Source organism: Planococcus citreus, from assembly GCF_003664125.1.
In the GTDB taxonomy this organism is placed as follows: Bacteria; Bacillota; Bacilli; order Bacillales_A; family Planococcaceae; genus Planococcus; species Planococcus citreus.
In genome coordinates this window covers 224,115-281,785 of the sequence record NZ_RCCP01000004.1, presented here as the reverse complement: position 1 = coordinate 281,785, position 57,671 = coordinate 224,115, and the positions used below count along the sequence as shown (strand labels likewise).

58 protein-coding genes and 2 riboswitches (2 of these 60 cut by a window edge) are annotated in these 57,671 nt (G+C 49.2%); of the genes, 13 read left to right on the top strand and 45 right to left on the bottom strand.

Annotated elements, in window-relative coordinates; translation table 11 throughout:
• A protein-coding gene (locus DFR62_RS13640; protein ID WP_121300890.1) for an AMP-binding protein crosses the window boundary here: on the bottom strand, nt 1-1,449 show its 5' portion. It extends 192 nt beyond the left edge of the window; only the first 1,449 of its 1,641 coding nucleotides appear in the window; its start codon is at nt 1,447-1,449; its stop codon lies off the left edge, out of view.
• A 150-nt stretch (nt 1,450-1,599) separates the two neighbouring features.
• Here DFR62_RS13640 and DFR62_RS13635 point away from each other — a divergent pair, with 150 nt between their 5' ends.
• Together DFR62_RS13635 and DFR62_RS13630 are read left to right on the top strand one after the other, a co-directional pair.
• A complete protein-coding gene (locus DFR62_RS13635; RefSeq protein WP_121300889.1) occupies nt 1,600-2,757 on the top strand; it encodes a class I SAM-dependent methyltransferase in 1,158 nt (385 codons plus the stop codon).
• Nucleotides 2,754-3,008, top strand: coding sequence for a hypothetical protein (locus DFR62_RS13630; RefSeq protein ID WP_058381873.1), 255 nt, complete (start codon nt 2,754-2,756; stop codon nt 3,006-3,008). Before DFR62_RS13635 ends, DFR62_RS13630 begins: the two co-directional genes overlap by 4 nt.
• A 796-nt stretch (nt 3,009-3,804) precedes the next feature.
• On the opposite strand, the gene DFR62_RS13625 is transcribed toward DFR62_RS13630, so the two are convergent.
• Nucleotides 3,805-4,224, bottom strand: a complete 420-nt coding sequence (locus tag DFR62_RS13625) for a hypothetical protein (RefSeq protein WP_121300888.1) — start codon at nt 4,222-4,224, stop codon at nt 3,805-3,807.
• A 146-nt stretch (nt 4,225-4,370) separates the two neighbouring features.
• On the opposite strand from DFR62_RS13625, the gene DFR62_RS13620 reads away from it, so the two are divergent.
• Nucleotides 4,371-5,294, top strand: coding sequence for an ABC transporter ATP-binding protein (locus DFR62_RS13620; protein ID WP_121300887.1), 924 nt, complete (start codon nt 4,371-4,373; stop codon nt 5,292-5,294).
• The gene (locus DFR62_RS13615; protein ID WP_121300886.1) at nt 5,272-6,213 is read left to right on the top strand and encodes an ABC transporter permease; all 942 of its coding nucleotides are present in this window, start codon (nt 5,272-5,274) and stop codon (nt 6,211-6,213) included. The genes DFR62_RS13620 and DFR62_RS13615 overlap by 23 nt, the downstream gene beginning before the upstream one ends.
• 49 nt (nt 6,214-6,262) lie before the next feature.
• Here DFR62_RS13615 and DFR62_RS13610 read toward each other — a convergent pair whose 3' ends face one another.
• The gene (locus tag DFR62_RS13610; RefSeq protein WP_121300885.1) at nt 6,263-6,877 is read right to left on the bottom strand and encodes an NAD(P)-dependent oxidoreductase; all 615 of its coding nucleotides are present in this window, start codon (nt 6,875-6,877) and stop codon (nt 6,263-6,265) included.
• Between the two features lie 44 nt (nt 6,878-6,921).
• A complete protein-coding gene (gene nfsA / locus DFR62_RS13605) occupies nt 6,922-7,653 on the bottom strand; it encodes an oxygen-insensitive NADPH nitroreductase (protein ID WP_121300884.1) in 732 nt (243 codons plus the stop codon).
• A 103-nt stretch (nt 7,654-7,756) separates the two neighbouring features.
• Here nfsA and DFR62_RS13600 point away from each other — a divergent pair, with 103 nt between their 5' ends.
• Both DFR62_RS13600 and DFR62_RS13595 read left to right on the top strand, forming a co-directional pair.
• Entirely contained in the window at nt 7,757-8,314 is a 558-nt protein-coding gene (locus tag DFR62_RS13600; RefSeq protein WP_121300883.1) for a M15 family metallopeptidase, read from the top strand.
• A gap of 159 nt (nt 8,315-8,473) precedes the next feature.
• Nucleotides 8,474-9,520, top strand: coding sequence for a bifunctional glycosyltransferase family 2/GtrA family protein (locus DFR62_RS13595; RefSeq protein ID WP_121300882.1), 1,047 nt, complete (start codon nt 8,474-8,476; stop codon nt 9,518-9,520).
• A 401-nt stretch (nt 9,521-9,921) separates the two neighbouring features.
• Here the strand turns inward: DFR62_RS13595 and DFR62_RS13590 are convergent, their stop codons facing one another.
• From DFR62_RS13590 to DFR62_RS13540, 10 genes are all read right to left on the bottom strand, one after another.
• Entirely contained in the window at nt 9,922-11,601 is a 1,680-nt protein-coding gene (locus DFR62_RS13590) for a sodium:solute symporter family protein (RefSeq protein ID WP_121300881.1), read from the bottom strand.
• 64 nt (nt 11,602-11,665) lie between these two features.
• Nucleotides 11,666-11,944 carry a DUF4212 domain-containing protein gene (locus DFR62_RS13585; protein WP_058381882.1) on the bottom strand — a complete coding sequence of 93 codons (279 nt, stop codon included), beginning with the start codon at nt 11,942-11,944 and terminating at the stop codon, nt 11,666-11,668.
• A gap of 611 nt (nt 11,945-12,555) precedes the next feature.
• The gene (gene ribH / locus DFR62_RS13575) at nt 12,556-13,023 is read right to left on the bottom strand and encodes a 6,7-dimethyl-8-ribityllumazine synthase (protein WP_101189424.1); all 468 of its coding nucleotides are present in this window, start codon (nt 13,021-13,023) and stop codon (nt 12,556-12,558) included.
• Nucleotides 13,024-13,035: 12 nt separating this feature from the next.
• Nucleotides 13,036-14,226: a bifunctional 3,4-dihydroxy-2-butanone-4-phosphate synthase/GTP cyclohydrolase II gene (locus DFR62_RS13570; RefSeq protein WP_121300879.1), complete on the bottom strand. Its 1,191-nt coding sequence runs from the start codon at nt 14,224-14,226 to the stop codon at nt 13,036-13,038.
• 12 nt (nt 14,227-14,238) lie between these two features.
• Nucleotides 14,239-14,874, bottom strand: coding sequence for a riboflavin synthase (gene ribE, locus DFR62_RS13565; protein ID WP_058381886.1), 636 nt, complete (start codon nt 14,872-14,874; stop codon nt 14,239-14,241).
• 5 nt (nt 14,875-14,879) lie between these two features.
• The gene (gene ribD, locus DFR62_RS13560; RefSeq protein WP_121300878.1) at nt 14,880-15,962 is read right to left on the bottom strand and encodes a bifunctional diaminohydroxyphosphoribosylaminopyrimidine deaminase/5-amino-6-(5-phosphoribosylamino)uracil reductase RibD; all 1,083 of its coding nucleotides are present in this window, start codon (nt 15,960-15,962) and stop codon (nt 14,880-14,882) included.
• Between the two features lie 98 nt (nt 15,963-16,060).
• A riboswitch (FMN riboswitch) is annotated at nt 16,061-16,191 on the bottom strand.
• Between the two features lie 107 nt (nt 16,192-16,298).
• Nucleotides 16,299-16,429, bottom strand: a riboswitch (FMN riboswitch).
• A 112-nt stretch (nt 16,430-16,541) separates the two neighbouring features.
• Complete coding sequence (locus DFR62_RS13555) at nt 16,542-16,841, bottom strand: TIGR04104 family putative zinc finger protein (protein WP_121300877.1); 300 nt, start codon at nt 16,839-16,841, stop codon at nt 16,542-16,544.
• A 149-nt stretch (nt 16,842-16,990) separates the two neighbouring features.
• Entirely contained in the window at nt 16,991-17,974 is a 984-nt protein-coding gene (locus DFR62_RS13550; protein WP_121300876.1) for a ring-cleaving dioxygenase, read from the bottom strand.
• On the bottom strand, nt 17,971-18,450 hold the full coding sequence (locus DFR62_RS13545) for a MarR family winged helix-turn-helix transcriptional regulator (protein WP_121300875.1): 480 nt from the start codon (nt 18,448-18,450) through the stop codon (nt 17,971-17,973). The genes DFR62_RS13550 and DFR62_RS13545 overlap by 4 nt, the downstream gene beginning before the upstream one ends.
• A gap of 146 nt (nt 18,451-18,596) precedes the next feature.
• Nucleotides 18,597-18,995: a PaaI family thioesterase gene (locus tag DFR62_RS13540; RefSeq protein ID WP_121300874.1), complete on the bottom strand. Its 399-nt coding sequence runs from the start codon at nt 18,993-18,995 to the stop codon at nt 18,597-18,599.
• 122 nt (nt 18,996-19,117) lie between these two features.
• On the opposite strand from DFR62_RS13540, the gene DFR62_RS13535 reads away from it, so the two are divergent.
• A complete protein-coding gene (locus DFR62_RS13535) occupies nt 19,118-19,861 on the top strand; it encodes an alpha/beta hydrolase (RefSeq protein ID WP_121300873.1) in 744 nt (247 codons plus the stop codon).
• Between the two features lie 57 nt (nt 19,862-19,918).
• On the opposite strand, the gene DFR62_RS13530 is transcribed toward DFR62_RS13535, so the two are convergent.
• From DFR62_RS13530 to DFR62_RS13515, 4 genes are all read right to left on the bottom strand, one after another.
• Nucleotides 19,919-20,554 (bottom strand): O-methyltransferase, encoded by a 636-nt coding sequence (locus DFR62_RS13530; protein WP_121300872.1) that lies wholly within the window; start codon nt 20,552-20,554, stop codon nt 19,919-19,921.
• A 56-nt stretch (nt 20,555-20,610) separates the two neighbouring features.
• Nucleotides 20,611-21,561, bottom strand: a complete 951-nt coding sequence (locus tag DFR62_RS13525; RefSeq protein ID WP_121300871.1) for a siderophore ABC transporter substrate-binding protein — start codon at nt 21,559-21,561, stop codon at nt 20,611-20,613.
• A 335-nt stretch (nt 21,562-21,896) separates the two neighbouring features.
• A complete protein-coding gene (locus DFR62_RS13520; RefSeq protein ID WP_121300870.1) occupies nt 21,897-25,058 on the bottom strand; it encodes a hypothetical protein in 3,162 nt (1,053 codons plus the stop codon).
• Between the two features lie 185 nt (nt 25,059-25,243).
• Nucleotides 25,244-26,704, bottom strand: a complete 1,461-nt coding sequence (locus tag DFR62_RS13515) for a SulP family inorganic anion transporter (RefSeq protein ID WP_121300869.1) — start codon at nt 26,702-26,704, stop codon at nt 25,244-25,246.
• 178 nt (nt 26,705-26,882) lie between these two features.
• Between DFR62_RS13515 and DFR62_RS13510 the strand changes: the two genes are divergently transcribed.
• Nucleotides 26,883-27,425, top strand: coding sequence for a recombinase family protein (locus tag DFR62_RS13510; protein ID WP_121300868.1), 543 nt, complete (start codon nt 26,883-26,885; stop codon nt 27,423-27,425).
• A gap of 266 nt (nt 27,426-27,691) precedes the next feature.
• Here the strand turns inward: DFR62_RS13510 and DFR62_RS13505 are convergent, their stop codons facing one another.
• From DFR62_RS13505 to DFR62_RS13465, 9 genes are all read right to left on the bottom strand, one after another.
• Nucleotides 27,692-28,957, bottom strand: a complete 1,266-nt coding sequence (locus tag DFR62_RS13505) for an MFS transporter (protein WP_121300867.1) — start codon at nt 28,955-28,957, stop codon at nt 27,692-27,694.
• Between the two features lie 57 nt (nt 28,958-29,014).
• Nucleotides 29,015-29,434 carry a universal stress protein gene (locus tag DFR62_RS13500; protein ID WP_121300866.1) on the bottom strand — a complete coding sequence of 140 codons (420 nt, stop codon included), beginning with the start codon at nt 29,432-29,434 and terminating at the stop codon, nt 29,015-29,017.
• Nucleotides 29,435-29,645: 211 nt separating this feature from the next.
• The gene (locus DFR62_RS13495; protein ID WP_121300865.1) at nt 29,646-31,223 is read right to left on the bottom strand and encodes a BCCT family transporter; all 1,578 of its coding nucleotides are present in this window, start codon (nt 31,221-31,223) and stop codon (nt 29,646-29,648) included.
• A gap of 189 nt (nt 31,224-31,412) precedes the next feature.
• The gene (locus DFR62_RS13490; protein ID WP_121300864.1) at nt 31,413-32,408 is read right to left on the bottom strand and encodes a GNAT family N-acetyltransferase; all 996 of its coding nucleotides are present in this window, start codon (nt 32,406-32,408) and stop codon (nt 31,413-31,415) included.
• A 6-nt stretch (nt 32,409-32,414) separates the two neighbouring features.
• A complete protein-coding gene (locus DFR62_RS13485; protein ID WP_121300863.1) occupies nt 32,415-33,077 on the bottom strand; it encodes a Dph6-related ATP pyrophosphatase in 663 nt (220 codons plus the stop codon).
• Nucleotides 33,078-33,202: 125 nt separating this feature from the next.
• Nucleotides 33,203-34,585: a class II fumarate hydratase gene (gene fumC, locus DFR62_RS13480; protein WP_121300862.1), complete on the bottom strand. Its 1,383-nt coding sequence runs from the start codon at nt 34,583-34,585 to the stop codon at nt 33,203-33,205.
• An 80-nt stretch (nt 34,586-34,665) separates the two neighbouring features.
• Entirely contained in the window at nt 34,666-36,165 is a 1,500-nt protein-coding gene (locus tag DFR62_RS13475; RefSeq protein ID WP_121300861.1) for a UDP-N-acetylmuramoyl-L-alanyl-D-glutamate--2,6-diaminopimelate ligase, read from the bottom strand.
• Nucleotides 36,166-36,270: 105 nt separating this feature from the next.
• Nucleotides 36,271-36,945 carry a hypothetical protein gene (locus DFR62_RS13470; RefSeq protein ID WP_121300996.1) on the bottom strand — a complete coding sequence of 225 codons (675 nt, stop codon included), beginning with the start codon at nt 36,943-36,945 and terminating at the stop codon, nt 36,271-36,273.
• A gap of 134 nt (nt 36,946-37,079) precedes the next feature.
• A complete protein-coding gene (locus DFR62_RS13465; RefSeq protein WP_121300860.1) occupies nt 37,080-37,601 on the bottom strand; it encodes a P-loop NTPase family protein in 522 nt (173 codons plus the stop codon).
• A 214-nt stretch (nt 37,602-37,815) separates the two neighbouring features.
• Between DFR62_RS13465 and DFR62_RS13460 the strand changes: the two genes are divergently transcribed.
• On the top strand, nt 37,816-38,016 hold the full coding sequence (locus DFR62_RS13460) for a cold-shock protein (protein WP_058381906.1): 201 nt from the start codon (nt 37,816-37,818) through the stop codon (nt 38,014-38,016).
• A gap of 961 nt (nt 38,017-38,977) precedes the next feature.
• On the opposite strand, the gene DFR62_RS13455 is transcribed toward DFR62_RS13460, so the two are convergent.
• The 6 genes from DFR62_RS13455 to DFR62_RS13430 all read right to left on the bottom strand — a co-directional run bounded on the left by DFR62_RS13455 (nt 38,978) and on the right by DFR62_RS13430 (nt 46,284).
• Nucleotides 38,978-40,627 carry a serine hydrolase gene (locus DFR62_RS13455; protein WP_121300859.1) on the bottom strand — a complete coding sequence of 550 codons (1,650 nt, stop codon included), beginning with the start codon at nt 40,625-40,627 and terminating at the stop codon, nt 38,978-38,980.
• Nucleotides 40,628-40,749: 122 nt separating this feature from the next.
• Nucleotides 40,750-41,202, bottom strand: coding sequence for a GNAT family N-acetyltransferase (locus tag DFR62_RS13450; RefSeq protein ID WP_175578524.1), 453 nt, complete (start codon nt 41,200-41,202; stop codon nt 40,750-40,752).
• Nucleotides 41,202-41,654 carry a hypothetical protein gene (locus tag DFR62_RS13445; RefSeq protein WP_058381909.1) on the bottom strand — a complete coding sequence of 151 codons (453 nt, stop codon included), beginning with the start codon at nt 41,652-41,654 and terminating at the stop codon, nt 41,202-41,204. Before DFR62_RS13445 ends, DFR62_RS13450 begins: the two co-directional genes overlap by 1 nt.
• Before the next feature lie 378 nt (nt 41,655-42,032).
• Complete coding sequence (locus DFR62_RS13440) at nt 42,033-44,654, bottom strand: MMPL family transporter (RefSeq protein WP_121300857.1); 2,622 nt, start codon at nt 44,652-44,654, stop codon at nt 42,033-42,035.
• Between the two features lie 3 nt (nt 44,655-44,657).
• Nucleotides 44,658-45,101 (bottom strand): MarR family winged helix-turn-helix transcriptional regulator, encoded by a 444-nt coding sequence (locus DFR62_RS13435; RefSeq protein ID WP_121300856.1) that lies wholly within the window; start codon nt 45,099-45,101, stop codon nt 44,658-44,660.
• A 103-nt stretch (nt 45,102-45,204) separates the two neighbouring features.
• Nucleotides 45,205-46,284 (bottom strand): AI-2E family transporter, encoded by a 1,080-nt coding sequence (locus DFR62_RS13430; protein WP_121300855.1) that lies wholly within the window; start codon nt 46,282-46,284, stop codon nt 45,205-45,207.
• A 148-nt stretch (nt 46,285-46,432) separates the two neighbouring features.
• Between DFR62_RS13430 and DFR62_RS13425 the strand changes: the two genes are divergently transcribed.
• Entirely contained in the window at nt 46,433-47,263 is an 831-nt protein-coding gene (locus tag DFR62_RS13425) for an undecaprenyl-diphosphate phosphatase (RefSeq protein ID WP_121300854.1), read from the top strand.
• A gap of 46 nt (nt 47,264-47,309) precedes the next feature.
• Here the strand turns inward: DFR62_RS13425 and DFR62_RS13420 are convergent, their stop codons facing one another.
• The 3 genes from DFR62_RS13420 to DFR62_RS13410 all read right to left on the bottom strand — a co-directional run bounded on the left by DFR62_RS13420 (nt 47,310) and on the right by DFR62_RS13410 (nt 50,573).
• On the bottom strand, nt 47,310-48,443 hold the full coding sequence (locus tag DFR62_RS13420; RefSeq protein WP_241663112.1) for a CAP domain-containing protein: 1,134 nt from the start codon (nt 48,441-48,443) through the stop codon (nt 47,310-47,312).
• 143 nt (nt 48,444-48,586) lie between these two features.
• Nucleotides 48,587-49,432 (bottom strand): DUF368 domain-containing protein, encoded by an 846-nt coding sequence (locus DFR62_RS13415; protein ID WP_121300853.1) that lies wholly within the window; start codon nt 49,430-49,432, stop codon nt 48,587-48,589.
• Nucleotides 49,433-49,502: 70 nt separating this feature from the next.
• Nucleotides 49,503-50,573 carry an NAD(P)H-dependent flavin oxidoreductase gene (locus DFR62_RS13410; RefSeq protein WP_121300852.1) on the bottom strand — a complete coding sequence of 357 codons (1,071 nt, stop codon included), beginning with the start codon at nt 50,571-50,573 and terminating at the stop codon, nt 49,503-49,505.
• A 126-nt stretch (nt 50,574-50,699) separates the two neighbouring features.
• On the opposite strand from DFR62_RS13410, the gene DFR62_RS13405 reads away from it, so the two are divergent.
• Nucleotides 50,700-50,945, top strand: coding sequence for a hypothetical protein (locus DFR62_RS13405; RefSeq protein ID WP_112232941.1), 246 nt, complete (start codon nt 50,700-50,702; stop codon nt 50,943-50,945).
• 40 nt (nt 50,946-50,985) lie between these two features.
• Here the strand turns inward: DFR62_RS13405 and DFR62_RS13400 are convergent, their stop codons facing one another.
• Complete coding sequence (locus tag DFR62_RS13400) at nt 50,986-51,834, bottom strand: VOC family protein (protein WP_121300851.1); 849 nt, start codon at nt 51,832-51,834, stop codon at nt 50,986-50,988.
• A 123-nt stretch (nt 51,835-51,957) separates the two neighbouring features.
• On the opposite strand from DFR62_RS13400, the gene DFR62_RS13395 reads away from it, so the two are divergent.
• The gene (locus DFR62_RS13395) at nt 51,958-52,293 is read left to right on the top strand and encodes a winged helix-turn-helix transcriptional regulator (protein WP_121300850.1); all 336 of its coding nucleotides are present in this window, start codon (nt 51,958-51,960) and stop codon (nt 52,291-52,293) included.
• Between the two features lie 98 nt (nt 52,294-52,391).
• The gene (locus DFR62_RS13390) at nt 52,392-52,703 is read left to right on the top strand and encodes a hypothetical protein (protein WP_058381919.1); all 312 of its coding nucleotides are present in this window, start codon (nt 52,392-52,394) and stop codon (nt 52,701-52,703) included.
• Nucleotides 52,704-52,720: 17 nt separating this feature from the next.
• Here DFR62_RS13390 and DFR62_RS13385 read toward each other — a convergent pair whose 3' ends face one another.
• The 8 genes from DFR62_RS13385 to DFR62_RS13355 form a co-directional block, all read right to left on the bottom strand.
• Complete coding sequence (locus DFR62_RS13385; protein WP_121300849.1) at nt 52,721-53,671, bottom strand: magnesium transporter CorA family protein; 951 nt, start codon at nt 53,669-53,671, stop codon at nt 52,721-52,723.
• 95 nt (nt 53,672-53,766) lie between these two features.
• Nucleotides 53,767-53,943, bottom strand: coding sequence for a hypothetical protein (locus DFR62_RS17425; RefSeq protein WP_167456535.1), 177 nt, complete (start codon nt 53,941-53,943; stop codon nt 53,767-53,769).
• Between the two features lie 69 nt (nt 53,944-54,012).
• Nucleotides 54,013-54,426 carry an NUDIX hydrolase gene (locus DFR62_RS13380; protein ID WP_241663111.1) on the bottom strand — a complete coding sequence of 138 codons (414 nt, stop codon included), beginning with the start codon at nt 54,424-54,426 and terminating at the stop codon, nt 54,013-54,015.
• Entirely contained in the window at nt 54,426-54,932 is a 507-nt protein-coding gene (locus DFR62_RS13375) for a GrpB family protein (RefSeq protein WP_121300848.1), read from the bottom strand. Before DFR62_RS13375 ends, DFR62_RS13380 begins: the two co-directional genes overlap by 1 nt.
• 157 nt (nt 54,933-55,089) lie before the next feature.
• Complete coding sequence (locus DFR62_RS13370; RefSeq protein ID WP_121300847.1) at nt 55,090-55,557, bottom strand: GNAT family N-acetyltransferase; 468 nt, start codon at nt 55,555-55,557, stop codon at nt 55,090-55,092.
• A gap of 88 nt (nt 55,558-55,645) precedes the next feature.
• Nucleotides 55,646-56,533, bottom strand: coding sequence for a twin-arginine translocase subunit TatC (gene tatC / locus DFR62_RS13365; protein ID WP_121300846.1), 888 nt, complete (start codon nt 56,531-56,533; stop codon nt 55,646-55,648).
• A 10-nt stretch (nt 56,534-56,543) separates the two neighbouring features.
• Complete coding sequence (tatA, locus tag DFR62_RS13360) at nt 56,544-56,771, bottom strand: twin-arginine translocase TatA/TatE family subunit (RefSeq protein ID WP_112232934.1); 228 nt, start codon at nt 56,769-56,771, stop codon at nt 56,544-56,546.
• Nucleotides 56,772-56,790: 19 nt separating this feature from the next.
• Nucleotides 56,791-57,671, bottom strand: the 3' portion of a protein-coding gene (locus DFR62_RS13355) for a GMC family oxidoreductase (protein ID WP_121300845.1). Its footprint extends 832 nt past the window's final position; the window shows 881 of its 1,713 coding nt (coding positions 833-1,713); the start codon falls outside the window, past its right edge; its stop codon occupies nt 56,791-56,793.

The window sequence follows — 57,671 nt, the reverse complement described above, 5'->3', positions numbered from 1 at the left end:
GGCCATCAATTCTTCCCCGTATTTCGGGTCCGGCACCCCGACGACTTGAACATCTTGGACGGACGGATGCTGATAGAGAAATTCCTCAATTTCACGCGGGTAGATATTTTCCCCTCCACGGATGACCATGTCCTTGATGCGGCCCGTGATCGAGATATAACCATCTTCGTCTTCAACCGCAATGTCGCCCGTATGCAGCCAGCCATCAGAATCGATCGCTTCTTTCGTGGCTTCTTCGTTTTTGTAATAGCCTTTCATGATCAAATAGCCTCTCGTGCACAATTCGCCCGGCATGCCTTTGACGACTTGTTCGCCGGTCACGGGGTCGATAATTTTCACTTCGACATCGTCATGCGGCTTTCCGACAGTGGCGACGCGTTTTTCGATGGCATCGTCTTTGCCGGTCTGCGTGATGACCGGCGATGATTCGGTCTGCCCATAAGCGATAGTGATTTCACTCGCCCCCATATCGCTGATGACTTTCTTCATCACTTCGATCGGGCACGTCGAGCCGGCCATGATGCCAGTGCGCAATGTCGAAGTATCGAACGACTCGAATTCGGGATGGTTGAGTTCGGCAATGAACATCGTCGGCACCCCGTGAAGCGCGGTGCATTTCTCATCTTGCACCATCTGCAAGACGCGCTTCGGCTCGAATTGCTCTGCGATGACCATTGTCGTGGCATGTGTTACTGCCGCCAAAGTTCCGAGCACGCAGCCGAAGCAATGGAAAAATGGCACCGGGATGCACAAACGGTCGGTTTCATCCAAATTCATCATATCGCCGACGAGACGCCCGTTGTTGACGACGTTGCGATGCGTCAGCATGACGCCTTTCGGGAATCCGGTCGTCCCGGATGTGTATTGGATATTGATGACTTCATCCGGCTCCATCGAATGGAAGCGCTGTTCGAGCTGCTCATCCGTTATCTTTTCTGCAAATGCTTCAAACTCGCTCCATGTGTAGATGCCCGGATAGCTGTTTTCGCTCATGACGACGACGCGTTTCAGATGCGGCAGCTTGGGCGAACTGAGTTTTCCTTTTTCTGATTCGGCCAGCTCCGGACACACTTGATTCAATACTTCGATATAATTGGTGCCTTTGAATTCTTCCCCCAGAATCAAAGTCGTGGAATCCGATTGCTTCAATAGATATTCCAGCTCGTTCGCCTGGTAGCTCGTGTTGACGGTGACCAGTACGCCACCCATCTTGCCTGTGGCATATTGGCTGAGCAGCCACTCACGTTTGTTGTCGGACCAAATGGCGATGTGCTCGCCTTTTTCGATGCCAAGGCCCATGAACGCTTTCGCTAGCGCATCGGTCTCTTGGTCAAATTCGGCATAGGTTTTGCGGATGCCTTTTTCCGGATAGACATACGCTTCCGTCTGCGGAAACTTTCTCGCCTGCTCCCGTAAAATTTCCCCTACTGTTTGATCGAGAATTGCCATTTCTTTGTCCCCCTTATTGAAAACGGTTTCATCTATTTTATTATCGCAAAATTCCAAATAAAAGGAAAGCGCCTTTTCCAGCTTGCGAAGTCGCCCCAGGCTGCCAGCCGTGCTAAAATGAGGCTATCATAAAGACGGAAGGGATTTTCCATGGAACTCCAAACTATGCACGTACAACTTGCAGAAAAGCTGCAAAGCCACGCACTAGTCACGGCCACCATCAGTCAGCCGCGCCAAAAATCGAACGACTTGAAACGCATCAAATTAAAACCGGTCGAACTGAAAGAAGGCTACCGCATCCAGTTCGAATATCAATACGAACAAATATTGAAACACCAAAACCTGACAATCGAACAGGCAGTCGCCGAACTCGAACAATCATTCACCGACTTCCGCCAAGGCTTATTCCAGTTCACCGACGAAAAAGTCCAGATCCAATTGACCAAAAAATTCAAAGTGAGCTATAAATCTGAAGCCGATGCACGCGCTGCCGCCGATCTGTCCCATAATCGAAAGAAAGACTATCTGCTAGAGGACGGCATCCCCTACCCGTTTCTTGTGCGCCTCGGCGTCCAGTCGCCAGACGGCAAAGTCAAGAAACAGAAATACGATAAATTCCGCCAGATCAACCGCTTTATCGAATTCATCGATGATGCACTCGAGCATTTGCCGAAAGATCGCCCGATCCGCATACTCGATTTCGGCTCCGGCAAGTCTTACCTAACCTTCGCGCTGTATCATTATTTGCGCGTCGAAAAAGGGCTCGATCTGCGCGTCACGGGTCTTGACCTGAAAAAAAGCGTCATCGAGGAATGCCAGAACATCGCCCGCGACCTCGATTACCAACAGCTCGAATTCCTCGTTGGCGATATCAACGATTACGACCAAGACACTGCAGTCGATATGGTCGTGACACTTCACGCATGCGACGTGGCGACTGATATGGCGCTTGCACGCGCCGTTAAATGGAACGCTGGCGTCATCTTGAGCGTGCCGTGCTGCCAACATGAGCTCAATAGCCAAATCCAATCGTCACCGCTCGATGTCATGCTGCAGCACGGTTTGATCAAGGAGCGCTTTAGCGCACTCGCGACCGATTCCATTCGTGCGGAACTGCTTTCTTTGGTCGGCTATGAAACCCAGTTGATGGAGTTCATCGATATGGAGCACACGCCGAAAAACATTTTGATCCGCGCTTACCGCACGAACAAAAAACCGGCAGCGGGACAATTGGAACGCTACCGGGAATTCACCAAACTGTTAAACGCCAAACCGTTTCTTGAAAACGAATTGAAGGAGCTCCTATGAAACGAAAAAATTTAGTCAACGGCATGATCCTTGCTTTCTCGGTTATCTTTATCCGCTTTATCGACGTGCGCGTCTACGATATGCCGCTCATTTTGACTTTAGCGTTGTTGATGGTGCTGATCTACGGGGGCATCCGCCTCGTCGAACGCTTCCCGGCACTTGATGAACCCGTCAGCAAACGAACATCGCTGATCACCAACACTTTGGTCATCGTCACCATCTTCCTGGCATTCTTCGTGCTCGGGCTTTAACTTCAGATATGTGTGGAAGGAATCAATGCTTAGCATTGGTTTCTTTTTTTGTGAGAATAAGTTTGCTTGTGGAATTGTTGCTGATGTTGATTTAAGCTTCATCTACTAGTCGCCGCCCGGCTTTGGGTTGGCCTCTCACAGCAAGCCAGGAAGAACGCCTGTCTTACTGCTTCGGCTCACCCTTGACGCCGGCAGCTGAGAGATTTCATTGCAAGCTGACTGTTTAAGTAGATCTGCTTGTGTATGGAGTTGCCGGCTAGTGGGGGAATCGCTTCCCGTGACTTAGGATTTGAAAAATAGGTGCTTAAACCAAACAACTTACTATGGGATTAGAATTGCCAATTACATCACCCTTGTTCAAGGCGACGCGAGCTATAAAGTCTGACGCTATTCTACGCCTAAATTAAATAGACTGAAGTGCTTATCCACCACTCTAAAACTAGAGACGCAGTGGAAGGGGGCTGACGCCTGTGGGACCGCGCGGGCTGGCGAGACAAACGTGCCGCGGTCTTTGGCACTTTGGCTCAACACCGCCCCACGGCAAGCAGCCCCCTGCAACGTAGTCGAAAAGCGGAAGCTTTTCAAATCTCTTCTTTCTATCTAGCAGTTCTTGTCGCATCAGCTGCATAACTCGCATACTGCGGACCCAAAGCGTGCCCCTGTAACGCAGTCGTAAGCGGAAGCTTTTCCACTCCGCTTCCCCGAGTCTTGTTCCATCTTGCAGTTGAATATTTGCCAACTATTTTTCACACATAAAAAAGCCGCATCTTTTTTTCAAGAAGCGGCTTTCAACTATTTAAGGCGTGTTGTCATTCGGCTTTTCATCCGCCTGTTCTTTGACGATCGACTCAATATAGCTCTTCACCGGCTCTAGCGTCAGTTCCAGGTGGCTCGTCTGCAGATGCTTCGCCAAATAATCGAGCTGGTGGTCTTCTACCGCATCCGATTGGAGATTGAGGACATCATTGATATAGAGCATGCCCTCGTTTGTCGCCATCGGGGAGTCGACGCCGTCTTGATTTCTTTCCTCGACCGCATCCAAGCCATGGACCAGCCCTTGTTCTTTCAATTCACCCATTGCCTCTTTGTACTTTTCTTCCCCGATACCTTGCGATAAGCGGCGGTCGAGCTCTTGAATTTCCTCCAAAGATGCGCCTTTGTAATACTGTGCGTAATACGCCATGAGCACTTGTTCTTTTTCCTGCAATTCATTCATAAAGCCAAACCCTCCATATATTCGTTGTTAATTGGTTTATTCCCGCTGAGGCGATAGTTAAGCCTGCCGGATTTCCAGAAAACTGAAACTTTCCGGGAAATGAATCGTTAGTACTGAAGGAAGCAAAACGGAAAGAGGTGGCTCATATGAGCAATGAGAAAATTGTTGAGATTCGCAAGCTCTCAAAGACGATCGGCAAAAAGCAGATCATCAAAAACTTGAACTTGGATCTCCATAAAGGGGAAATTACCGGGTTTCTTGGGCCGAACGGGGCAGGTAAGACGACGACGATCCGCATGATGGTCGGATTGATGAAGCCGACGCAAGGCGATATCCTGATTGGCGGTAAATCGATCCGCACCGATTTTGAGGGAAGCATCGAAAAAGTCGGCGTCATTGTCGAAAATCCGGAGATGTATAAATTCATGTCCGGCTACAAAAACCTGGTGCATTTCGCGCGTATGCATAAAGGTGTGACAAAAGCCCGCATCGACGAAGTGATCCAGCAAGTCGGGATGCAAAACCGCATCAAGGAAAAAGTCGGTTCGTATTCACTCGGCATGCGCCAACGCCTTGGCCTTGCACAAGCACTCCTCAACAATCCAGAGTTTTTGATTTTGGATGAGCCGACAAATGGCCTCGACCCTGCAGGCATTCGCGAATTCCGCATGTATTTGCGCAAAGTGGCACGTGAGAACGATGTCGCCATTTTCGTCTCCAGCCATCTATTGTCAGAGATCGAATTATTGTGCGACCGCATCGCCATTATCCAGAACGGTGAATTGATCGACATCAAAAATGTTAACGAACACCAGCAATCCCGCTATTACATAGAAGCCAAGCCGGCCGAACAGGCGAAGCAAGTGCTCGAAGAAATCGGCTTCACGGTGCACCCGCATGAAAATGGCTATTTGATCGATACAGAACCGGAGCACATCCCGGGCGCCATCAAACTTCTCACTGCTGCAGGTGTCGATTTATACGCTGTCCAACCGCACCGCACGACTTTAGAAGATCAATTCCTAGAAATGACTGGAGGCGGCGAAATTGCTCAAGCTCATACAAAATGAATGGATGAAATTATGGAGTAAAAAAGCGACATGGATCATGGCAGTTCTATTGATCGTCATCTTATTGGCAAATGCCGGCATCACCAAATGGATCGAATCCACCTCCCCGGCTCCAGAGATGGATTGGCAGGAGATGGAAATGATGAACTTGGCTTCAGCCGAGGATCAATTGCAGAATCCGGATATTGGCCCTGCCCAACAAGATTATTACGAAGGCCAGGCCGCCATCGCAGAATACCGCTTGGCCAATGACGCCGAGCCGTTCAAAGTCGAAAGTCTGCAGCAGCAAGTGCTGGATGGCCATATGATGCTATCGCTCGTGACATTGTTTACGGTCATCGTCGGCGCGGGAATCGTTGCTTCTGAGTTCTCACAAGGAACGATCAAGATGTTGTTGACGCGCCCGGTTAAACGATGGAAAATACTGACGTCCAAATACATTACAACGATGTTGTTCGCCTTATTATTTGCCATTCTTACTTTCGTATCAATCGCTTTATTCAGCTGGATTTTCTTTGGGGTTGGAGACGGCGCATTCCTGGTGTGGAACGGATCGGAAGTCGTGGAAGGCTCTTACTGGGCTGAAGCATTGAAACTATCCGTGCTTAGCTTGGCGAGCACGTGGATGATTGGTACGTTCGCGTTCATGCTCGGGACGGTTTTCCGCTCCAGTTCGCTTGCGATCGGCGTGTCGATTTTCTTGATGTTTGTCGGTGTGCAACTCGTCTTCTTGTTGCAGCGCTTTGAAATCGTCAAATATTATTTGTTTACACATACCGATTTGACTCAATTCTATACAGGCTTCATGCCCATCCCAGACATCACAATGGCCATGTCGCTCATCGTTTTGACTGTTTATTTCCTGGTCTTTATGGTGATCAGTTATTGGACATTCTCAAAACGCGACGTTACTGCCTGATGCATGCAAAAACCCCTTGAACTTTTCACAGTTCAAGGGGTTTTGTCATTCAATATGCAATGCCGACGCGGCTTTTCAGGAAATCATCCGAATCCAATTGCTCGTAAGCGAATAATGCCGTATCGCCGGCCGTAATTTCTTTGCCATCTTCAGGCAAGTAATTTTCTTCAAAGCGGAAATAGCCTTTCGGTTCGCCGTCCGGTAAATACGTCGGGCATACGATCGTCCAGTCCAAATCACTTTGTTCCAATGATTTATAGGCTTTTTCATGTTCTTCTGCCGCAAAGGTCAGTTGACGCTTGGAATCACCGCCCTGATAGCGGAGCAGCCCGGGGCTCAAGCGGCTGTTCAAAATACCGGCGGTCCCGATGGTGATGATGCGCCGTATGCCTTCTGCTTCCATCGCTTTCACGATCAGCGGTGTCGCATCTGATAAGGTAGTCGTGCGGTCGGTGCCGATTGCGCTAATCACAGCATCCGCTCCTTGCAGCGTTTGGCGGATGTCCTCTTCGTTGCGGACATTTCCGACAATCATATCCAGATTCGCGTGGGGTTCAAGATCTGCTCTCCGAACCAGCGCTTTCACTTCATGGCCGTCACGAAGCGCCATATTCAAAACATATCTCCCGACTCTTCCCGTTGCTCCAAATAACGCGATTTTCATTGCTTCTCAGCCTCCTCAATCATTCCAGTTATTGAATGCACTTCTTATTTGAATAGATACCCGCGTTTCGCCAATACATCCTTTAAATCGGGGCGATGCGGCTTGTTCAAGAACGTCGCCATCTGTTCGCTCCATTTCGCGGTTTTTTGATTGTTCGAGCGAGCGGCATAATAAGACATGATCGTCTCATCGTAAGCAGGCAAAATTTCTGCGTATTTCGCTTCGTCGTATTCATTTTCATGAAGCACGGCTTCTACAGGAAGTCGCGGCTTCACTTCATTGGACTCATTCGGCACGCCGACCGTCAAGCCGTAGACCGGGAAAACGCCTTCTGGCAAACCAACAAGCTTGCTGATTTCTTCCATATTGTTGCGCACTCCGCCAATATAGCAGATGCCATAGCCCTTGGATTCAGCGGCAAGCGCCAAGTTCTGTGCGAGCAACCCGACGTCCGTGACCGCAACCAGCAAGTTCTCCGCCTGGTCGAAGACAATGTCTTCGCCCTGCAGTTTCGCGGCATGCCCTAACCGGTTGTAGTCGGCGCACATTAAGAACACAGCTCCGGCCCCTTCCATCTGTTTCGGGTTTTTGGACAGCTCGCCGAGGCGTTTGCGCTTGTCTTCATCCGTCACCCAAACGATGGAATAAGCTTGCACGAAGTGGGACGTAGCTGCATGCTGTGCCGCTTCGACCAATTCATGGACTTCTGCGCGCGTCAATTGCTGGTCTTTATAGTCGCGGACCGATGCATGTGATTTCATTAATTCAATGACCATTATGTATCCCTCCAAAAAATCTGTTTCCCCTATCGTACCAAAAACTCCTGCCGGATACTTGCTTAAGGATTTTTGCTACAATCAAGTTACGAGGTGAAATTACTTGAAAACATTCCGCACCGTCTTTTCATTGCTGTTGTTGTTCATCATCGGTGCATTTTTGTTCATTTGGATCGAACGGGAAATCGAAGAGCGCAACGAACGCGCAGAACGGCCGCTCCCGACCGGGCTGCACCCGATCGTCGAATCTAAACGCGACCAGCTCATCGCGCAAGCTGAAGAAGCCGGGATCGACATCCTCATCACCGACGGTTTCCGTTCCGTTGAAGAGCAAAACGAGATCCATGCCCAAGGCCGCTCGCGTGGCGGGAACGTCGTCACTTATGCAGAAGGTGGCGAGTCCTACCATAATTACGGGCTGGCCATCGATTTCGCGCTGCGCTTGCCTGACGGCTCAGTCGTTTGGGACATCGAGCGCGACGGCAACGAAAACGGGCGTTCCGACTGGTTTGAAGTAGCGGACATCGCCAAAGAGCTCGGCTTCGAATGGGGCGGCGACTGGCAACGCTTCAAAGATTATCCCCATCTTCAAATGGACTTCGGTTTATCGATCCGCCAGTTGCAAGACGGCTATCGCCCTGAAGATGTCGTTGCCGATTAAGCCCTATGCCTGATTAAGAATTGATCCTTATTTAAAATCGCTACAAGATTCCTGAAGAGCAAGACTAAAGAACCGGAATTGGGGTAGTATCATTATATAGAGATAGAAACATATGCCAGTACCTTATTTCTGGGTGTCAGAAATGGAAAGAGGTTGCCTGTGAAACAATTCGCCATCGTCATTCCGGCTTATAAACCGGAAGAGCCATGCAAACTTACAATCGAAGAAGCGATCTCTGCCGGCTTTTCCCGGATTATCGTCGTGAATGACGGCAGCGGCCCCGCCTATAAAGGCTTTTTTGATGAGCTGGAAAAACTGCCGGAAGTGACTTTATTGACTCATGCGGTCAATCAGGGAAAAGGGCGCGCATTGAAGACAGTTTTTCATTACATCCTCAATCATCAACTGCCGATCGAAGCCATCATCACAGCCGACGCAGACGGCCAGCATATGGTATCGGATATGGTCAAAATCGCAAATGAACTTGAAGCATCGCCGAACCATGTGGTGCTGGGGGCTCGGGATTTTTCTCAACCCAATATCCCGTTCCGCAGCCGCTTCGGCAATCGTTTCACTCGCCTTTTGTTCCGATTGTCGACCGGCGCAGATTTAACGGACACACAGACGGGCCTGCGCGGGATTCCCGTGAAATTCCTGCCGAGGCTTCTGGATGTACTGGGCGAACGCTTTGAATATGAAATGAATATGCTCGCAGCTTTGAAAAAGAATTATATCCCAGTCGTGGAAGTGACGATTGAAACGGTTTACTTGGACGAGAATAAGTCGTCCCATTTCCATCCGCTCCGAGACTCCTACCATATATACAAGATCTTTATATTTTATGGCCTCTCAGGCTTAGCCTCATTTGGGCTCGATATCGCTTTGTTCTGGCTGTTCGTCCAGCTCTTGCGCGACGAATCCCCGGAAATGTTCATCATCATCGCCACGGTGGCGGCACGTATCCTGTCTTCCCTGTTCAATTACTATATCAACCGCAATAAAGTCTTTAAGCAGGGCTCCAAACAATCCTTGCTGCGCTATTATATATTGGCGGCTTTCATCATGGGCGCTTCCGCCGCATCGGTCCACTTCTTGTATGCAGAATGGCTCGGCCGCGGAGAAGTGATCTTGAAAGTGATGGTCGATACGGTGCTGTTCATCTTCGGCTTCGTGGCCCAACGTGCTTGGGTTTTCCGGAAAGAATAAAGACCGTCACTCCCATTTGGCGCACGTAGAAAAGAGCAGAGGCTTGGGCTTCCGCTCTTTTCAACTTATCGAGAAAGTTAAGAAATCGTATTTTCCGAAGCATATCGCTCGCTTTCCGTGGGCTCGCGCCCAAGCCTCCTCGTCACTACGCTCCTGCGGGGTCTCGGTCGTCTCGCTGATCCACAGGAAAGATAAGGTCGACCTACGGGAGACATTATCTTTGCGAAAGTAATGCGCAGCATTATTGAGCAGAAGGGGTTACGAGCGAACGCTTCTCCAAATACTTAGATAGGTCATTGAGTTTTAAATGTCAAAACGCAATCACGTTTTTAAAAGTTTAGTGGATCCTAGACTTATTCAACACTATGAAAAGAGCGGAAGCCCGGGCTTCCGCTCTTTTTTCAATGCTCCGGACGTTTGGTTTCGACCGGATCGGTGCGCCATACTTCACCGTCTTTATATGTCATGCCTTCTGGATAGCGCAAGTCCAGCACTTCTTCCTGTGTTTCTTTCGATGGCGGCTTCGTCGCCAATGAAACGATGATGATCGTCAAGATCGCCGCCGTTGCCCCGAAGACCCCGGCGCCTGTATCGATAATGCCGAGAATCGTAAAGCCGCCGAATTTAGCAGCGAAAATATACGTCAAGGTGACCGTCAACCCGACCAGCATGCCGGCAATGACGCCCGGCCCGTTTGCCCGTCTCCACCACACACCGAGAATCAGTGCCGGGAAGAACGTTCCGGATGCAAGCGCAAATGCCCATGCCACGATCTGCGTAATCGCGCCTGGTGGATTCAGCGCCACGATGCCGGCTGCAACAGTTGCGATGATGATCGATGAACGGCCGACGAGCAGTCGCTGGCTTTCCGTCGCTTTCGGGTTAATTGAACGGTAATAGATATCCTGAGAGAGAGCGGCTGAAATGGCAATCATCAGCCCACCCGCTGTCGATAGTGCCGCGGCCATTGCGCCGGCGGCCATCAACCCGATGACAAAGACACCGAGATTGGCGATTTCAGGCGTTGCCATGACCACGATATCGTTGCTGATGACGATTTCTTCCCACTGCAGGATGCCATCGCCGTTTGTATCAGCAACCGACAACGAGCCTGTGTTCACCCACGAAGCCGTCCAAGCCGGTAAATCAGCAATTGAAGAGCCCGCCACTTGAGTCATCAAGATAAAACGTGAAAATGCGGCATAAGCCGGTGCCGACAAGTAAAGCAAACCGATGAACAATAATGCCCACGCCCCGCTCCAACGGGCTGCTTTCATTGTAGAAACGGTGTAGAAACGCACGATAACGTGAGGCAACCCGGCTGTTCCGGCCATTAATGTAAACATGAGTGCCAAAAACTGCCATTTGGTCGCTTCCGTAAACGGCACAACGTATTCAGAAACGCCAAGCTGCTGATCGAGCTGCTGGAGTTCCCCGATGATCCGTCCGTAAGACAGCCAAGGAATCGGATTGCTTGTCAATTGTAGCGACATGAAAATGACAGGAATTAAATAGGCGATGATCAGGACCAGGTATTGCGCCACCTGCGTCCACGTAATCCCTTTCATCCCGCCAAGTGCCGAGTAGAAAGCGATCAAGACGACACCGATGATTGTCCCGACGGCTGTCGGCACTTCCAACAGCCGGCCGATGACGACGCCGGATCCCGAGAGCTGCCCAATAGAATATGTAAAACTGATGATGATGGTCGCAACTGCCGCGATTAAACGTGCGGTACTGCTGCTATAACGGTCGCCGATAAACTCCGGCACCGTGTAGCGCCCGGATTTCCGGAGCTGCGGCGCCAATAGGAAAGTCAAAAGCAAATATCCGCCTGTCCAACCCATGATATAGGCAAGGCCGTCATATCCGAGCAACATGACCGTTCCGGCCATCCCGATGAACGACGCGGCACTCATCCAGTCGGCGCCGATCGCCATCCCGTTGAACACTGCAGGAACATTACGCCCGGCTACATAAAAGTCGGATGTTTGCCTGGCCATATTATAGACGGCGATGCCGATGTACAAGCCGAATGTTGCCAGGATCAATACAAGTGATACGAGAAATTGTGAATCCACTGCTTCTCCCCCTTGTCGATTATGCAATTTTATCCATCGCTTTCAGTTAGTCGGAAGCCCTTTGCTATTTCTTGTCTTCCAAGTCTTGATCCAAACCGAATTTTTTGTCGATCCGGTCATTGACGATGGCGTTAACGAAAAGCAAGATGATGAAAGTCAACACTGCCCCTTGCGCTCCCATGAAATAATGGAAAGGCATTCCATTGACGCTGAAGCCCGACAATTCCTCCGCGAACATGACGACCCCGAAAGATGCCGAAAACCCGATCAGTAAATAGATGGTGACCAACGTGGTACGAGTCCGGAAATACGCATCTGCTTGTTTTTTATCGATCTTCCTCAAATTACCCACCCCTTTGCCGGTTTAGAAGCCGAATTCCTCTATTGCGAAGTTCACCCCCTCAACTGGAAAATGAAACGGACCGTATCCAGGAATGGGAGTGGCACCATTATGACCTTGACGAGCATGAATGCAAATAGCGATGCAAATGGAAGGAAAAAATAGACGACCTTCCGTCTTTTTAACCCAGCGACTACGGACACGATGGTGATAAGGCTCAATGTAAGAACCCAGATCATCGACTCACTCCTTTTTTGAAAACGCTAACAAATAAGCCTACGGACGGCCTATCATAAGTGATGATTCGCCCTTCCCCCTCCCTTTCCATTTTAAGGATAATAGATATTATCTTTTTTCATTATTCTAAAACTTCTGTTAATTGTCAATGCATTATTATAATAAGATTCAAATAAAATATCTTTTGAACTCAAAGTAGTATAGGCTGAAATTCCAACAGTATGTTGTTGTATCAAGATAAATGCCACCAATAAATGAGCCTGCATTCATAAAAGAATGCAGGCTCATGTTAATTATTCACTTGTGTGAAATGATGGATGCCCAGAAAATATCTGGCCCATTCCGCCAATCAAAAACCTGTTTTCAGCTCTTTTGGATCAGTCGAATGCTTTCATCAAATTGCCCATTTCAACTGCAGAAACTGCCGCTTCGTAGCCTTTGTTTCCAGCTTTCGTGCCAGCGCGTTCAATCGCCTGTTCAATCGTTTCCGTCGTCAACACGCCGAAAATGACCGGAACGCCTGTCGACATGCCGGCTTGCGCAATGCCTTTTGCCGCTTCGCTGCAGACGTAATCGTAATGCGTCGTCGAACCGCGGATCACGGTACCGAGTGCGATAACCGCATCGTATTTTTTTGTTTCCGCCATTTTCTTCGCGACCAGCGGCAATTCAAATGCCCCCGGTACCCACGCAGTGTCGATGTTTTCCTTATTTACGCCGTGGCGCACCAAGCCGTCGACGGCGCCGTCCAACAAGCGCGAGGTGATGAAATCATTGAATCTGCCTGTAACGATCCCTATTTTTAAATCCGATCCGATCAAATTTGCTTCGTAAACTGTTTCCATTATGAACACTCCTTAGTCGATTAGATGATGCATCCGTTGTTTTTTCGTTTTCATGTATTGCGTATTGTCTTCAGTTGGCGGGATGACGAGCGCCAGCCGTTCTTCCACTTCGATGCCGTATTCGATAAGCGCAGCTGTCTTGGCTGGATTGTTCGTCAACAGCCGGACGCGCGACACGCCCAGGTCTTTCAGCATCAAAGCACACAATGTATAATCGCGCATTTCCGCAGGGAAGCCGAGCTGTTCATTAGCCTCGACCGTATCCAAGCCCTGTTCTTGCAGCTCATACGCTTTCAGCTTGTTCAACAAGCCGATGCCGCGCCCTTCCTGTCTCATATAGAGGACGATGCCCGCGCCTGCCTGTTCGATCAATTCAAGCGATTTCGCAAGCTGCGCCCCGCAATCACAGCGGCGCGAGTGGAAAATATCACCGGTCAAACACTCTGAATGAATGCGCACAATCGGTGCTTCCACCGACTCGGGATTGCCTTTGACGATGGCGACATGCTCTTCTGTATCCAGGCGGTTGGAATAACCCACCATGCGGAATTCACCGAAGTCGGTCGGCATGTGGACACTCGATTCCCGCTTGAGAATCGGGTCTTTCTCCGCGCGGTACGCATAGAGATCCTCGATGGTAATAAGTTTCAAATTGAATTCATCTGCCAGCTTTTCCAGTTCCGGCATGCGTGACATTGTGCCGTCAACATTCATGATTTCACAAATGACCGCTGCCGGTTCGCTGCCGCTAAGACGCGCCAAGTCGACTGACGCCTCTGTATGGCCTTGGCGCTGGAATACGCCGCCCGATTTTGCGACAAGCGGGAAGACGTGCCCCGGCCGTTTGAAATCCTGCGGCACAGCTTTTGTATTGAGCATCTGCAAAATGGTGTCCGACCGTTCAAAGGCGCTGATTCCCGTCTTGGCATCTTTATGGTCGATGCTGACGGTAAATGCCGTTTCGTGATGGTCAGTGTTATGGCTGACCATTTGGTCGAGTTTCAAACGCAATGCGATATCCGGCGAGACCGGCGTGCAAATAAGCCCCCTGCCATGCGTTGCCATGAAATTGATGTTTTCAGGCGTCGCATGTTCTGCAAGACAGACAAAATCGCCTTCGTTTTCCCTTGATTCATCATCTACTAGAATAATGACTTTTCCTGCCTGCAAATCCTTTACTGCTTCTTCAATTGTATTTAGCATCGGTTTGCTCCTTTAAAATCCGTGGCGCCGCAAATAATCGGCGTTCATCGGTTGTTTTGGCGCATGCTCCATAAAACGCTGCACGTACTTTCCAAACATATCGGTCTCGAGATTGACCGAATCACCTACTTTTTTGCTGCCCAAAGTTGTTTCTCCCGCCGTATGCGGGATGAGCGAAACGGTCAAATGATTTTCGCTGAGTTCGAAAATCGTTAAGCTGATGCCGTCAATTGCGACGGATCCTTTAACGATCGACTGCGCAAGCAATTCAGGAGGCGCCGCTATATCGATATACATGGCATTTTCCTGTGGGCGCTTGCGCAAGATCTTGCCGACCCCATCGATATGGCCCGCGACAAGATGCCCGCCGAAACGGCCATTCGCCGCCATGGCACGTTCCAGATTGACGGCACTGGATGTACTAAGTGAAGAAAGCGTCGTGCCGTGGAAGGTTTCCGGCATGACATCCACCGTGAAACGGCCGCTTGATAACGAAGTCACGGTCAAACAGACCCCTTCGACTGAAATGCTGTCGCCGATTTTTGTTTCTTCTAAGACAACATTTGCACGGATCGTCATTTCCATGCTGGACGCGCCGCGCTTGATCCCCGCGAGTTGCCCCTTTTCTTCTATAATTCCTGTAAACATTTGTGTCACTCCTTTAAGGTGGAGATGATCTTCAGATCCGTTCCAAGGTGCTCCACCTTTTGTGTCTCCAAGCGAATGCCGTTTGACGCAGAACTGGTTTGCAGGTCGCCGAAGACGGAAACGGTTCCTTCGCCGCCGAGAATGATCGGCGCAATATACGTAGCAACTTCATCCACCAAACCGCTTTTCAAAAAAGCGGTATTGATTTTTTGCCCGCCTTCCACAAGGACAGATAACACCTTCTGCTCGGCCAGCAATTCCAGTGCAGCGGCGATTTCCACATCCGGCGTGTCCAGTTGCAGAATTCGGACATGCTCAGGAAATGCGCCGCGGCTGTCGATATCGGCTCTTGATCCGACGATAATCCAAGTAGGGGCATCAGGTACTTGAATGACATGGCTCTCTAATGGGATGCGCAGCTGGCGATCCAAAATGACGCGGATCGGCTGCTTCGGGGAGTCAGCAAACCGATTGGTCAAACGGGGGTTGTCGAGTGCAATGGTCTGCGCGCCGACCAAGATGGCGTCGTGCAGCAAGCGCAGTTCGTGGACGTCGCGCTGCACTTCAGGCCCTGTAATTTTTTCGGAACGCCCGCCGCGAACAGCGATTTTGCCGTCTAGCGTAATGGCATGCTTCAATGTGACGAATGGCCGCTTTTTGCGGATAAAGGTAAAAAACATCCGGTTCAGCTCCGCAGCTTCCTGCTCGCAGACACCGGTCTCTACAATAACCCCGGCATTTTCAAGCTTTTGGATGCCTTGGCCCGAAACGAGCGGATTCGGGTCAAGCACAGCGACGACGACACGGCGGATGCCGGCTTTTATAATCGCGTCTGCGCAAGGCCCTGTCCGGCCATGATGGCTGCAAGGCTCCAGCGTCACATATATATCTGCGCCTCGTGCTTCATTGCCTGCCATATTCAGCGCATGGATTTCTGCATGCGCCTGTCCCGCTTTCAGATGCGCGCCCATGCCGATGATGCGGCCATCTTTGACGATCACCGACCCGACAAGAGGGTTGGGGGAAGTCTGCCCGGCAGCTGATCGCGCCAACTCCAGTGCGTGCTTCATGATTTGCTGATCGTCCACTTGATCACACCTTTCAGAACAAAATAAAACCCATTGATTAGCCAATGGGTTAGAAGACAATAGGAAATAGAACTATAGAAAACTCTATAATTTCCGTGTTCTTCCTTCTCCCATCCAGACTTTAACTGTCGGCTTTGGACTTGCACCAAATCCTGCCCCGAAAGGCTCACGGGCTTCGGATTGCTCCGTTACCGTCGATTGGGAATTTCACCCGACCCCGAAGGAATACTATTCAGTTGATCATCCACAGTATGCAAAAAAGGCCCCTTTCGTAAAAGAAAGGGGCCTTGAAAGTGCATATCAAATAAACCTAAGCGATTGCTAGTAGGCTGTTTGACGGTTCTTCTCCCATCCAGACTTTGACTGTCGGCTTTGGACTTGCACCAAATCCTGCCCCGAAAGGCTCACGGGCTTCGGATTGCTCCGTTACCGTCGATTGGGAATTTCACCCGACCCCGAAGAACGCTATAGATGATTATCTGTAAGTTTAGCGCAAGCTCAGGGGGCTGTCCAGAAAAGAATCTTCATTTGTTGCGCGCAGGCAACTGAATCCCTAGAAAGAAACTCGGATTTCACTAGTCACCACATCGGCCCACGCTCGTCTGTCAATTCGATAAAGAATGGGTAAATGCCCATGATCACTAAAAAGGAAACCAGAAATAAGGCGAGGGAAACGAACGGATCGATGCCGAAAGCGACCGAAATGAACATGATGAGCGGAGCGGCGAAGACGAACAAGCTGGTCTTTTTCCGAGATTCCATCGTCATGAATTGCTCCTGCCGGCAAGACGGGCAAGTTAAGCTATCCCCGAGTGTGAACAATCTGCAGACGGTCTGCCCCCATGTCCATATCGTTCCGCAATTTCGGCATTTCGGCATCGCCGTTCTCCCCTTTCCTTGTACTATCTATACTTACGTACATAAGTGGGATAAGTTCCCAAAACCGTCCCATTATTTCAGTTTTTTGGACATTCTTTCCTCCTACCTGCAAAAAAGCACTGCCCATTGTGAGCAGTGCCGAATTTTCCTTATAGGTATTCTTTTTCGATATCCTTCGTGCTGCGCTCCGTATCAATCGGGCGCACCATACTTTCGATCTGTTCACGCTTCGGCTCTAAAAACGGCGGCAAAGAAAGCTTCTCCCCAAGCGTTTCATATGGCTCATCGCCCATGAAGCCCGGGCCATCTGTTGCCCATTCAAACAATAAACCAGGTGCGACCCGTGCATACAACGATTCAAAGAAGAAACGGTCGACGTAGCCGGAAGTCGAGAAGCCGATTTCCTGCATATGGCCGATCCATTCATTCAATGCTTCGCGGTCCGCCACGCGGAAGGCGGCGTGATGCACCGTGCCGAAACCTTGCTGGCCGGATGGCAAGTCTGCGTTATGTTCGACGATCACTTGCGCACCGTTTCCGCCTTCGCCCATCTCGAATAAATGAAGCGGCCCTTCGTTGGCAATCTCACGCATATGCATCGCTTTTTCCAATACTTCCTTCAAGTAATCAAATTGCCCGATGCGGATATGGATCGGGCCAAGGCCGGCGATGGCAAATTCAAGTGGGACCGGGCCGTGCTGCCACGGCGTGCCCGCTTGTACGCCTTTGTTGTTCTCGTCCGATACAAGCATATACTGCTGGTCATCGAAGTCGGAAAACGACAAAGTTTTCACGCCGAATTGTTCGGTTATGGCATTGTGCTTTACTTCATATTTGTCAAAACGTTTTTCCCAATAGCTAAGCGCTTCGTCCGTCGGCACACGGAAAGCCGTCTTGTAAATTTCGTTCGTGCCATGAGAGCCTTTCGGGATTCCAGGAAAATCAAAGAAAGTCATATCCGTCCCGGCCGAGCCTTTATCGTCAGCGAAAAACAAGTGATAGGTTTGGATATCATCTTGGTTCACCGTTTTCTTAACCAATCTCATGCCCAATACATACGTGAAAAATTCATAATTCTTCTCGGCGCTGCTCGTAATCGCCGTTACATGGTGGATCCCTTTCAATTCGTTCATGCATACCGCTCCTTGTCTTTTAATATTCTATCTTTCGGTTCAATACTATCTTGTGCTTCATAGCCGACTTTTTTCAGCTTCTCGATCAACTCCACTACTTCCTCTTGCTCAAGCCCGGCAAACACTTTATCCATCTGCCGTTCATGTTCAGGGAAGATCCGCTTCATCAATTCCTGGCCGTCGTCAGTCAAAAGCGCATAAGTTACACGCCGGTCTTCTTTGCATGCTTCTCGTTCGACATACCCTTTGTGCTCTAGCTTATCGACCACGTAGGTGATGCTGCTGCTTGCAATCAACACTCTCTTGCCAATTGCCTGTATCGGTTGCCGGCCTTGATGGTAGAGCAGTTCGAGCACCGAGAATTCGGTCGCGTTCAAGCCATATCCCGCAACATCGCGCTTGATGGCGTCATGGACCGCATCCGCGGCGCGAATCAAAACCGTCACAGCTTTCAGGTTCTGGTTGGAGAACTCCATTTATTTCACCTCTTTATTTCGAATTAAAATATCTTTAATTAAAAGTAATTATAACAAGCAGCCGCTTTCGGGTCAAGAGAACGGCTTCCAATTGCAGCCAATCAAAAAACCCCTCTTCGCCAGATGCGAAAAGGGGCTATTGAAATTTATAATTTGAAGGTGCCTGTGCTATAGGCCAATAATTCATCTTGATCGCTGACGACGCGCCCTGTGAGGACCGCTGTACTGTTCGTCTGATGCAGCATTTCAGCGTGGAAAATGGCCGTTCCCTCCGCCAAGCTTTTGATGAAACGAACTTCCATTTGAATCGTCGAAACCGCATCGCTTCCGAGCGAGCGCGAGGCAAGCCCCATGACGATATCGATTCCCGACATGATCGCGCCGCCGTGCAGCATATTTTGCATATTGTCATTTTCAGGTTTTTTCTTCAAACGCATGGACGCCTTGCCATACTCTACCCGGTCGATTTCAAAACCGAGCATTTGGAAATAAGGGCCGTTCTCGAACTGCTCGATCAATTGCGTATATTCCTGTACTTTTTGCACGCGATCTCCCCCAGTTGATTATTCTTCCATTAGTATAGCATTCCTTTTTGAGGCAGTTGAATGGGCAGGACTTTCCCAAAAAGCAACGAATACTTAAGGACTACCTAAAAGGAGGTTTTTGGATGACACACGATTTTGATGTTCTTCCCGGCGCAGAGCCGTTCATTTCACAAGGCGGGAAAACAGGAATTCTCGTATCCCACGGCTTTACCGGCACGACTCAAAGCATGCGCCCGCTTGCTGAGGCTTTCGCGAACGAAGGATATAGCGTCTATGCCCCGCGCCTTAAAGGGCATGGGACGCATTATGAAGATATGGAAACCAGCACGTATCAGGACTGGATCGCTTCTGTCGAGGAGGCCTACGCTTGGCTGTCGGAGCGCTGTGATAAGATTTTCGTGGCTGGCTTGTCGATGGGCGGCACGCTCGCGCTTTATATGGCGGAAAACCATCCGGAGATCGTTGCCATTTCCTTGATCAACGCTGCTGTTGAAGTTCCAGACATGGAGGGCGTTAAGGAGTTGCAGGATGTGCGCTTTTTGGACGCCATCGGATCCGATATCAAAAAACCGGGAATCACTGAGCTTGCCTACGACAAAACACCGGTCGCTTCCGTTAAGGAGATCCTGTCCTTCATGGATTTGGTCCGAAAAAAACTGTCGGCCATCCATTGCCCTACACTGCTGTTCGTCTCGCCGGAAGACCATGTCGTTCCGCCGGCTAATTCAACATTCATTTTTGAGCATATTTCATCTGAAGAAAAAGACCTTATCGAAATGCCGGATAGCTACCATGTGGCGACGCTTGATCACGACCAGCAGCGGATCATCGACGGCACGCTTGCCTTTTTCCGCAAATACGAATAAATTCTGCTCTATTTATATAGCAAAGGACGGAAGGCGTGAGATCCTTCCGTCCTTTTGTCATTTTTTCACTCTTGCTACGAGCAATCCATCACCGACCGGCAGCAGGATCGACTCCAATTGTGGATGTCTTGAAGCCGTTCCGTTGAACTTCTTCATCGCTTCGGTGTGCTGACGCTCTTCACCCGCCTCTGCCACACTTCCCCCAGCCAGTACATTATCGGCGACAATCAATGCCCCGTTTTCTGCAAGTTCCAAGCAAGCGGCTAAATAGTTTTCGTAATTCTCCTTGTCAGCATCGATGAAAAAGAAATCGAATGTTCGCCTCTGGCCTTTCAACTGCGCCAAGCTGTCCAAGGCAGGGCCCGTCAGATAATTGACTTGGCTGCCGAATCCTGCTTTTGCCAGATGGGCGTTTGCCAGTTCGGCATAGTCCTGCTCCAATTCCAGTGAAGTCAAATGGCCTTTTTCGCCAAAGCCCCGCGCCAGGCAAATCCCGCTATAGCCGCCGAGTGCGCCGAGTTCCAATACCCGTTCCGCTTCCGTCATTGCCACGAGCATCGTCAGCAGTTTTCCAGACGCTGGCGATACCGAAATCGGCCGCATGCCTTGTGCGTTAATGGCGGCAAGCACCCCTTCCAGCACCTCGTCTTGCTCGACAAACACTTTATTGATATAAGAATTGATTTCCTCCATACCCTCATTCCTCCTTATGATTGAGAAAAGCCCCGGCGATGCCGGGGCTTTGATACTTAAAATGCAGATTCGATAGCGTTGACCATTTCGCTGACAGACTGCAGTCCGCCGCCGGACAGGTACCAATAATCCGGATCCAAGTAAATGATCTTATCGTTTTGATAAGCGTTCGTTTTCTGGACCAATTCATTCTCCAATGAATCTTTCGCACTTGCGTCATTGCCTACTGCTGCATTGCGGTCGACGACGAACATCATGTCCGGGTTCGTATCGAGGATGTATTCATACGTGATGCTTTGGCCATGCGTAGACGCTTCGATGCCTTCGTCCGCTTGTTTGACGCCAAACACGTCATGGATGATACCGAAGCGTGATGCTGCTCCGTATGCGCTGACTTTTCCTTCATTGGCCAGAACGATCAAGCCTTTTTCATCAGAAGTCGCTGTTTTCTCTTTAATGCCTTCGATTTGCTCGTTGATAGCTGCAAGCTCTTCTTCAATTTCCGCTTCTTTGCCAAAAATTTCCCCGACCGTTTCCATGTTCGTTGTGAACGAGTTCATATAATCCGTTGTGTCTACGCCTAAGTGAATAGTCGGTGCGATGTCGCTGAACTCATTATACATTTCCGCTTGGCGGCCGGAGATGATGATCAAGTCCGGATCCATGGCGTGGATCGCTTCAAAATCCGCTTCTTTCAATGTGCCGATGTTTTCGTATTTCTCAGTGTCTTCGTATTGCTCCAAATATGTAGGAATATTTCCTTGTGCAACACCTGCAACAGATTCTACTCCCAATTGATCGAGTGTATCCAGGATCCCGAAATCGAACACGACGACTTTCTCAGGGTTTTTCGGAACTTCCGTCTCGCCCAGTTCATGCGTCACTTTCACCGTTTCCGTTGTTTGTGCATCCGCCGTTTGGCTGTCTGTCGCCTCTTCTTCTGCCCCGCAAGCTGCGAGAACTGCAAACATCATCAATACCAAAATTGCTGTTATCCATTTCTTCATTTTTTCCGTCTCCTCTTCTATTGAAATTATTGGATGGTGGACATCCGTTGTGCATTATGTAATCTTTCGTCGGTGACTCTTGAAAAATCGCTCCCTTCAACGATCAGATGATACTGATAATCATTATCACTTAACCACATTTATTAGTATAGCAGAATAAAAAACACTTTCAAGAACTAAATGAGAATTATTTTCAATTGTTTTTTCATAAATGAAATAGCCGAGGCTCTGCTCCTGCTTCAGCTGTTCACAATAAAAAAAGACCCAGTACGAACTGCCTCAAGGCCGTTAGTTGTTCCTAACGGTTCCGGGCAGCCCGATATCGGGTCTTTTCTTCACTCAGTATTTTTGAACGTTTCTTGCAAAATGTAATAGGATTCTTTCAAGCGTTCCCGCGTTTGCGGCAACCCCCATGCTTCCCATGAATAAAGCTTGCTGCTGTCCAAGCCCATCGACTCCAGTTCTTTTCCGTCCGGATTCTCAAGAAGCGCTGCAGCTTTTATGCCTTCCACTGTCATGCTCGCCGCTATGCCGCCTTTTTGCAAATCGCCCGTGAACTCTTTTTTCGCCGGGTCTTTCGCATTCAACAGCATCCACGGAATCCGGATTTCCAAAATCCCGTCCTCTTCTGAATAATAATAGTCATTCAATGAATCGTATTGATCGTCTTTAGGATCGGCTATGCCAAAGCGCAGCTTCCCTGTCTCATAATACTCGAAAGGGTAGACTTCCCCCGTATCCGGGCGCGTGAATTCCTTGTTCAATGCCAGGCGCATCGGATGGAAGTTGTTTTCAATATCCGGCTCTTTTGGAATCATCTCCAGCCGCTCGTAGTAATCATAATAGAAGGTGTCGTAATCGCCGGCCACTTTAAGCGCCGCTTTTTCCCCATCGATGGAAAGCTCGAAATCAGCAAGGAAGTCCTCTGCTACTTGAATTCCCTGATCATCCCGCACACTGAAGTACAAGCGCAAGCGGTCTTCATTCCACCACTCCTCTTGTGGATCGAACTCCGCTTTGACGTACACGTAACGCTCGTCGGAATCCATCGATAACGAGCGCAAGGCGCCTTGCTCTTTTTCATATAGCAGCGATCCATCCTGCCAATCGTCTTTGCCGTCGACTTTCACTTTATGGCGGTCGAAGCTCAACAAGCCGAATTGCTGCTCGTTTGTTTGGGCATTGGACCAGAACGGGCGCTCATCTGGATTGTCATAATCCATCGTGTTCCATGTGCGCTTGAACCATTCATCCTGCCAAGTGAACACCAAACCGCCAAGCATTCCTTCTTCGAGGATATCTTCATACAAACGGCTGGCGATTTCCCCTTGCTCACTCTCGGAAATAAAGCCTTGGTTCCAGCCGAATGGGTTTTTATGGGTCATGCCCCTTGAAGCCGGCACACCGAATTCCGCAATCAACAATGGCATATCATGCGATTCGTTCAAATCACGTAAATACCCCGCGTAATTATTGCGCTCGCCGCGGTGGTCGATAAATTCCGTGTATTTCTCTTCTAAGTTCAGGAAATCCGGATAGTATGGATAGACATGATACGAAGCAAACATGCCTACTTCGGCCAATTCACCGATCGCACGGATATGGTTGGGATCCACCGTCGCCAAGTCTTCTTGTTCACTCGGCTCTGCCGGTTGGTCGATATTATCGGTCGTCACCCAATTCGTGAAGCTGAGCGGGCGCATGCTGTCATAGGTTTCGTATTCATAGGCAGCTAAAACGTCCAGCTGCTCCGCAATCCAGTACTCCATCGGATTGGCATCTTCGGTTTCGATATATGTGCCCGAAAACTCGCCAAGATCCGGATATTTACGGTTCATCTCGTCGACTGTAAACGGATACCATTCAATGCCAATCATCCAGCCGATGACGTAATCGGAAATGTCTGCCGTGTAAGTTCCGGAAGCATGCCCCGGTTCTTCATCAACTTCAGCATCACCATGAACGGCATCGGCCACTTTTTTCATCTCTTGCTGGAAGCGTTCCGTAATTTCAGGCGTGAACGCATCCAAGGTTTCTTCTAGCGGCCCTTCATCAATCCATACACCGTGGTAGACATAGAGCGGCGTTTCGGCTGATTCATTGTACTTGACCAATGCTTCATAGAAAGCAGGCGGGTGAAGCGTATAGACGCGAATCGCATTGGCGTTCATTTCCCCGATTGCCTTGAACCAGCGGTCATATTCCTCGCGGGTGATCCCTGCTTCGCCAGGGAATGTGCCGGGTTTTGCCATGCCCATATTGACGCCTTTGACGGTGAATTCTTTCCACTCGCCATCTTCGAACACTTCAAACTGCTCGCCGTTTACACGCGATGGATAGGAAATCCCGTCTTTTTCAGCTGCCGACGACACTTGTGACGGCGTTTCCTGTTCTTTTCCTGAACTGTCCGCAAGAATCGATTCCATCATTGGCACATACGTTTTCCAATAAAAACTATCGTTGCCGCCAAATGACATCCAATCCCGCATCTTAGCAAGCCCCCCGTATTGGTAGAATGACGGCACATCCTCGACGTCAACGAAGTCGCCAGCAAAATAATAGACGTCCGCATCATTTACAGTCGTGTGCATGACGGCCGGAAAATTCTCCGGAATCCCGCGTTCGGAAAGCGCCGCTTGGCCTTGTTCGCCGAGAGACCATTCGTATTCGGCAAGCACTTCGGTCTGTCCTTGCACTTCATTGATATCAAACCAATAATCGAATGTCGGACTTTCCTGAAGACCGAAAGCCGTTTGCCCAGGCTCTGTGAATTTCACATGCAGTCCAGCATTTTCGATATCGCCCCGCTCTTCAGACAACACAACAATCTCGCCACTGGCATCTTCAACAAGCACGAACCCTCCGCCCGTAAACTGCCATTCTTCTGCCTCCTGTTCATAATTCTGGACGATCCATGCAGGCACCTCGGCACCTGCTAAGTCAGGAAAATAGCGGCCGCTCCAGCCACTCCACTTAATGCCTAAAAATTCTTCCATATCCGTGCTGACATCAGCATCTGTCGGGGAAGCGAATGTATTGAATTCAACGACTAAATCACTGCCCGTATTGATTACTTGCTGCTTGATCGCCTGCCATTCAGCCATCTCCAAGCCGCCATAGATGAGCTCGGAGCGTTCACCTTTGGCCTCTTGCCAAGGGAGATCGTCTTCATATACCCCGTAGGCATCAGCCAAATAAATCAAATCATAGCCCGATCCGAGTTCCTCGATGCCCCGAATTTCATAATCCTTGTCGTTTTCATCCGGCATAAAACCGAAGTAATCCGTATCTGCGCGGTAGTCCGACTCATCCTCTTTGACAAAACGGTTATGGTTCAAGACCCAAGTCAGCCCTTTATGTTCGCGGTAATTTTCCGACGGGACGGTCTTATCGACAATCGCCACGTTCAAAGGCTCGCTTCCTTGAAACAGCCAGATAATGAATGGTGATAGCAATAACAGCAACACGATCGCTGTACCAATGATTGTTTTTTTCACAATGAATACCTCTTTTCCAATAAAACCTATTTACGGTTATTATATAGTATAAAAATTTTGTTTAAATAGAAAATATTTCTAAAAAGCGAACGCTTTACATCTTTTTTTATTATTTGATCCCGCTGATGTGTCCAGACGCAAAGAAGCCCGTCCTTTTTGAAAGGACGGGCTTCTCTATAATTTCATCAATGGGTAGGTAGTTTAGCATTCGAGCTTTTGAAGATCGCCAATTGATCGATCAGTTTCTGGCTTCCTGCATCCAGGCCGGTCACTTCCACTTCATTGGCATTTTCGCGGAACTTCAGCACGACCCTGTCGACGGCGCCGACGCCGGAATCGTCCCAAATATGGGCATCCGTGAAATCGATAATCACTTTCTCACGTTCGATATCGAAATCGAATTTCTCCAGGAAATCTTCAACCGAAGCGAAGAACAATTGGCCTTCGACACGGTATTGCGTCGCATCGAGCAAACGCTTTTCCACTTTGATTTTGGAAATTTTCGAGACGAAAAAGATGGCACTCAGTAAAACGCCTGCTAGTACACCAATCGATAAATCGTGCGTATAGACAACGATGGCGACCGTCGCAACCATAACAATCGAATCAGTCTTCGGTGCTTTTTTCAAGTAAGTGAACGAAGCCCAGTCGAATGTGCCGATCGATACCATGATCATGATGCCGACAAGCACCGGCATCGGGATCTGTACGACGACATTGCCGAGCACGATGATCAAAAACATCAGGAACGTACCGGCAACGAGTGCCGACAATCGGCCGCGGCCGCCCGACTTGACGTTGATGACCGATTGCCCGATCATCGCACAGCCCGCCATTCCGCCGAAGAAACCGGTGACGAAGTTGGCGATTCCTTGCCCTCTGGCTTCTTTGTTCTTGTCGCTTGTCGTATCGGTCATGTCGTCGACGATATTCGCCGTCAAGAGCGATTCAAGCAAGCCGACAATCGCCAGCGCAAGTGAGTACGGGAAGATGATCGACAAGGTTTCCAAATTGAATGGCACATCCGGCAATAGGAAGCTCGGGAGCGTCTGATTGATCGTGCCGAGGTCGCCCACGGTCCGCAAATCTAAGCCAGTATAGATGGCCACTGCCGTCAATACGACCAGCGCAATGAGCGGGGCCGGGATGGCTTTGAAAAAGCGCGGCACGATGTAGATAATGGCCAGTGTGATGGCCACGAAGAGATAGGTCATATTGTTGATGCCGATGAAATGCGGCACTTGAGCCATGAAAATCAAGATGGCCAGCGCGTTGACGAAGCCGATCATGACAGCGCGTGGGATGAATTTCATCACTCTTGCCACTTTAAAAACGCCGAACAGGATTTGGATGACCCCTGTCAAAATCGTCGCAGCGAGCAAGTATTCCAGCCCGTGGTCACGGACAAGCGGCACCATCAATAGCGCCATCGCGCCGGTAGCGGCCGAAATCATGCCGGGACGCCCGCCGACGAAAGCGATGATGACCGCAATGCTGAAGGAAGCGTATAAGCCGACCATCGGATCGACCCCTGCAATGATGGAGAAGGCAATGGCTTCCGGAATAAGCGCAATGGCGACGAGAATCCCTGACAATATATCGCCGCGGATATTCCCGAACCATTGGGTTTTAAGACTTTGTTTCACGTGTTCGTGCTCCTCTATTCTTTATTTAAAAGTTTCTTCATGTACTGGAAACCTTATTTTTTCACAATGAAAATAGTTTAGCACCGACGCTCCATTAATGGAACCTTTTTGGGTCCGTTTTTACAAAAAAATTAATATGTTATAATATATTCACTTTGTACAGCGAGGAGTTTTTTACGTGCGAATCGGTTACGCAAGAGCCATTGAAGAAGATTTAGATTGTCAAAAGCAGCGTGCCCTGTTTGAAGAATTCGGCTGCGATGTGATCCATATAGAATTCCACAGTTCCCCGAAACAGCGGATCGAGCTGGAACGCATGCTCGAAGCTGTCGGCCCTGGAGACCGCATCATAGTAATGAAACTCCATGTGCTGGCAGATTCAACCCGCCAATTGGTGGACCTGGTTGAAGCGCTCGAAGAAAAAAGCGCGTTCCTTCATGCCGTTAAAGAAAATATCGACACTGCAAAAGGCACGTCGTTTTCATTTTTGGACATCGCGAAATCCATCGCCGAATTCCAGAGCGATTCCATCAGCGCGAAGACCAAAGCGGGCTTATCGGAAGCCAAGCAAAAAGGCATGCACGCCGGGCGCCCGCGCAAGCCGGATGCCAATGTCAAAAAAGCGATCGAAATGTATAAAAGCAAGTCCTATAGCTTGGCCGAAATCAAAGAACAGACCGGCATCAGCAAATCCACTTTGTATCGTTATTTGGAGAATTAAAAAAAGAGCGCCTCGGCGCTCTTTTTTTCAGGCTGTCGAAAAGGTAAGAAGTCGTATTTCCCGAAGCTTATCGCTCGCTTTCCGTGGGGCGGGAATCGAGCCTCCTCGTCACTTCGTTCCTGCGGGGTCTCTCAAACCCGCTAGTCCCACAGGAGTCGAGCAAACGCTTCTCCAAATACTTAGCTAAGTCATTGATTTTTGAATGTAGAAATGGTGATTTCCTTTTTCATTCATAGCGGATTATAGACTTCTTCAACCCTCTTTTTCTATTGTCCGGTTTTCAACTCTTCTTTCACGGGTGGTTTTGCCAGGATGGAAGCGACGATTGCTAAAGCCGGGATGATGAGCAGGAAGCTTAATGCTTCATCGTAGCCGCCAAGGAAATCGTAAAACAAGCCGAACGGCAAGGGCCCTAAGGCAGAGCCGATGACCATGATCGCCATGGCGATGCCGCTGATGCTGCCGATATACTGGCGGCCGTAGTAATTGGGCCAGACAATGCTCAACGTGACCCGCTCAATCCCTGATACGGCTCCCCATACGACGCCGAACAAGATTGCTAACGACAGAACCGTCGCTTGCTGGAGCAGCAAAATGAAAATGATCTCTCCGGCAAACAAGGCGACCAGCATCCAGCGCACTTCAATTTTATCCAACAAATAGCCGGCCAAAAACGTTACCGGAAATCCGACGACCGCCATCAAGCTCAGCACGGTCGCTGCAGCTTCAGGCGTCAGTGATTGCTGTGAAAAAATCGATACTAAATGGAACGTGATTCCCGTGTTCACCAAGGCTGGCGTTGCGACGCAAAACAGCAGCAACCAAAAGGCGCGGGTTTTCTGCGCTTCTTTCACGGTCCAGCTAATATCTGCCGACAAACTCTTCTCTGCGGTTTCCCCTTCAGGAATCACTTCCCCGTCAGGACGCAAGCCGATATCTTCCGGCTTGTTGCGGATCAGCAAAAACGCGAGCGGCGTAAAAATAACCAACACGGACGCGCCGAGCAGCATCCACGCAATGCGCCAATCGAAAGTTTCGATCAACCACACATTGAGCAATGGAAAGACGGCAGAACCGACCATCGCCCCGAGTGCTGCGAGGCTGAGAGCCCGCCCTCTTTTGGCGATGAACCATTGCGGCACGAGCGACTTCGGCGTGAGTGACATCGAGCCTTGCCCAAGCAGGCGAATCAAAAAGAAGCCGATAAACAGCATGAAAGTATTGGCGATCAATCCGTTAAACAAACAGGCGAGCCCCAGCAAGCTGGAAATGATGACCGCCATCTTGCGTGCTCCCTGGCTATCGACCAGCCTGCCGACCATAAAGATCAGGAAACCAGCAAGCAAAGTGGCCGCAGAATAGATCCCTGACACCGTCGAGCGGCTCCATCCGAACTCTTCAATATAATAATCGATGAAAATGGCATTGGAAAAGGTTTGGCCGGGTCCCGAAAAGAAATACGACAACGCCGAAATCGCGACGATGACCCAGCCGTAATAAAACGGCGTATGTATTGGCGCAGTCTGTTTCACCTAGTTCTCCCTTCTGCCTGCTACAGCAAAAAGGGCTCCACCTGGGAGCCCTTTTTCTTATTTTACGATCAGTACCGGGCAGTTCGCGCGCTTGACCACTTTATGGCTGACGCTGCCGAGCACCATCTCCTGCAAGGAGTTCAAGCCACGGCTGCCGATCACGAGCATGTCGAACGCTTCCTTATTGGCGAAATCGACAATCGTCGGGCCCGGCGTCCCATGAAGGATCTCGACGCGGTATTTGATGTTCTCCGATGCGATCGCTTCTTCGACCGGCTGCAATTTCTTGCGGCGTTGGAAATCCAGCTCCGCGGAACTGCCGCTGTGAAGCACTTCGTTTTTCGCGTTGTCGTGATCCGCGACGAAAACGATCGTAATCTGTGAATCATCTGATCCTTTTGCTATTTTCACGGCTTCTTTAGCTGCACGGACTGAATGGTCGGAACCATCCACAGCGAGTAGGATTTTCTTGTACACTTCTCAACACTCCCCTTTAATGAGTCAGTCATTTGGCGTGCTCGTGCGTTAACACAGAGATAGCCACCTGTGAAATCGATAGCGATACTTTTATCTTCCACGTTAAAATCGAATTTGTCCAGAATTTCCTTGTCCTATCCAAGTTCTTGCATTAAAAAGACCCAGCTTCCATGTGAAGATGAAAGCCAGGTCTATCTAATAATTCAATTAGTTATTCACTTTTCGTTTTCTGTTTTGACCGCTTCAACGGCGTTTCCTTATCTCGCACATTGTTGAGCCATGCACGGTCCTGGTCCATCATTTTTTTCGCCGAATATATCATCAGGAAGGTGATGAAAATGATCGGCAAGCCCATCAAGCCAGACACCACTTCGAGCGGTGCCAAGCCGCCGATTCTCATGAGCACCAGTGAAATGACGGTGATGATGCCGGCAACCAGGATGCGCAAAATTTTCGGCGGTTCATTTTTGCTCATATCAAGCGTACTCGTATAAGCAGCAATCGTGTAAGTCGTCGAGTCGAGTGTGGTCGTCAGGAAGATGAGCGCGACGATGATGAAAATCACAATCGCCAATCCGCCAAGCGGCAAGGTCGAAAGAATTTCAGGAATGACTGCCATCCGGTCTTCTTTCACCATATCCAAAATCGGCAGTTCACCCGTCAAATAACGGTGGACGCCGAGCCCACCAAGAACACCTGTGGCAATCCACGACAACAGCGTAGGCGCCAATAGATAGGTCATGATCATCTCGCGGATGGTGCGCCCTCTTGAAATACGGGCCGCAAACACCGAATGCAGCATCGCCCATGTGGCACTATAAGCAAACCAAAACACCGTATTGCTTTGCACATGCGACGCCGCGCCTTGGTAAACTGAGTCCGTATTGAGTGAAAAACTCAAGTAATTCGTAAACAGCGACGCAACGCTGTCCGAGAAATAATTCAGGATAAAGACTCCTGGCCCTGCCAAGAGAATGAAGACAGTAAAGGCTCCCGCCAAATAAATATTGAAGGTACTGAGCCGCTTGATACCCTTTTCCACGCCAAGGTAAGCACTGACGGAAAACAGCGCTACCCAGACAATCGTGACGACGAGTGTTAACCCGAACGTTACATCAATGTTCATTAACGCAGAAATATTATACGTGATGATCGGTGCGCCCAGACCGAGCGTAACCGCAGCCCCTGTCATGATGCTGAGCAAGAACAAGACATCGAGCAGGCGCCCTGCCCAGCCGTCTGCCAATTTATCGCCAAACACCGGACGTGCTGCTTCTGACATGCGCATCATCGGCTTTTTCTTAACGTGCAGCGTATAAGCCATCGCCGGGGCGATCATGACAAAGATCGCGAATACCTGGAAGCCCCATAAGAACATGCTGTAAGCATTGCCCATTAAAATCGATTCCGGTGAACCCGCCTCCATGCCGGCCGGCGGGTTGTTCGCCACGGATGTCCATTGCAACATGCCGGTACGCATGATTGTGGAACCGAGCCCCATGGCGATCAAGATGGATGCATACTCGAACAAAGTCAAGCGCGGCTTTTCTGCTGGATCGCCGAGAACGATATCGCCATATTTGGAATACGAAAAATACAATGCCGCTCCTACCAAAATAATGCCATACCAGAGATAACCCCAGCTGAATACTTCAACAATCGTCGTAAAAATCCCATTCAGCAATTCCAATGAACGGCTTTCATAAAGCGCGAGTGGAACGCTGATTGCGATGATGATGATCAAAGCCGGAAGAAAAATCCGGTAATCGATCAAGCCTTTCTTTTTCATCGAATCCCCCTCAATTATTTAATCCCTTTTTCCCTTCCCTTTGACTTGCTTGTTATAACCACAAAAAAAGAAAAAACTACAAAGAAATGTAGTTTTTTCAGGAAAGGCTTGGGAAATATCATCATTTCCAACACGCCTACGAGTATAACGAAGCTAATTTCCTTGAGCAAGCAAAGCGATGCTCTCTGTTCAGTCGTGGCCGTGCGCCCATGAAATGCGTGGATCGATTTGGCGCGACATCCGGACCATGACGGGCTGGAAACCCATACGCGGCCAGAAATAGGAAGCCATTTGGTTTGGCGTATGCCAGTCGGCAAAAATATAATCATAGCCCTCTTTCTTCAATTCGCCGAAGCAATAGTTTGCCAGTGCTCTGCCGATGCCGCGGCTTCGCATATCCGGGTTGGTCGAAGCAGCTGGCAGCTCCACGCAATTCTCGGGCGTCACCAAACTGAAAGGGTCCTCCTTGCGGAAATAAACATGGAAGCCGGCAGCTTGTTCACCTTGGTTAACGAGCCATAGATAGGCTTCTTCGTCTTCCGTCAGTGCGACATAGCTTTTCTGGACGTTTTCCATCGTTTCTCTCGTGATTGGATGCCAAGAAGGTGCGGCTGCCTGGTGGATGCTGTTCCACACCGCCATTTTTTTCAAAAGCGGCGCATCCGCTTTCGTGCCGCGCCGAAATTCGAGTTCAGGCAGCGTTCCGTTTTTCGGTTCGTAATCATCCAGCGACAGAATCGCATATTTTTGCTCGAAGGCGAATCCTTGATCTAGCCATTGCTCGAACACCATTTCATCTCCAAGCGGCGCCATCAACACGTGGTGGAAATAGCCATGCTTCACCCATTCCGCTCCAGCATCCGCATATAATAAGCGCAACAGGCGCGGATGTTCATGCTCACTGATGGCAATTGATTCATAATCCATCCACACATAGCGTCCGCGATGCGCTTCTTCCTTGAATTCATAAACCAGGTATCCGATCACATCAATGCCACGGACAGCGACCACTCCGCTGACATATGGGCGCTCGAGCAATTTGCGGATGACAATCTCCGCTTCATCGATTTCCTCGAACTTATCCGGCAGATACGGGAAAATCTTCCGCTCCCGCGCCTGGCGTTTTGAAAGCAATGCAGACATTTGGCGGATATGCTTTTCTTCTACACTGATGATCTGGATCACATTCCATCACTCCCCTGTTTGAAGTTTCACTTCAAGCATCGCGTATTGGCCGTTGCGCACGATGTCTCCGAACTCCACTGGCAACGGTTCAACAAAAATCGGGCCGTCTACTAATGTGGTATGGAATTCCCCTTCCTCTCCGCAAGCATCGATGCCGAGTGCCTCGAGCTCTTCGATCAGCCCGCGGGTGAAAATGCGCCCGAGAAACTCCTCTCCGACACGCGCAGTATCCACCACTGTAATGACGGCTTTAAACTCTTCTTCGACCAGTTCTTCCAACAGTGACCGGCGGGCTTCTTGCCATAAGGGATGCAAGACATCGAGTTCTGCCTGTTTGCTGACTTTTTCAACCCAATCAAGATGATCCTGCAGGTCAATATCCCCGTACACACCCATTTCGATGCCTTGTTCTTTGAAATTCTGCAAGTGGCGAATAAATTCCTCTTCATATCCTGCCCAGTCGGCTTCGCCAATCACTAAAGGCAAGCCCATCCGTTCCGCTTGTGCTTCCAAGATCTGCTTTTTCAGCCCGTGGGATTTTGAGTGTTCTCCGTCTTCCTCAAACATGGTGAACAACGCAATCGGCACATGCCCTTGCTGAACCGCCCGGTAAAATGCTAATGCGGAGTCTTTGCCGCCGCTCCATGATGTAATAAATGGTTTTTGCATACTGCACCTCTTCTGTAATTTCTTGTGTCTTGCTTTTTCGTTTCCTCGTTCCCTCTACTTCTATTTCCTACCCTGAAACTCCTTGTTCCACAAAAAAACAGCCGGGAAACTCCCGGCTGTTTGCATTATTTTCCTACCATATTCTCTGGGCGCACCCATTCGTCGAATTGCTCCGCCGTTAAATGGCCGCTCTTGACTGCTGATTCTTTCAGCGTCGTGCCTTCGTTATGTGCTTGCTTAGCAATCGCTGCCGCTTTTTCGTAGCCGATATGCGGGTTGAGTGAAGTGACAAGCATCAAGGAATTCTTCACATGGTTCTCGATGACGTCCAAGTTCGCTTCAATGCCGATTGCACAATTATCGTTGAAAGAAACAAGTGAATCCGTCAACAGGCGGACTGATTGCAGGAAATTGTACGCAATGACCGGTTTGAAGACATTGAGTTCGAAGTTCCCTTGGCTTGCCGCAAAACCGATCGCAGCGTCGTTGCCCATGACCTGGGCCGATACCATCGTCAAGGCTTCGCTTTGTGTCGGGTTGACTTTTCCTGGCATAATCGAGCTGCCCGGCTCATTTGCCGGAATCGTGATTTCGCCGATGCCGCTGCGTGGGCCACTTGCGAGCCAGCGTACGTCGTTGGCAATCTTCATCGCATCCGCTGCAAGTGCTTTGACCGCACCGTGCACGTAAACCATTTCATCGTGACTTGTCAGTGCGTGGAATTTGTTTTCCGCTGAAGTGAACTCCGTGCCCACCGCTTCTGCGATGAATTCCGCAACATAGCCGCCGAATTTCGGGTCTGCGTTGATGCCCGTTCCGACAGCTGTTCCGCCGATCGCAAGTTCACGCATATGCTCGACGCTTTCTTTGATCATGCGCTCGCTTTTCTCCAACATATGGCGCCAGCCGCTGATTTCCTGGCCCAGTGTAAGCGGTGTGGCATCTTGCAAGTGCGTGCGGCCGATTTTGATGACATCGTCGAATTTCTTCGCTTTTTCATCCAAAGTCGCTTTCAATTTCTGGACCGCTGGAATCAATTGCTCCGTAACCGCTAGAACGCCGGCAACGTGCATCGCCGTCGGGTATGTATCGTTCGAGCTTTGGGACATATTGACGTCATCGTTCGGGTGAAGTTTTTCATCCGATCCTTGTTCCGTCAAGATTTCGTTTCCGCGGCGCGCCAATACTTCGTTCATGTTCATATTGGACTGCGTGCCGCTTCCTGTCTGCCAAACGACGAGCGGGAAATGATCGTTCCATTTGCCTTCGATCACTTCGTTCGCAGCTGTTTCGATGGCGCGCATTTTTGCGTCGGACATCTTGCCGAGCTTGTGATTCGCTTTAGCTGTCGCTTTTTTCAATTGAGCAAATGCCATAACCACTTCATGGGGCATACGTTCTGTTCCGATGGCAAAGTTTTGGACGCTGCGCTGAGTTTGCGCGCCCCACATTTTGTCAGCTTCAACTTGAATTTCACCGATCGTGTCTTTTTCTGTACGATACTGCATTCCATTCACTCCAATTCTTAGTCTTTAATTAGCTTCTCTTCTATTAAACACATTCCACCCGAAAAAAGCGACCCTCGCCGCTAAAATCCCCCGGTTTTGCTCGAGAAAAACGCTTCGATTATCGCTTCATCTGAATGCGGGATATGTTCCCCTTTGATGATCTGGGCGCCGTTGATGCAGCCGCTCGACAGCAAGATGATGTCTTCCGGCCCGCTTTCTGCAAGCGCTTTTTCCACTGCCTGTTTGCGCGTTGGCGCTTTCAGCACTTTTTGCATGTACGGGACACTGAAGCCTTTGATCACTTCCGAAACAACTTCTTCCGGATCGTTGTAACCCGGATGGTCAACTGTAACGACCAAGACATCCGCTTTCCCTTCAGACGCTTTTGCCATTTTCGGCATCTTGGCAAAATCCCGGATACCGATTCCGGCAATAAGCGCGATCAAGCGGCGATGGGGTAATTTGCGGGCTTCCGTCAAGACCGCATCGATCGCGACTGGCGTATGGGCATAATCCAAAATGATGGTCCGCTCTTCAGGGCCTCTGATCACTTGAAAACGCCCTTCTACTTGAGGCATATCCGGCAAGACTGCAATGATTTGGTCGATTGAATGCCCAGCGTGTAAGGCTGTCGCAATCGCCGCCGTCAAATTCGCGGCATTGTAATCCCCGAATAATGGAGCTTCGATCACCCGGATATCGCCTCTATAATTCAACTCAAAACGCATGCCTTGTGCAGATGCGCTGTAATTTCCCCAAATCAGGTCAGCACCGCTCGACGGATCTTGGCTATAGCTCAACACCGGGTAATCCGCCACTGCTAAAATGCCACCGCTTAAACCGGGATCGTCGAGATTGACGACAGCTGCTTTCGCACGCTCGAACAACTTCAACTTAGACTCCCGATAATGTTCAAAAGTTTTATGATATTCAAGGTGCTCCTCGGATAAATTCGTGTGGATGGCTACATCGAAAATGATACCTTCCACCCGCTGCTGATCCAGCGCAGTCGAAGACACTTCCATCGCCACTGCCTTCGTGTCGGCATCAACCAGCATGGAGAAAATCTGGTGGATGTCTGAAGCGATTGGCGTGGTTGGCGTACTTTTCTCGAACGGCACTTTGCCTTGAGCTGTCTCGACGCCCGTTGTGCCGATAAATCCACAAGGTGTTCCCAGTAAATTGAATAAATTGCGGACATAGGTAGCCGTTGTAGTCTTGCCGTTTGTTCCCGTCACGCCGATTTTAAACAAATCATGTTGCGGCGAGCCGAAAAAGAAATCTGAAGTGTGTGCGAGTGCATTGCGCACATCCGCCACCAGCACAAAGCTGACAGAAGGATAACGCTTGGCTTGCTGGGATAGAATTTCCTCATTGGAGCCGATAATCGCCTGCGCACCGTTTTCGATGGCAGGCTCTATGTATAGATGTCCGTCTGTAATTTCCCCGATGACGCAAAAAAATGCAGAACCATTCCGTGCAGCCGAAGAGTTATAGACAATCGCTTGGATGTCCGCTGACTCTGGCCCGAATGATTTTAATATGCGTACCCCGGGGATTTGTGCAAATTGCAACTTCATATCGTAACTCCTCTTGAAGATAAATTTATGTGAATTTCTGATAATTTTACAGGAAAGCGCTGGAGTGTTCCACAATTCGAGTCGCTTTTTTAAAAAAATTACCGATCAACTAAGAGGTTTGGCAAATTGCAGCGCATGAAAGCCTTTGACCATCTGGAAGCCTATTCCAACATATCCTTCATTTAGTAATTCTTGCTGTTTTTGCAGATCGTCGAGCGGTGCTGTGACTTGATTGCCGTAATCTGCATTCGGCTGCTCGAGATCTTTTACAAGGATATAGCGTTCCAGGCCATCGTACTTCTTTTTTAACGCAGCGATGTGCATGTGCTGCGTAAATTTATCTTTCAGGCTCGGGATATTCATCGGCGCCACTGTGCAAGCCACGTAGCGGAATTTTTTCTCCAGCTTCTTCAATTCCTTCATCACTACTTCGGCCAATTTCTGCTGAAGGCGGTTTCCACGGTAATCGGGAGCGACAGCCGAAATTTCCTGATAAATCATGTTGCCAAGCTCTTCTTCAGAAAGCCCGATATCGCGCCCAAGATGCTCCTCGTCAATTTCGGGGACGAGCAGTGCCCGAAAAGCCACTAGCTCTCCTTCTACAAAAGCCCCGACAATCAGCCCGTTATGCTGCAAAATAAACAGAAATTCTTCAGTCGACAGCGGCTGCAACGTATTTTTCTCTGGCAGCGAGTCGATAACCGTTTGCTGAACCCGTTCGATTTCAGCCAAATCCTCTAGGTACAGGCGCTTCATATACATTGGCACCTGTTTGTGCATGCGCACATTGGTCAGTGTACCTTCATATAGGCGGTCTTTCAAAGCCCATTCCCCCTCGTTTCTTTCGTACTATCAGAATACCATGTTCCCTATCCATCGTCTTCAAGTTTTTTCAATTGACTGTAAAATTGAAACTATTTACCGGCCTGTTCCAAAAAAGCCTCAATTTCCTTTTGTGTACGGAGGATATACACCTGTTTTTCAGGATACTTTCTAATAAATTCTTCTATTAAATGGTGTTGCGATTTTTGCCGCCCGTGATAGGTCGTCACAATAAACTTCAAGAACTCGTAATCCAGCTTTTCAGGACAGTCCGGAGCCATATCCAGTCTAGCTTGTTTACGGTATTGGATACGCCTTTTCAATACACGCCATAAACAGCGCCACAGCGGAAGCTGCAATTGGATAAGTGCATCGCAAGCTGCCAAGCGGATAGCGGCCGTGCTATTATAATTCCCTTCAATGATCCAGCGCGGTTCGTTCGCCAGCTCCTGCTGCTTGTGCTGAAATTCTTTTTCCTCTGCTTCAACCCAGCCCGGCTTCCAATAATACGCATCCAAATGATGTACCGGCAGATTGGCCACTTTTCCTAAACGTCTTGCAAACGTTGATTTGCCGGTTCCCGCTGACACACCAATCACCATAATCCGCTGCATCGATCCCCCTCCTATCGCTCTTCATTCAACTATAACGAATGGCGGGAAAAAGAAGCAACCGAACTTAACCCTTGCATTCCAAAGAGTACCGTGCTATTCTAAGGAAGAATTATTTTTGTTCGATGGCTTTTCATTAAGTATCAGATTTTATCTGAAGGATTTGAGCAAGGATAGTAATACAATGTATGCATTAGCATACGAGGAGGAAACACACATGGAACAAGGTAAAGTAAAATGGTTTAACTCAGAAAAAGGATTCGGCTTCATCGAGCGCGAAGGCGGAGACGACGTATTCGTACACTTCTCAGCTATCCAAAGCGAAGGATTCAAAACTCTTGACGAAGGTCAAGAAGTTACTTTTGACATCGAGCAAGGCCAACGCGGTCTTCAAGCTACTAACGTATCAAAAGCTTAATTAACCCTTAAACTTTCAATGGACTCTTCTTCGGAAGAGTCCATTTTTTATTGTCTAAAAATATATGCATGCAATGGAGCGCGTTCTTTAGATGAGATAGCGAGTTTTTGTGTATGGAAATGTTCTGGCGTATTGATATAAGCGTCGCTTTAGTATTCGCCGCTCTGCTTTGGGTTGTCCTTTGGCGCTGGGCGGCTGAGAGATTTTATTGAATGATGCTAGTTTATATAGCTTTCTTTTTGTATTCAGTTCCGGCTAGCAGGGAAATCGCTTCCCGAATAGAACAGAAGTGAAGATAGCTAGGGTTTGCGTGTCGAAGTGTTTCTGCATTCGATTCGGGATTCACCTTGGTATTCGCCGCCCGGCTTTGGGTTGGCCTTTGGCAATAAGCCAGGAAAATCCCCTGTCTTATTGCGTCGGCTCACCCCCTTACGCTTGGCGGCTGTGAAATTCCATTGATTCGGGTGCGTTTAGTCAGTTTTGCTTCTGTAACTAGTTGCCGGCTAGCGGGGAAATCGCTTCCCGAGATGAGGCATCTGATCATGAAGTGTTTAAGCAAAGAATTATTGTTGGTAGATTAGAAGAGCCATGAGCTATCAAGCCTCAAGCTCTTTCACATTTTATATTTTATGGTTGAAGAAATTATCCACTACTCTAAAATTAGAGACGGAGTGGAAGGGGCCGACTCCGGGAGGATCAGCGAGACAATTGAGACCCTGCAGGAGCGCAGCGACGAAGCGGCTCAATGCGAGCCCTCCGGAAAGCGTGCCCTACCACGCAGTCGAATAGTACAAACTTTCTCCACTCACTTCCCTCCCGTATTTCACAAAGAAAAAAGCTGCCCAATGGCAGCTTTTTTTAATTCATGATGAAATACAATTGGAAGACCAGGAAAATGATCGCGACCAACAGGAGCGTTCCGACCACTACGCTCATGGCCAGTTTTTTTCCGTCCATCGACTCACCCTCTCAGTTTTTTCTCGCGTTCAATGGCTTTCACTATATCATACGCGCCTTCCCCGGTATTTGACAATACAGTAACGATGGATTTTTGCTGTGGATAATAGCCCGAGCGGAAATTCACGCCTGGGTCGTACCCCATTACATGATACTTCACCATCTCCGCTTCTTGCTTATCGATCCACACACCGTAGCCGTAAGCCTGTTCGCCTTCTTGTGCCTGGACCGTCAGCAGGTGGTTTTTCATCTCTTCAGACAATAAAGACCCGTCCATCAGCCGGTTCCAGAATTTCGCCATGTCCCCTGCCGTGACGAAGGCGCCTCCGTCCGCTCCACCGCGAACTGGAATCGCGTATTGGTTCGTGCGCCAGGAGCCGTCTTCCTCAATATATCCATACGCCGTATTTTTCGGCAAACGATCCAGACGGAAATAACCCGAGTCCGACATATCCGCTTTCGCCAACACTTCCCGCTCGACGTAATCGGCGAATTCTTCGCCAGTCACTTGCTCGATGATCAGGCCGAGTGCGATATAGCCCGCATTATTATATCGGAAACGCGCCCCCGGTTCTTCGACAGGCGGCAAGTCGCGGAATAATGGAACAAAATCAGCTGGCGTCTCCATCCGGTACATCGGAATCTCTTGCCATAATTGTTCGAAGTCATCCATCGCCTCTTCGTCGAAGTAATCAGGAAGGCCTGATGTATGGCACAACAGTTGGTGAACCGTAGCGTTGAAATTCGGGAAGGTCTTCGGCAATAGCTCTGACAGCTTCGCTGAAAGTTCGAGCTTGCTTTGCTCCACCAATTGCAACACAGCGACGGCTGTAAAGATCTTGCTGCCGGACGCGATGCCGAAGCGGCTGTCGACAGCAATCGGCCGTTCGTCCGCACGGTTCGCGAATCCTTTGGCAAGCGACCAATTTTCATTGCCGGCCATATGTGCAGTCCCTGAAAATGAGGCCGATTCCATTAAGTCGGAAACCGGATTATCTGCTTGCTTTTGCACCATATGCCCTTCCGCATCGATCTCGATCATCCGCCCGTCCGCAAGTTCGATTGCCAACGGATGCGTTTCGCTTTTCAGTTTAGAGAAGAACCACGTACGTTTTGGCGGTACGAGCACCAGAAAATGGGGATCTTTGCCGAGGAAATTCAGCGTTGTCGGATCGATCCCTTTATTGCCGCGTACGGGAATTTCCATCCGTTCCAATGACTCGCCCACTTCCTTGACATATGGCGAAACGATGCCGACTTCACTGATGTCGAGTAAGGAATCGATTGTGAAATCATCCATGATGTCGACGTGGCGCCGTCCGATAAACTCAACGATATTGCCGGCAGGATCCTGAAAATAGAAGGCATCGGAATTGAAATTCGAATAATAGATTTCGTCCATCCCTTCCTGGCGGTTCAGCTCAACGCGCGCACGCGCCCAGAATTTGGCCAAACTGAACTGGTTGCCTGGAATATTGATCGCATAATGGTAAAAAGACGCACTGTCCGACTGGCGGAATTCCAAAACGGACGTGCCGATTGAAAGCGCAAAGCTCGTGTCGTCTTCTTCAACAATCCGGAAGCCCAACTGGTATTCATAAAATCCTTTCATTTCATCCAAACGGTTTGTGTACAGTATCACTTTCTTGAACATGTCCTCACCTCTTCTCTCAGCATACCGAAAATGGTCAGAATTTTCCTCTTTTTCGTCGCATCCAAGCCGGCCTTTTGACATTTAAAGACAAAAAAAGCGAATGCATCTGCTGCATTCGCCTGTTACCACCGATAATCGAGCCGGACCATATCCCGGCATTGCAAGCCATTTTCAAAAATCGGCTCTTCGTAATGGCGGGTGAAAAAGTCCCGGTCAACCGATTTCATGCGGAAGCCGCATTTCTGGTAGAGCGCCAATTGCGCCAAACTCGAATTTCCGGTGCCGATCTCGACAGCCGAGAAACCGAGCTTTTTCGCTTCTTCGAGCGCCAAAAACACTAAGCGCTTGCCAAGACCTTTGCCGCGCTCAGACTCAGCGAGGGCAATGTTTTTGATTTCAGCGGTATCCGAATCCAGCGCAGTCAAGACGAACACACCCATGACGGTTTCCTGCTGTTCGGCGATAAAGCAATGGCCGCCAGTACAATAGCTGCGGACTAGCTGCTCAGACGGATCCGCTTCCAGCAACAGCCCCATCGGCAATTCCTCGTGCATTCCCAGTTTTCGGATGTTCATTATTTTCGCTCGCTAAATCCTTGGTCGAGCAGATAATCTTCAGCGTCATCGAACGTGCCGAAACTTTCTTCTAAGTTTTTACCTGTATAGATATTCCAGAAAGGCTCTTCGTAGACAAGGTCGAGTTTTTCGCCTTCTCTATTGGTCCACCGCTTATCATAAGGGGGTTCTGGTTCCTGGCCCAAATAATCGATCGAATCGGCGATGATACTGCGCAATTGGCTCGCTGAAAAATCGCGGATGTTGACCAAGCCGCGGTTGTCCGCTTCGTATTGCGGCAAATCACCGACGAAGACAAAACCGTTACCGTTCGGGTGAAGGTGATAGACCACGTTTTTCTTATCATAAAGGCTTTCTTCAAATTGGAAGTTGACTCGTTTCATCGACACTTCTTTTCGTGTCAGTTCCGGAAACGCTTCGATCACTTCTAGTTTTTGTTCAAATGTCAGCACTGGACATCCCCATTTCTTCTTTGGATTTCTGACTTCAGTATAACACGCATAGGGTGTGCTTCGCCGTTTGCGAAATAATAGAAAAAGGGTTGCCCATAAGAAATGAGTGGTGTCCATTTCGACGGACGCGCTCTAGCTCACAGGATGTTGGATCATGCAGCTGGCGCGTAATGTCGTTGCTCAACTTTCGCTATGCTCAAGCATCGCAAATAAATGAACTCAGTTCCACTTCGTTCATTTATTCGCCGTCTCCATTCCCATCCCATGTTCTGAATTGAAGAGAGTGGACGAACACGAACATACAAATAAAATATCCGAAGAAAAAGGACTTCTTTTTCTCCGGACATTTCAAGGTAATTATAAGGCAGCCCTTAAAACTTATTTTTTCTTTTTCAATCCGAATGGCCACCAAGCGCCGCCCGCAAATGAAACGGTAATTGCCGGCACGAGCAGCGGCAAGACGATCAAGCCATAAAGCAGCAAGCCCGTGATGACGATTGCTGCGATCTGCATCAGGCTGAGTACTCCAGATGGCAGCATCGCGCCGAACGTTCCGGCGAGCAAAATGGCGGCCGTGATGATGACCGTTCCCATTTTCGCCATCGACCGGTGCATCGCTTTCGAGAAGTCTGCCGCCGTTAAGGCTTCTTCACGGTAGCGATCGAGCAGGAAGATCGAGTAATCGATGCCGAGCGAGACGAGCATGACGAAGCCAAAGAACGGAACGGCCCATGTGATGCCGTCATAACCGAGCCATCCGACGAAAATCAACTCGGTGATCGCAATCGAACTGTAATAGGTCAATAAGAGAGAGCCGATCATGAACAGCGGCATGATGAAAGAACGCAACAGCACTGCCAATACCACGAACAAACTGATGAGCATAATACTGACCGTACGCGTAAAGTCACTCTCGGAGATGTCCTTCAAGTCGCTATTGATGCTTGGCACCCCGCCGTATGCGATGTCCACATCTTCAAGAGGCGTGCCGTTAATGCTTCTCTCAGCCGCTTCTTTCAAATTCGTGACGATGTCAATCGCTTCCGGGGAATAGGGATCTTCTTCGAGCACGACTTCCATCAACATGCCTTCGCCATCGGCAAATGCATACTGATCAAGCAGCGATTCGAACTCTTCTTGTTCCAAAGTGCCTTCAGGCAGATAAATGCCTGTGCCGCGCACCGCTTCGCTATCGCTGATGCCTGCGAGCGTGTCGGCGATTTCAGTCAAGCCGTCGCTGATTTCCGTAAGGCCGTCTGATGAAGCGCCGACGCCTTGCGCAAGTTCCCCGATGCCAGCAGCCAATTCATCATATTGGCCAGCTCCGCCGTTCAAGCCTTGTTCGATCTCTGAAAGTCCCGCATTCACTTGAGCAAGTGCACCGACCGTCTGTTCAATATTGCCGGTCTGCTGGAGGCCGCCCGAAATCTGTTCAAGCTGCCCGTTCACTTGCGACAAGCCTGCAGCTGCCTCGCGAAGGCCAGCGCCTCCTGCCTGTCCACTGATCGTTTCCAGGTTTGTTTCAATTTCACCAAGGCCGGACTGGACTTCGCCAATTCCGGCATTCGCTTCTTCAAGCCCTTCTGCAATAAGGCCCAGCTGATGATCGACGAAAAATTCATCAATCACCGAACCGGTAGGGCGCGTAATGGCACGAACCATGTCGACACCTTCAACTTTTTCCATATCCTGCGCCAAAGCATCCAGATACGGAATCGTTTCTTCTGCCGTTAAGCTCTCTTCGCCTTTAATGACGACTTGCACCGGCATCGTATTGCCTGCACCGAATGCCGATTCAATGGCATCGAGGCCTTTCACCGATTCATAATCCGAACTGATCTCGTCTACTGTATTGAATGACAGGTCGTTGTTATAAGAGAACAACAAAGGAACCGTAATGGCCGCCACCAGCAGCATCGACCAAAGTGGACGGTTAACGGACAATTTGCCGATCCAAATCCACAATTTGCTGTCTTTATGTGAAGCCGAGCCCTTGCTTGGCCAGAACAACTTGTCTTTTAGCACCGCCATGAAAAACGGCATGACGGTAAACAGCACGACAAGGAGGACGGCGATGCCGACTGCGACGGCAACGGCCGATTTGAAAATCGGGAATTCCGCAAAACCGATAGCCGCAAATGCGATAAAGCCCGAGAATCCGCTGATGAACAAAGTCTTCCCTGCCGTCCGGTACGTATTCAGAATCGCTTCTTGCACATCTTTTCCTTCTGTCAGTTCTTCTTTATAACGGCTGAGCAGCAAGATGCAGTAATCAGTCCCGAGACCGAACAGAATCGCCACCAGGAAAATTTGCGTGTAATTCGAAACCGGGAAGCCGAACCAATCGATGAAAAACGCCACGAGCGATTGACTGAGCAAATAGCTGAGCCCTACCGCCACAAGCGGGATAATCGGCGTGATAAACGAACGGAACACCGCCAGCAGCAAGCCGAAAATCAACACTACCGTGATGATCTCGGTTTTCTTCAGGCCTTCCTGCGCGCTAGTATTGACGTCTTGGTTGATAATCGCCTCACCCGTCAAGTAGACCGTTAAATCGTCCGGCACAATCGTTTCACGGATTTCATCCGCGAGTGCCGCCGCTTCTTCGTCCGTTCCTTCAATTGATACCGGAAGCAAGACCGTCTGGCGATCTTCCGCCACCAATTGCGCTTCCAGTTCTTCATTTTCAAATGGATCCAATACGGTCGTCACCGGATCGCCAAGCGCTTCGATTTCCGCTCTCATGTCCGCGATCTGCTGCTCGCTTGTTTCATCGAGTTCCGACTCCAATTCGATCACCAATGAAATGGTCTGCCCCGATACATCAGCCGATTCCAAAATGGTAGCCGCACGCTGCGAGTCCGCTTGTTCGGACAATTGGAACGAACCTGCTTCTTCCGCTTGTTCCGTTAAGTTTGGCGCCACTAAAAACAATGCCGCCGTCAATACGATGAGCCCGATCATGATCGGCCATTTTAATTTCAGTATCGTTTGCATCCCTTACACTCCATCCGTTTTCATGATTGCGCTGAGCTTTCTGAAAATCACCAAGAATTGATCGATTTCCTGGTCGTCCACTTGTTCCGACATCAGTTTTTCCAAGTACTCCGCCAGAACTTTATCTGACTCCTCGAGGACCGAGTTTCCGGCATCGGTCAATTCAAGCAGCTTTTCCCGCCGGTCTGCGGTCTGGACGACTTGAATCAATTCTTTTTGCAACAGTTTTTTCGTCCGATTCGAGACGGCGCTTTTATGTACACCCTGCAGCACCGCAAGTCTTGCCGATGTGATTTGGCCTTCTTTGCCAATCAATTTCAGCGACTGCATCTGCTCAGGGGAAAACTCTTCCCATAACGGATTGTCCACCGAACGGATGACCCGCTCCGTTCCGTAAAATAATACTTCCTGAAACAATTCGACTGCTTCTTTAATGCGCATATCCATAAATAGTTTACCCCCTCAACTAATAGTAGTTTAGGGGGTAAACCATTTGCCGTCAAGCAATTCGCCATAAGAAAAACCCGCAGCCTGGGCTGCGGGTTTTCCCTTACACTTCTCTTGTTGCGGTCGAGCGGATTTCCTGGCGCCTTGCGTAAATGTTTTTGATGATCGTTTTCACGACCGCATAGAACGGGATCGCCAAGATAATGCCCCAAATGCCCGCGATGTTCCCAGCTGCAAGAATCAATGTGATGACTGTCAGCGGATGGACATCGAGCGCATTGCCCATGACGTTCGGGGTGATGAAATTGCTTTCGATCTGCTGGGCGACCAACATGATGATGGCGACATAAACCGCCATAATCGGCTCTTGTACGAGCGCGATAATGATGGCCGGCACAACGGCGATATACGGCCCAAGAAACGGGATGACGTTCGTTGCCATGCCGATGATTGCCAATAACAGTGCATAGTCTAGGTCGATAATAAAATAGCCGATCAGTAGCATGATGCCGACCAAAAAGCTGACGAACAGCTGGCCTTGGATATAGGACTGCAATGTGTGATCGATGTCCTTGAGTGTCTTGATGACCCATAGCTTGCGCTGCCCGCTGAAGAATCCAGAAATGAACGGGATGAACTTCCGGTGGTCAATCAATAGATAAATCAGGAAGAACGGCACAAGAATCAGTGTAAACAGCCCCGAAATAAAGCTCGTGAGGAACGACACAATCCAACTTCCGATATCACCGATGCGGTCGCCGATTTGGCCGCTCAGATCATTAATCTGCTCTTCTAGTGAATCCGGCAAGCGGTCGCGCTGGGCCAGCAGATACTGCGTATAATCTTCAACGTCATTGATAATGCCCGGCGCGTTGTCAACAAGCGAGTTGACTTGCTTGGTTACCATCGGCCCAACCATTGCAAATAATAGATAAAAGACCAAAACAATCAAGAGAACGATAGTTAAGATGGCGGCCCATTTCGGGAATTTGCGGTTCTCCAAAAAGTACAGCAACGGACGCGTTAAATAAAACAAGACGCCCCCGAGAAGCAGCGGCACGAAAATCGTTCCCGCAATGATAAATAACGGGTCGAAAATCCCTTGGACTTCGATGAATAAACGAATGATGACCAGTGTCAGGATGATTCCGACGCCTGCTTGAAACCATAATTTATTTGTCACCTATTACACTTCCTTTCTTCCATGTGTATACCCAGTTTATCACGATTATATGGTATTATATGTTTTTGTGTAGTGTGAACTTTTTCAAGCACTGCGCGTCTTATGACTGTAGATATGACAATGAATAGAATTTGGAGGATACATACAGATGGAACAATTATGGCTTACCATTAAATTTTTGCTGCTCGGACTATTCCAAGGGCTTACGGAACCGATCCCGATTTCTTCTAGCGGCCACTTGCTGATTGCACAGTATTTTCTCGATGTGGAAATCGAGGGAAGCAATTCGACTTTTGCTTTGCTCGTCAATAGCGCATCCCTGATTGCCGTCTTGATCATTTACCGCGAAGACATTAAACGGCTGGTCATTAACGGCTTGAAATTCTTCAAAGAAAAAACGCCGGAAACGCGGCGCGATTTCATGTTCATCGTTTATTTGGTCGTTGCGACCATCCCGGCAGGCATCATCGGCGTCTTATTCCAGGATACGATTGACTCCTACCTCTCGACGATCGTCACGGTCGGCGTCACCTTGGTCATCACCGGTCTTGCCCTTTGGCTGATCCGCAATATGCGCGGCCAGCGCAAAGACGGCAATATGACGATGAAAGATGCTGTCATCATCGGCGGCGCACAGGCTGTCGCATTGATCCCGGGCATCAGCCGCAGCGGTGCAACGATTGTTGCCGCTATGGCACGGGGCATTAACCAAGAGACAGCATTGCGCTTCTCCTTCCTGCTGTTCATCCCAGTCAGCTTGGGCGGGGCTGTGCTTAGCATCACCGACATCATTAATGATGATAATTTGTCGACGATGGCGGTGCCGTATATCATGGCATTTATCGGTTCTCTCGTCGCTTCGTACTTCTCGCTGAAATGGTTCATGAACATCATGGCAAAAGGCCAGCTGAAGTATTTTGCGATCTACTGCTTTATCGTCGGGCCGCTCGTCGTGCTCGCTTGGTTCTTGTTGAACTAATTAAAAAAATCCCTCTATTGCGCAAATGCAATAGAGGGATTTTTGCTTAGCGATTAAAGAAGTTTGCCGTGAAATACGGCTGCTTGTCTGAGTTGAAGGCGACGCCGACACCAAGATAGCCGAAGTCGGGCTTGACGATGTTTTCCCGGTGGCCCATCGAGTTCATAAGCCCTTCGTGGGCGAAGACGGCGCTATACTGCCCATATGCCAAGTTTTCGCCGGCGATAAAGAAAGTGATGCCATCTTCTTTCATGCGGTCAAAAGGTGATTGGCCATCTGGGTTGGTATGGCTGAAATAACGCTCTTCAGCCATTTCCTGGCTATGGTCACGCGCCGTTTCCATCGTTTCACCATCCCATTTCAAGAGCGGCAACTCACGCTGGATTCTCGCTGAATTGGTTAGCTCGAACAATAAAAATTCATAGCCTTCCTTCACTTCCGCTGACGGCTCCGCATAAATCTCGCCACGCTGCTCTTCCAAATCCTTGTCGATGACTTGGACCGCCGTGACCGTATCCCCTTCGTGAACGTCATAAAAAACCGTTGTATAGGAATCCGCTGTTTCAAACAAATCGTACTCATCGCGCGAATCCAGAATATATTGCACACGCCCTTTTTGCAGGCTCGTCAGCGGTGTCCCGAACAACTCACGTACTTGTGCTTTGGTCGAATCCATCGAGAAGCCTTCTGTCGAAGAGATGAGATCCTGGTTGGTAAACATGCCGTTGACCTCTCCGTTCTCATCGTAGGACAACAACACATAATTCTGGTAATCCTGATGGTAGCTATGCCAATCGGTTCCGTATTCATTTTCCATTAGACGCAACGGCAAGCCGAGCTTTTGCTGGGCTTGCTCCTTGTTCATGCCAAGCGTGACATTATGGACCGCCACCATGGAATCCGTATCGGATAGCTCTGGTTTTGCGACCGCTTCAGGCAAGGCGGCTGAGCTTTCTGTCACCATTGCCTGCAGTTGATGGCTGATGCGCGTCGTGAAATATTTGGCTTCATCGAGCGCCTTGGAAACATCCGTGTCAGCTGTTACATTTCCGATCACTTCATCCACCGAGTCCAAAAAGCCCAGGTCGACATATTCTTCGACAGACGCCTCCCATACCGGGCGGGTGAAAAACAACAAGACTATGAGCAACAGGATGCCAAACAATTTCCGCACACGCATCACCTCTTTCTCTTCATTTCAGTGTAATCGCAAAAGCGTAATCCGGAAAGCAAAAAGCCTTTTTTACTTTTTCCCTTAAATAAATACCAAAAGCGGACAGGAAAAGGAGTGCTTTTCACTGTCCGCTTTGCCATTTTCATTTGTTAAGCTTCCACATTGTGTTCGCTCGTAATATCGGTTTTCTTCGGTGAACTGAACCAAAGTGTAAACAATAAGCCAATCGTAAATGTGATCAGGCTAGTCACTAAAGTCATCGGATCGGCCGCAAAGCCAGGGAATACGACGAATAGCGAGCCAAGGATCAAGCCGATGATGGCCGCATACGTCACATACGTAAAATGCTCCAGCAAATAGCTGATCGCTTTACTTGAGACGACAAACCCGACCATGACGCCGGCACCGATTGCCAAGACGATCGGCAAATTCAATGTCGACAAAGCGTTGATGGCCGTCGAATAAACACCGATCAACAACAAGATGAACGAGCCACTGATGCCAGGCAATAGCATCGCCATGCTCGCGATCCAACCAGAGAAAAATAGCAGGAAGAACGTTGGCAGGCTCAGTTCCGTAATCGGCGCTACATTATCATCGGTCTGGATAAATGCCATGGAAGCAAGCGCTGCACCGATGACCAGCAAGATGACCAAATGGCGCGCCGTAAAATTCTTTTTCACTTCCGCTTGCTTCATGATATAAGGCAAGACCCCGAGGATTAGCCCCATGAAGAAAAATTGCGTCGCTTCGTAATGGTTTTCCAGCAAAAATTCGATAAATCGGCTGAACAATAATAAGGTGATGACAATCCCTATGCCAAGAGGCACAAGAAAGCCTAGCTGTTTTTTCCATTCGCGGCTAAAAAAGCCGCTGATTGATTCAAGCAGGCGATCATAAATCCCAAGAACAAAGGCAATCGTTCCGCCGCTGACTCCCGGAATCAAATCGCTGATGCCCATCAAAATACCGCGGTATATATTTTTCCATTCCATTCGTTCAATCTCCTCGTTTCAAAATCACTTTTAACAGTATAGCACGCAGAAACAGGAAACTCGAGCCGAATTACCGCAAGAGCGCACGTGCCTGATCCATCATGGAAGAGACGATTTCCGCCGCGCCTTCTTCCTGCGTCATTGCCCCTGTTGCCTGGCCTGCCCATAACGACATAAATTCCGGATTGCCGGCTTTTGCCGCAGCCCCCCGAATTTCTTTCGTCACTGTATTATGGGACGGAAATGGCAGCGGCTGGGTTCCCGTGGATTCGAATTGTTCGATGAAACGATTTTTAATTCCGCGCGCTGGTCGCCCCGAGAAACTTTTGGTCACGACAGTGCTTTCCTCATCGCTGTCAAAGATCGCTTGTTTATATGCCTTATGCGCACCCGATTCCTTCGCTCCAACAAAGCGCGTTCCGACCTGAACGGCTTGTGCGCCGAGCGCAAGCGCCGCTACCAGCCCGCGCCCGTCTGCGATGCCGCCAGCCGCAATCACCGGCACGTCCACAGCATCTGCGACTTGTGGAAGCAATGCCATCAAGCCGACTTGTGCGCCCATCGGATGCTGGTCAAATGAAAAGCTGCCCCGATGCCCTCCTGCTTCACTGCCTTGTGCTACGATAGCGTCGGCTCCTTTGTCTTGCGCTTCCATCGCTTCGCCGACAGTCGTCGCCATGGTGATGACGGTAACGCCTTGTGCTTTGGCAGAAGCCATATGTTCAGGCGGCAGCGAACCGAACGCCGTGCTAATGATTGGTACGTTCATTTCCAGACAAATGCGAAACAATTCTTGCCCATGATCTGAAGAGCGGTATTCAGCGTTTTGCTCTTCAATCGCAAGTTCCTTGTAGATTGGCTGCAGCGCTTGTTTCACTTCATCGATGCGTGAGAAATCATCTTTTGGCACAGGTGCAAACAAATTGACGGCAAATGGCTTGTTAGTCCGTTTGCGTATTTCCGAAATATCCTCCCGCAGCTTTTCAGGTGTCAAATAGGCAGCACCGAGCGTTCCCAAGCCGCCTGCATCCGAAACTTCCGCCACTAGTTCGGCGGTGGTCGGCCCCCCTGCCATTCCTGCCTGAATGATCGGATACTCAATCCCGAGCAATCGGCAAATGTCTGTATTCAATGAAATCATGCTTACCCCTCCCTTTCACAGTCTTACCTATCAGTATCCCAGTCTTTGGGATTTCTTCAACCGGGAACCTTTTCCGAACGGTCTGCGTTCTAAATATCAGCATCTATGAGAAGGCGGGATTGAATCATGAAAGGCTTCCTTTCGTTACTTGGCATCACGTTGATTGCCGCATTTTGCGGATTGATCCTTTTGGGCTTTTACAATGAACCTTTTGAAGACTGGCAAAACCAGGAGCGGCTCCAGGCTTATACGGAAACAAGAGATCACGTAATGCCCGAACAAACGGGCAACGTCCAACAAGCCGTTGCGCCTGGGCGTTCTACACAAACCTTATTATACGCGGATGCATCCGCTTCGTGCCCTGCACCTTAATGCAAAAAAATCCCCGAGACACCAAGTCCCAGGGATTTTCTTATGCGGTTAAAATGCGGATTCGGTTGCCGGATGGGTCAGCGGTTTCGAGCGTCGCCCCTTCCATGCGAACCTCAGCGCCGTATGCCTGCAAGCGGTCACGCATGGCCTGTTGTGCTTGTTCATCTGCGATACGGATGACATAATGCCCAAGACCTGCCGTCTGATCCGGCAGGGCCGGAATGCCTGTGCCATTCCAGATATTCAATCCGATATGATGGTGATAGTTTCCATCCGAGACAAATAGCGCTTGATTGCCGAGGTTTGCGACCAAGCCGAAGCCGATCGCACCGGTATAGAAGTCGTGCGCTGCCTGGAGATCCGACACGTGGAGATGGATGTGCCCGAGCACCGTGCCCGCCGGCATGCCGCTCCATTTTTCGCCATTTGATGCTTGCGCAACTTCCTGAACATCGAGCGGATCGACCGTCATGTGAACCTGATCTCCGCGCCATTCCCATTCACCGGGTTCACGGTCGCGGTAAATTTCAATGCCATTGCCCTCTGGATCCGATAGGTACAACGCTTCGCTTACTTGATGATCGGAAGAACCGATCGGAATCCGTTGCTCATGAAGATGGAGCAATATTTTGCCGAGTTCTTTCCGGTCCGGCAATAGTACCGCGAAGTGATACAATCCGGCAAAGCGACCGGCTTTCGCCTTGAACTCGGGCGCGGATTGGAGCGTCAGGATCTCTTCCCCGCCTACCCCGAGAACCGTCTCGTTTTCCTTTTCTTCGATGGTTTCAAACCCCAACACTTCCGTATAGAAACGGCTCATTTCCGGCAAATCCAATACTTTCAAGGTCAAACTTTCTACATAGCTTACAGGCTTTTGATGAAAATTCATTATAACTCCTCCATCTACTTACTATTTGTAACTGATTATATTTTAATAACCTAGTTACGTCAAGTCATCTGTTTTTTCATTCCTATACAGATATGCTATTATGAAGAAAAAGGAGCGGTGAACATGAAAAGCCAGGAAATTTGCCCACGGTTTGAAGCAGCTATCTCCTTATTGGGACAGCGCTGGACAGGCTTGATCATCCATCAATTGATGGACGAGCCCAAACGCTTCGGCCAATTAACGGAAGAAATCGGAATTAGCGGCCGCCTCCTGTCAGAACGGCTAAAAAACCTAGAAGGAGACGGCTTGGTCGAACGCACCGTCCACCCCGAGACCCCCGTTAGGATCGAATATTCGTTGACTGAAAAAGGCGCCTCGCTGCAGCCGGTCATGAAGGAAATCGAGCGCTGGTCACAAAATTGGATAGAGTCTGCAGAGACGGCGGAAAGTACTCCATGAGGAGGAGGATTTCCGCTATCTTTTTGCCCATTACCATAGACAGAATATTCTAATATCTGTTAATGTAAAAGTATAAATGGCGGAGGAGGCGTATGCGTATGTCGATGTATTCCAATATGACCTATGAGAACGACACGCGGAAAATTGACAAGGCATTAAAGAAGTACGAAGAGAAAAAGAACGCCGCATTGGTACTGCTCGCAGAAATCGATATGCTCAACAAAATGGAAGATGTGGAAGATACGATTCTTTGGAAGCAGAAGTCGATGAAAGAAAAACTCATCGCAGCCGAACGTCAACGGCGGGATGTCGAGGAAATGCTGATCAATTATATTGGCAAATACGACGACCGTGATTTGCATCGCTACACCGAACTGCTCGAGGAACTGAAAAAAGACAAACCGAAATGACAAAGGCAGGACTGAAATCAGTCCTGCCTTTGTTTCGGTTTGCCTTTGTTGTCAATCGAACGGAGAATATCGCCCGTCCAGCCTTTTTGCTTGAAGTACAAATAAAGCATAAATGTAGAAATCAAGATGACAGCAATCGACATTACATAGCCGTATCTTAAATCAAGCTCCGGCATTATCCGGAAATTCATGCCCCATAAAGCGCCCCACGCCATAACTGGAGTAAACAAAGTCGTCAGGACAGTCAAGGTTTTAACGATTTCATTGCCTCGGTAATTGGCGACGACATTTTCCATATCGACCATGTTCCTGATTTCATCTTCATAAGATTCAACGAGCATGACACAGCGATCAATCCGCTTAGCGGTCCGCTTATACTCTCTACCTTCATGGATATCGCCACCGAAGGTCTCTTCAATCGCCATGCTAATTTCCCGGAAGCCCATGATCAAATGCTTCCATAACAAGATTTCGTGCCGCACTTCTTCGATACTTTCCAGCGTTTTGCGGTTATTATGTTCTTTGATATTCCATAGCAAGTGATGAAGACGCTCTTCAAACCCGTCGATTTTATGCAACACCGAACCGACCATGCCCCAGAGCAGGATCATCATCACTTCGATCGGCGATTCTGCAACTTCCATCTGCTGGATCATCAAATGCCTTGGCATGTCCAAGTCTTCCTCGAAGTCGAGCGTACTGGTCACCAATAGTTCTGGTGACACATAAAAGTGAAAGACATCCTGCGCATCTCGCGCATGGCGGCTTTGTTTATAAATCAATGAACCCCATAAGACCTCCTCGCCGTTTTGGGAAGTGTCGGCATGAAGAATATTGACGGTTAAGCTTTTCGATTGATCGATCCATTGCTGCAATTTCGGATTATCTGTCAGCAATTGGCGAAAGTCCGCTGCTTCCATCGCATTCTCTTCTTGCCACACTGCATTCGCAAATTGATGCCGCGGCATAGGCCTCCCCCTTTCTTCCTGATGAACAGGTTTCGAAACCTACCTTATTTAAATCACATGAAAAAATGCCACTCTATTGTAAGCGGCCGGTCGATCTAGTCATTCTGCTTGTCATCCGGCGTCTGGTCCCGGTATTTTTCGTTGGAGTTTTCTTCGTATTCCAACTCCCTGTCCGGCATGGGATTCAATTCTTTATCCGGCGGCTGATGTCGGCCCGGTTCCACATCCGGCAGCAGTTTCTCGCCCTCTTTGTATTTCCGTTCCTTATCCATGCGATCGCCCTCCCGATAACTTTGTTTGTTGTTCTTTACCCCAGCCTCATCTTTTAAATCCTGCTGAACTCAAGCTGTAACAAGCGATTTGAAAAGCTCCAAATCATCCGGGTAGGCAAGATCGATCTTTTCAATTTCATCGATAGATTTCCAAGCGATATCTTCAATCAAAAAATCATCTTTCGGGATGGTTAATTCGCCGCCTGTCACTTCAACACGAAAATACTGCAAATCAAATGACACGGCAGCATTTTCATAATTGCCGTCCCGCGTTTTTAAGATTTCTCCTGCTTTGACCGTCAATCCCGTCACTTCCTCGAATTCACGCTCACAGCATTGCTCAAGTGTTTCGCCCGCTTCCATGCCGCTTGCAGGAACCGACCATTTGCTGTCTTCTTCGGGTGCTTTCATGAGCACCAATAAAATTTCGTCACGTTCATTTACACAGACACCAGCAGCGCCTTTCCAGTTTGCCATTTCCATCAAATCTCTCCAATCGCCTTTTTCTCAATTTCCTGGACCATCGCCTGTTTTCCATTTATGTATTGTTCGATGTCCAAAGGATATTGTTGCGCTAACTTTATCTTTAATTCACCATACGCTGCTGCCACTTGCGGATTCGCTTTCAAAAAATCACGGAATGCCAGATGGCGAAAAACTTCAGGATTCCCCTGTCCATAACAATGGACGTGGTGCGTACGTTCATTGCCGCCACGTTCATAATAACGCCTCCCCGGCAGCCCGTTTTCACCTTTTGACTGATAACCAAGGTGTCGGAAATCCTCTTCAAAGCGGTCTAAGGCTTCTATATCGGAAACGATCACGAGCAAATCAATCACCGGCTTGGCAGCAAGGCCTGGTACCGCGGTACTGCCAATGTGCTGCACATCCAGGCAGTCGGATTCAAGCATTCCATGGAGTTCTGCTGCGGCATTTTCAAACTCAGCCGGCCACCCCTCGTCATATGCAATTACGGTCACTTTGCGCATTCTCTTTCACCTCCGATGCAACTCAAAAAATCACCTTTCCCCAAATGGCAGCCCTTCGACTCCCATTGTACAAGAAAAGGTGATACAGCAAACGGGAATTTACCCATTCGTTAAATTTAAAGAATGATTTCAAAAACAGGTAATGAGGAAATTCACCCTATTTTTTTGCGGCGTGCTGTTCCAAAACGAGCCGATGCGTAACGTCCGGCAAACCGACGTCGCCCGAGAATCCGTTAGCACGGTAAAAGGCATCTGCTGAAGCGGAATCCGTCCGCACCACGAGTTCACTGAACTGCCCCTTGGCAAAATCGATGATCGCTTGCAGCAATTTCGTCCCGATCCCTTCTCTTCTCACAGCTTCCGCAATGTAAAGGCGCCGCAGCCTGCCTATGCCTTCTTTAGTGGAATAAGGATCCCTATTCAGCCCGCCGATTGCCACCAATTTACCATGCGGATCGAACACGCCATACAACACTTCGCCTTGTTGGTCGAAGCGATTGCTTCCGTCCTCGTACTGATCGACAAGCCTCCTCAGGAAACGGTATCCTTCAGATTCACTTTCCTCCACAAGATCCATAGCATCCACTTCGCGCAAGTCTTCGATTTCTTTGATTTCCATCGGCATTTTCATGTCCTCCTTTTTAGTAAGCAATACAGGAAAAGGGCTGGCCCAAATCATATCATGATGTTTTGGGCAGCCCTTTTTTCTTCCATTATACAGTCGTATCTTCCATGCGTTCGTTCCGTGCTTCCATTTTCTTCACCACATAAATACTGGCTTCATAAAGCCCTGCCATCGGAACCAAAACCAGCAGCTGGCTAAGAAAGTCCGGAGGCGTGATCAGGGCGGAAACAATCGCTAAGCCAAGATACGACCATTTCCGGACTTTCTTCATCGATCCAGACGTCAAGACACCGATCGATGACAAGAACAATGCCAAGATAGGCATTTCGAATAGTAAGCCAAGTGGAATCGTGGTCATGATCAAGAAATGAACATACTCGTTTGCCGAAATCATTACATCAAAATTCGCTGCCCCTAGGCCGATCAGGAATTGATAGCTCAACGGGTTGACAATAAAATAGCCGAAAGCGACACCGAATACAAACAATAACAGCATAACCGGTGAATACAAGCCGAGAAATCTCGCTTCGGTTTCTTCAAGTCCCGGTTTGACGAACTGCCAGATGAAATGGATCAAAAACGGCAGCGACAAGCCGAGCGCCATCGTGGCGGAAATCGACGTATAGAATTTTACGACTTCGAGCGGGCCGAGAATCACCAGCTCATTGCCTTTCACCACATAAGGAAACCAGAAATTCAGCGTGGAAAAGACGAGCAATAGGAAGAATAGGAAGACTATGGCACTTTTAATTAATTGCTTCCGCAAGTCCCCCAGATGGTCGACTAAGGTCTCCACTCTGTCTTCCGGCTCTTCAGGGGGTTTTTGGCCCCCTCCCGGATTCGGCTCTTTCGGCGCGCCTCCGGTCTCATGTTCCGTTCCGGAGTCAGCTTTCTGCTTTGCCTGTCCCGCCGGATCTTCGCTCGCCTTTTTCTTATGCAAGGGACTGATCAGATTGTTTTCTCCGTACGGATCCATTTAACCACCTTCATAAACTTTCGGTTTTATTCGTTTCTGCTGTTTCTTTTTTGTCTTTTTTATCTTTATCGTCTTCATCATCATCGTCCATTAGCCCTTTCGTCGAACGTTTAAATTCTGCGAAAGTCTTGCCGACAGCCCCACCGATTTCCGGCAGTTTCTTCGGACCGAAAATAATCAACACGATGACCAAAATGATGATCAAGCCTGGTACACCGATTGAAGCTATTCCACCCATATCTTTTCCTCCTCACGAATTAAACTAAAGAACCGCCTTCTTGGCTGTACTTGATGACGCCTTCTGCACAGCGATATGCAAGTGCTCCTACTGTACCGGTAGGGTTATAGCCGCCGTTGTGCGCGAAGTTTCCGGCACCTACAACAAATAGGTTTTCCATATCCCAATGCTGCAGGTAATTGTTCACAACACTTGTTGCGGGGTCTCCCCCCATAATGGTACCGCCTGTATTATGTGTCGTTTGATACGGGACAATGTCGTAATCGGAAATCGGTGATCTGCCGACGACCGTTTTCGCGCCCATTTCCTGCATGATTTCAGAAGTTCTTTCCGTGATGTATTTATGCAAAGCACGGTCCTGGTCTGTAAAGTTATAAGTCAATTGCAAGAGCGGCATTCCATAAATATCCTTGTACGTGCCATCAAGCGTCAAGTAATTGTCGCGGTGCGGTATTGATGCGCCCTGTGAGCCAACTGACAATGTCCGGGTATAGTTCTCGATGGATGCTTTCTTGAAATCCGCCCCCCAAGCTGGCGTATCGGGAGGCAGCGGGTTTGAAGCGATCGGACGTGAACCGGTTTGAGTCATGGAAATACTGCCTCCGTGAATAAAGTCGAGATCGCTATGGTCGAAAGCATCGCCATTGAAATCATCTATGGTCATGCCAAGCGCTCCCGCTCCCATAAAGACATTCATCTGATCCTCGAAAAAGCCTGAAGCACCTGGAAGGATTTGGTATGCATAGTTTTTCCCGAGTGAACCTTGACCTGTTTCGGGATCGTACATTTCGCCAATTTCCGAAACCATCAAAAGCTTGGCGTTGTTCATAACATAGCTTGTCAATACGACGACTTCCGCCGGCTGAATAAATTCTTCAAAAGTTACTGTATCGATGAAGC

Excerpts from the sequence above, each read along its gene's own strand:
- DFR62_RS13545 (WP_121300875.1), bottom strand. The coding sequence starts at position 18,450 with ATGGAGTTCTCCAACCAGAACCTGAAAGCTGTGACGGTTTTGATTCGC.
- tatA (WP_112232934.1), bottom strand. The coding sequence starts at position 56,771 with ATGGGTGGAATAGCTTCAATCGGTGTACCAGGCTTGATCATCATTTTG.
- DFR62_RS13620 (WP_121300887.1), top strand. The coding sequence starts at position 4,371 with ATGAGCAATGAGAAAATTGTTGAGATTCGCAAGCTCTCAAAGACGATC.
- DFR62_RS13455 (WP_121300859.1), bottom strand. The coding sequence starts at position 40,627 with ATGTTCAAGAAAGTGATACTGTACACAAACCGTTTGGATGAAATGAAA.
- DFR62_RS13410 (WP_121300852.1), bottom strand. The coding sequence starts at position 50,573 with ATGATTTCATTGAATACAGACATTTGCCGATTGCTCGGGATTGAGTAT.
- DFR62_RS13630 (WP_058381873.1), top strand. The coding sequence starts at position 2,754 with ATGAAACGAAAAAATTTAGTCAACGGCATGATCCTTGCTTTCTCGGTT.
- DFR62_RS13435 (WP_121300856.1), bottom strand. The coding sequence starts at position 45,101 with ATGGATATGCGCATTAAAGAAGCAGTCGAATTGTTTCAGGAAGTATTA.
- DFR62_RS13485 (WP_121300863.1), bottom strand. The coding sequence starts at position 33,077 with ATGCAAAAACCATTTATTACATCATGGAGCGGCGGCAAAGACTCCGCA.
- DFR62_RS13395 (WP_121300850.1), top strand. The coding sequence starts at position 51,958 with ATGAAAAGCCAGGAAATTTGCCCACGGTTTGAAGCAGCTATCTCCTTA.
- ribH (WP_101189424.1), bottom strand. The coding sequence starts at position 13,023 with ATGGAAACAGTTTACGAAGCAAATTTGATCGGATCGGATTTAAAAATA.
- DFR62_RS13495 (WP_121300865.1), bottom strand. The coding sequence starts at position 31,223 with ATGAAAAAGAAAGGCTTGATCGATTACCGGATTTTTCTTCCGGCTTTG.
- DFR62_RS13400 (WP_121300851.1), bottom strand. The coding sequence starts at position 51,834 with ATGAATTTTCATCAAAAGCCTGTAAGCTATGTAGAAAGTTTGACCTTG.
- DFR62_RS13475 (WP_121300861.1), bottom strand. The coding sequence starts at position 36,165 with ATGAAGTTGCAATTTGCACAAATCCCCGGGGTACGCATATTAAAATCA.
- DFR62_RS13405 (WP_112232941.1), top strand. The coding sequence starts at position 50,700 with ATGAAAGGCTTCCTTTCGTTACTTGGCATCACGTTGATTGCCGCATTT.
- DFR62_RS13535 (WP_121300873.1), top strand. The coding sequence starts at position 19,118 with ATGACACACGATTTTGATGTTCTTCCCGGCGCAGAGCCGTTCATTTCA.
- ribE (WP_058381886.1), bottom strand. The coding sequence starts at position 14,874 with ATGTTTACAGGAATTATAGAAGAAAAGGGGCAACTCGCGGGGATCAAG.
- DFR62_RS13635 (WP_121300889.1), top strand. The coding sequence starts at position 1,600 with ATGGAACTCCAAACTATGCACGTACAACTTGCAGAAAAGCTGCAAAGC.
- fumC (WP_121300862.1), bottom strand. The coding sequence starts at position 34,585 with ATGCAGTATCGTACAGAAAAAGACACGATCGGTGAAATTCAAGTTGAA.
- DFR62_RS13375 (WP_121300848.1), bottom strand. The coding sequence starts at position 54,932 with ATGCGCAAAGTGACCGTAATTGCATATGACGAGGGGTGGCCGGCTGAG.
- DFR62_RS13470 (WP_121300996.1), bottom strand. The coding sequence starts at position 36,945 with ATGCACAAACAGGTGCCAATGTATATGAAGCGCCTGTACCTAGAGGAT.
- DFR62_RS13525 (WP_121300871.1), bottom strand. The coding sequence starts at position 21,561 with ATGAAGAAATGGATAACAGCAATTTTGGTATTGATGATGTTTGCAGTT.
- DFR62_RS13380 (WP_241663111.1), bottom strand. The coding sequence starts at position 54,426 with ATGGAAATGGCAAACTGGAAAGGCGCTGCTGGTGTCTGTGTAAATGAA.
- DFR62_RS13610 (WP_121300885.1), bottom strand. The coding sequence starts at position 6,877 with ATGAAAATCGCGTTATTTGGAGCAACGGGAAGAGTCGGGAGATATGTT.
- DFR62_RS13450 (WP_175578524.1), bottom strand. The coding sequence starts at position 41,202 with ATGAACATCCGAAAACTGGGAATGCACGAGGAATTGCCGATGGGGCTG.
- DFR62_RS13415 (WP_121300853.1), bottom strand. The coding sequence starts at position 49,432 with ATGGAATGGAAAAATATATACCGCGGTATTTTGATGGGCATCAGCGAT.
- DFR62_RS13460 (WP_058381906.1), top strand. The coding sequence starts at position 37,816 with ATGGAACAAGGTAAAGTAAAATGGTTTAACTCAGAAAAAGGATTCGGC.
- DFR62_RS13555 (WP_121300877.1), bottom strand. The coding sequence starts at position 16,841 with ATGCCGAAATGCCGAAATTGCGGAACGATATGGACATGGGGGCAGACC.
- DFR62_RS13570 (WP_121300879.1), bottom strand. The coding sequence starts at position 14,226 with ATGCTAAATACAATTGAAGAAGCAGTAAAGGATTTGCAGGCAGGAAAA.
- tatC (WP_121300846.1), bottom strand. The coding sequence starts at position 56,533 with ATGGATCCGTACGGAGAAAACAATCTGATCAGTCCCTTGCATAAGAAA.
- DFR62_RS17425 (WP_167456535.1), bottom strand. The coding sequence starts at position 53,943 with ATGGATAAGGAACGGAAATACAAAGAGGGCGAGAAACTGCTGCCGGAT.
- DFR62_RS13390 (WP_058381919.1), top strand. The coding sequence starts at position 52,392 with ATGTCGATGTATTCCAATATGACCTATGAGAACGACACGCGGAAAATT.
- DFR62_RS13425 (WP_121300854.1), top strand. The coding sequence starts at position 46,433 with ATGGAACAATTATGGCTTACCATTAAATTTTTGCTGCTCGGACTATTC.
- DFR62_RS13550 (WP_121300876.1), bottom strand. The coding sequence starts at position 17,974 with ATGAACGAATTGAAAGGGATCCACCATGTAACGGCGATTACGAGCAGC.
- DFR62_RS13530 (WP_121300872.1), bottom strand. The coding sequence starts at position 20,554 with ATGGAGGAAATCAATTCTTATATCAATAAAGTGTTTGTCGAGCAAGAC.
- DFR62_RS13440 (WP_121300857.1), bottom strand. The coding sequence starts at position 44,654 with ATGCAAACGATACTGAAATTAAAATGGCCGATCATGATCGGGCTCATC.
- DFR62_RS13385 (WP_121300849.1), bottom strand. The coding sequence starts at position 53,671 with ATGCCGCGGCATCAATTTGCGAATGCAGTGTGGCAAGAAGAGAATGCG.
- nfsA (WP_121300884.1), bottom strand. The coding sequence starts at position 7,653 with ATGGTCATTGAATTAATGAAATCACATGCATCGGTCCGCGACTATAAA.
- DFR62_RS13625 (WP_121300888.1), bottom strand. The coding sequence starts at position 4,224 with ATGAATGAATTGCAGGAAAAAGAACAAGTGCTCATGGCGTATTACGCA.
- DFR62_RS13370 (WP_121300847.1), bottom strand. The coding sequence starts at position 55,557 with ATGCCGATGGAAATCAAAGAAATCGAAGACTTGCGCGAAGTGGATGCT.
- DFR62_RS13420 (WP_241663112.1), bottom strand. The coding sequence starts at position 48,443 with ATGCGTGTGCGGAAATTGTTTGGCATCCTGTTGCTCATAGTCTTGTTG.
- DFR62_RS13465 (WP_121300860.1), bottom strand. The coding sequence starts at position 37,601 with ATGCAGCGGATTATGGTGATTGGTGTGTCAGCGGGAACCGGCAAATCA.